Here is a 56320-nt window from a genome sequence, read left to right on the forward strand (position 1 = left end):
GACCTCATTCGACGTGGAGCGCCAGGCCCGGGTTGAACGGACTCTCCCTACTGAAAGTAGGACGTGCTCCGGTAGCACCACTGACGCCTGACGAGGAATCAGCTCCCTCGTGACAGGAAGAAGACTAGCAGGTCAGGGGTCGTGCTCCGAACCGGCCCGGGCATCGGCCGAATCCGGGAAAACAGAAGAGGTCCGATGCCTGGAAAGGCACCGGACCTCGTCCGATGTGGAGCGCCAGGCCCGGGTTGAACGGACTCTCCCTACTGAAAGTAGGACGTGCTCCGGTAGCACCACTGACGCCTGACGAGAGATCATCTCCCTCGCGACAGGAAGTACAGTACCAGCTCGGAGACCCCGTCCCGAACCCGAGGAGAATCCCGGATGACCGGTCAGCGCCCCACCCCGCCCGAGGTCGTCGAGTACACCCCCGGCCACCTGATGGACGTCCACCGCCCGGTGGGTGCCGAAGGTCCGGCGGCCGTCGTCCTGCTCTGGCACGGGCGGGGCTCGGACGAGCGGGACGTGCTGCGGCCGCTGGCTCAGGAGGCGGCGGGGCTGGGGCTGCTGGTGCTCGTCCCCGACTGGCGCTCGGACCAGGAGGACGGCGGCCGTGCGCGGCTGCTGGCGTCGTTCGAGTACGCCCGCCGGGAGGCGGCCTCGTTCGGCGGCGATCCGGCCCGGTTCGTACTCGCCGGCTGGTCGCTGGGCGGGCGCGAGGCCGTCGCGCTGGCCACCCACCCGGGCACCCCCGAGGAGGTCCGCCCGACGGCGGCCGTCGGGATCGCCTCCGCCTACGGCCGCCCGGCCGTGACCACGGGCGAGGCCCCGCTGCCGCTCCTCGCCGAGCGGCCCTCCCCCGTCCCGGTCTGGCTGGTGCACGGCACCGCCGACGACCTGGTGCCCGCGGCGCTGAGCCGGGAGCTGCACGCCGCGCTGACCGAGCGGCGCTCGCCGGTACGGCTGCTGGAGCTGGACTCCGACCACGCCGGCGTGGTGCTGACCGAGTACGACCCGGCCGTGGAGCGCTGCCGCCCCGCCCGGGCGGACCACGCCGTGCGCGCCGGCCGCGCGACCGCCCGGGTCCTGGCCGAGGCGGCGGCCGTCGGCGCACCGGCCCGGGCGGCCGACCCGGCCCGCTGACCGAGGGAAGCGGGCCCCGGTCAGCTGCCGACGGTGAGGGGCAGCGCGCGGACGTGGTGGTGGCGTTCGAGGGCTTCGAGGTCACGCTGGAGCGGTGGCTTGGGCACCGCCAGGACGGGGCAGGCGGCGTGCCGCACGCAGTAGGCCGTCACGGACGGGCGCAGGGCGCGGGCGAGCGCCCCGCGGCCGCCGGCGCCGAGGACGAGCCGGTCCCCGGGGCGGTCGGCGGAGCGGACCAGGGCCCGGCCGGTCTCCCCGCGCACGGCCTGGCAGCGCAGCCGGACGCCCGCCGGGCCGCCGCCGAAGGCCTCGTCCAGGGCCTGCCGCAACCGGGCGACGGCCGCGTCGCGGCAGGCGCTGAGCAGCGGCGGGCAGGGGGACCGGCGGTAGCCGAACTCGCCGCCGGCCGGCGTCCAGCAGAGCACCGCGAGGACCTCGGCGTCGGTGCGGCGGGCCTCGGCGACCGCGTGGTGCAGGGCGGCCAGGCTGCCGAGTGACCCGCTGACCCCGACCACGAGACGGCCGCGCCCGTCCGGTCCGCCACCCGGCCCGACCGTCGACTCGCCCGTCAGCTCGTCCGTCGGCTCGTCCCCGTGGATTCCGGCGCCGTTGTCCGCCATGGCCCTGCCCGTCCTTCCGGCCTGTCCTGCCGCGCTGTCGCGTGTCTCGCTGACGGACTCAGCAAAGCCGGGCCGCAGCCGCAGCGGCCGTCCGTTGACGGAGCCCTGACGCGCGGCGGGCCGATCCGTACGCGGTCCTGACAGCGCTCCCCCCGACGGCAGCGGGGTGCACGGCCGGGTCAGGCGCCGGGGCCGTCCGCCTCCCAGAGGTCGGCGAACATCTTGTCCAGGTGCTCCTCGCCGATCGGCGGGACGGGGAGCGGGTGGGCGGCCCGGGTACGGAAGCCGTCGAGCAGGAGGGCGAGGTAGCGGCGCCAGAGGTCGGGGCGCAGCTCGGTGGTGGCGGGCAGGGCCCGGCAGAGCGGGCCGAGCATGAAGAGCAGGTCCATGGTGGCGACGTCGGGGCGCATGGTGCCCTGCTGCTGCGCCCGGGCGACCAGGGTGCCGACCGTCACCGCGTTCTGCCGGCTGATCGCGATCATCGCGGGGGTGGTGGGGATGGCCTGGGTGACCAGGTCGTTGATGCCCCGGTCGGCGGCGACCAGCTCGAAGATCCGCTCGAAGTAGCGCTCGATCGCGCTCCAGGCGTCCTCGGCGGCCAGTGCCTCCCGGGCCGCGCCGTCGAGCAGTGCGGCGGCGTCGGCGAAGACCTCGGCGATCAGTGCCTCGCGGGTCGGGAAGTGCCGGTACAGCGTCGCGTTGCCGACGCCGGCCTCCTTGGCGATCTGGTCCAGCGGGACGTCCAGGCCCTGCCGGGAGAACAGCTCGCGGGCGGCGGCCAGCAGCAGGTCGCGGTTGCGCTGGGCGTCGCGTCGCAGCCGGCCGGGGGTCGTCGCGCTGCTCGATGCCATGCGACGACCCTAGCAATCGCGTCCGCCCGGGCCCGGGCACCGGACCGGCCCCGGGGTGGGCGACACCCCGGGGCCGGTCCACGCGACCGCGGTCAGCGTGACGCGCGGGGCCGCAGCCAGACCGCCCAGGTCAGCGCCGAGCAGAACAGGTAGGCCGCGAGGAAGCCGAGGTACGCGGCGTCGCCGTTGTGGGTGCTGAGGAAGGACTGCCGGAAGGCCAGGTTGACCAACACCCCGCCGAACGCCCCCACCGCCCCGGCCAGTCCGATCAGCGCGGACGACCGGCGGCGCGAGTCGGCCTCGGCCCCCGCCGGATCGGCGCCGGCCGCGACCTCCGCCCGGGCCCGGTCCTGGTAGTGCGCCGGGATCATCTTGTAGGTCGAGCCGTTGCCGATGCCGCTCAGCACGAACAGCGCGACGAAGCCGGCGAGGAACAGCGGCAGCGAACCGGCCCGGGAGGCGGCCAGCACGACGGCCGTGCCGGCGCCCATCCCCACGAAGGTGGCCAGGGTGACCCGCGGACCGCCCCAGCGGTCGGCCAGCCGCCCGCCGACCGGCCGCAGCAGCGAGCCGAGCAGCGGCCCGAGGAAGGTCAGCGCGGCAGCCTTGACCGGCGTGTCGAAGCGGTCGTGGAACTGCACCTGCAGGACCTGCCCGAAGGCGAAGCCGAAGCCGATGAACGAGCCGAAGGTGCCGATGTACAGGGTGGAGACCGCCCAGCCGTACGGGTCGCGGGCGACCTCGCGCAGCGCCCGGCCCTCGCCCCGCGGCGGGACGGCGAGGTTGTCCATCCGCCACCAGGCCCCGGCCGCGGCCAGCACGATCAGCGGCAGGTAGAGCAGCGGCAGCAGCCGGGGGTGCGCCGCGCCGGCGGTGGCGAGCACCAGCAGGCCGAGCAGCTGCACCGCCGGGACGCCGAGGTTGCCGCCGCCGGCGTTGATGCCGAGCGCCCAGCCCTTGAGGCGGTGCGGGTAGAAGGCGTTGATGTTGGCCATCGAGGAGGCGAAGTTGCCGCCGCCGAACCCGGCGACGCAGGCCACCGCGAGCAGCGTGCCGTAGTGCACGCCCGGGGTCAGCACCAGCGCCGCCAGCGCGGTGGGGACGAGCAGCAGCAGTGCGCTGATCACCGTCCAGTTGCGGCCGCCGAACCGGGCCACCGCGAAGGTGTACGGCAGGCGCAGCGTCGCGCCGAGCGCGGTGGGCAGGGCGGTCAGGGTGAACTTGCCGGCCGTGTCGATGTGGTACTCGGGGCCGAGGAAGAGCACGAGCACCGACCAGAGGCTCCAGACCGAGAAGCCGATGTGTTCGGAGAGCACCGAGAAGACCAGGTTGCGCCGGGCGATCCGGGCTCCGGTCCGGTCCCAGAACGCGGTGTCCTCCGGGTCCCAGCCGGCGAGCACGGTCGGGGCGGGTCTGCTGCCGGGGCGTCCGGTCTCGACGACGGCGCTCATGCGGGGGCCTGCGCGGTGGCGCGGGCGGGCACGGCGGGGCGGGCCGCGGCGGGCGCCGGCTCCACCGCGCTGCGGACCGGCCAGAGCCTGAGGACGGCGGGGGTGCCGTCGGGGGCGGTCTCCTCGTCGAGGCAGCGGCCGTCGGTCAGGTCGAAGACCTGCTTGTACATCGGGGACGCCAGGGTGGGCCGCTCGCCGCGGCTGCCGAGCAGGCCGCGCGAGAGGACGTGCGCGCCGCTGAACGGGTCCCGGTTGTCGAGGGCGTGCAGGCCGCCGGAGCGGTCCCGGAAGACGGCCACCTGCTCGCCGTCGAGCAGCACCGCCACTCCGCGCCCGGGTTGCAGGTCGTCGAGGGTGCAGACGGTACGCCAGCGGGTGCCGTCGTGGATTTCCACGGTCACGGGGTGAGCACCTCCAGTCGGGGCCCGGCCACCAGGACCGGAGCGGGGGTGGTGAGGACGCGCCCGTCCTCACCGGGGCGGGCGGGGCGGATCTGGCCGCGTTCGGGGACGAAGGTGACGGCCGGGTCCGGGGTACCGGGGGCGTTGACGAAGGAGGAGAAGCGCCGGAGCCGGTCGGGGTCGGCCAGGGTGGCCGCCCATTCGTCCTGGTAGCAGTTGATGTGACGATCCATCAGTTCGTCCAGCTCGGCGGCGATGCCGAGCGAGTCGTCGATGACCACCGCGCGCAGGTGGTCCAGACCGCCCTCCAGGCGGTCCAGCCAGACCGAGGTGCGCTCCAGGCGGTCGGCGGTGCGGATGTAGAACATCAGGTAGCGGTCGATGGTGCGGATCAGCGTCTCGCGGTCCAGATCGGCTGCCAGCAGGTCGGCATGACGGGGCGTCATGCCGCCGTTGCCGCCGACGTAGAGGTTCCAGCCGGCCGAGGTGGCGATCACGCCGAAGTCCTTGCTCTGCGCCTCGGCGCACTCGCGGGCGCAGCCCGAGACCGCCGACTTGAGCTTGTGCGGAGAGCGCAGGCCCCGGTAGCGCAGTTCGAGCTCGATCGCGAGGGCGACGGAGTCCTGGACGCCGTAGCGGCACCAGGTCTCGCCGACACAGGACTTCACGGTGCGCAGCGCCTTGCCGTAGGCGTGGCCGGACTCGAAGCCGGCGTCCACCAACCTGGCCCAGATGCCCGGGAGTTGGTCCACGCTGGCACCGAAGAGGTCGATCCGCTGGCCGCCGGTGATCTTGGTGTAGAGGCCGTAGTCGCGGGCGATCTCACCGATCGTGATCAGGCCCTCGGGGGTGATCTCACCGCCGGGCACCCGCGGCACCACCGAGTAGGAGCCGTTGCGCTGCAGGTTGGCGAGGAAATGGTCGTTGGAGTCCTGCAGCGCGGCCTGCTCGCCGTCCAGGATGTGGCCGCCGCCGAGGCTGGCCAGGATCGAGGCGACGGTCGGCTTGCAGACCTCGCAGCCCTCGCCCTGCCCGTACCGGTCCAGCAGGTCGGAGAAGCCGGTGATGCCGGTGACCCGGACGATCTCGTACAGCTCCGCGCGGGTCTGCGCGAAGTGCTCGCACAGGCCGGTCTGCGGGGCGAACCCGGCGGCCGCCAGCTCCTCGCCGACCACGGTGCCCAGCTGCTTGACGCAGCTGCCGCAGCCGGTGCCGGCCCGGGTGCACTTCTTGACCGCGGCGACGCTGTCGCAGCCCTGCTCACGGACGGCGGCGCGGACCGCCCCCTGGGTGACGTTGTGGCAGGAGCAGAGCACCGCCTCGTCGGGCAGCGCGACCGGTCCGGCGGTGGAGAGCCCGGCGGGCAGCACCAGTTGCTCGGGCGGGACGGTCAGCGGCCGGCCGGCCACCGCGAGCGGGCGCAGGGTGCCGTAGGAGTCGGTGTCGCCGACCAGGACGCCGCCCAGCAGCGCGCCGTCGGCGCCGATCACCAGCTTGCGGTAGACGCCGAGCCGGCTGTCGCTGTAGAGCACGTCGACGGCGCCCTCGGCGGCGCCGTGCGGGTCGCCGAAGCTGGCCACGTCCACGCCGAGCAGCTTGAGCTTGGTGGAGGTGTCCGCGCCCACGAAGCCGTCGCCGGGGCGGTCGGCCAGTTCGCGGGCGGCGGTCTCGGCCATCTGGTACCCGGGGGCGACCAGGCCGTAGACCCGGCCGTCGGCAGCCTGGGCGCACTCGCCGATGGCCAGCACGGCCGGGTCGGCGGTGCGGCAGCGCTCGTCGACCACGATGCCGCCGCGGGTGCCGACCGGCAGGCCGCAGTCGCGGGCCAGCTGGTCGCGCGGGCGGATGCCGGCGGAGAACACCACCAGGTCGGCCGCGAGTTCGCGGCCGTCGGAGAGGCTCAGCGCCCGCACCCGGCCCTCCGGCCCGGTCGCCACGGCGTCGGCGGCGGCACTGGTGTGCACGGTCACGCCGAGGTCCTCGATCTTGCGGCGGAGCAGGGCCCCGCCACCGTCGTCCACCTGGACGGCCATCAGTCGGGGCGCGAACTCGACCACGTGGGTGGACAGGCCCGTCGCCCGCAGCGCGCCGGCGGCCTCCAGGCCGAGCAGGCCGCCGCCGACCACCACGCCGATCGTCGCCCGCTCGGCGTCGGCCCGGATCGCGTCCAGGCCCTCGATGGTCCGGTAGACGTGGCAGCCGGCCGCGTCCCGGCCGGGGACGGGCGGCACGAAGGGCGCGGATCCGGTGGCCAGCACCAGGGCGTCGTAGCGCACCTGCCGGCCGGCCCGGGTGGTGACCGTACGGGCGGCGCGGTCGATGGCGGTGACCGGGTCGCCGAGGCGCAGGTCGATGCCGTGCTCGGCGAGGAAACCGGGCGGGCAGAGCGCGAGGTCCTCGGGTGTCCGGCCGTCGAACAGCGAGCTGAGGTGGACGCGGTCGTAGGCCGGGCGCGGCTCCTCGGCGAGGACGGTGACCCGCCAGCGATCGGCGCCGGGCTGCTCGGTCCAGGCCTCCAGGAAGCGCTGGCCAACCATGCCGTGGCCGACCAGGACGAGCTCCCGTGGTCGGTCGGGCGAGTGCGACGTCATCGCGGTACTCCTCGGGTCGTACGGGGGGGGGTGCGGGGTGGCGGGGTCTGTGGGGTGCTGCTCGGGCGAGCGGATACGGCGGGTGGGCCGGGTGTCCGGCGAGTGGGGCGGGTGTCCGGCAGGTGGGGCGGGTGTCCGGCGAGCGGTCCGTCGGGTGCCGTCCTCATGCCGAAGAATCTGACCGGTGGTCGTTTCGCGGTCGGGTCCCCCGTGTTGCGCGCGCGGTACGCCTCGCTCACGGCCTCCGGGGGGCGGGGTGCGCGGCAGGACATCAGCCGTAACCGGGGGGCCGGCTTCGCTTACGCCCGGGTGACCGGCGGGCAACCCCGCCGTAACGCGGAGAAAGCACCCTTGCGCCCATGGCAACCTCCCCCACCCCCACCGGCCCGCGTCCCGGCGCACCCCCCGGCCCACTGACCGGCTTCACGATCGGGGTGACCGCGGCCCGCCGCCGCGACGAACTGGTCGCCCTGCTCAGCCGGCGCGGCGCCCAGGTGGTCGAGGCCCCCGTGCTGCGGATCACCCCGCTGGCCGACGACCTCGCCCTGCGCCGGGCCACCGAACTCTGCCTGGCCGCCCCGCTGGACTACGTGGTGGCCACCACCGGCGTCGGCTGGCGCGGCTGGATGAGCGCCGCCGAGGGGTGGGGCCGGGGCGCCGCCCTGGCCGACGCCTGCCGCAACGCCGTGGTGCTCAGCCGTGGCCCCAAGGCGACCGGCGCCGTCCGGGCGAGCGGCCTCGACGAGGCCTTCTCCCCCCGCTCCGAGGCCACCGACGAGCTGCTCACCTGGCTGCTCGCCCGCCCGCTGGCCGGCCGTCGGGTCGCCATCCAGGAGCACGGCGTCCGGCTGGACGCCTTCGCGGCGGCGCTGCGCGAGCGCGGTGCCGAGGTGATCTCCGTCCCGGTCTACCGCTGGGAGGCCCCGGACGACCCGACGCCGGTGCGGCGGCTGGTCGAGCAGACCGTCCGGCGGCAGGTCCACGCGCTCACCTTCACCAGTGCCCCGGCCGTCAGCGCCTTCGTGGAGACGGCCACCTCCGAAGGACTGCGGGAGCCGCTGCTGGACGCCCTGCGCGGCGACGTCCTGCCGGTCTGCGTCGGCGCGCTCTGCGCCCGGCCGTTCGCCGACCTCGGCCTGCCCGTGCTGTTCCCCGAGCGCGGCCGGCTGGGCTCCCTGGTCCGCTACCTCGGCGAGACACTGCCCGGCCGGAACCGGCGCGAACTCGCCCTCGCCGGAAGGCTGCTGACCCTCCAGGGCAACGCCGTACTGGTCGACGGCGAGAGCCACTGGCTGAGCCCGCGCGGGGCGGCCGTGCTGCGGGCGCTCGCCGAACAGCCGGGCCGGGTGCTCAGCCGGGCCGAACTGCTGCGCACCGTCTGGGTGGACGCGGCGGCGGACGAGCACGCGGTCGAGGCGGCGATCGGCCGGCTGCGGGCCGCGCTCGGGCCGCACGGCGGGCTGATCCGGACGGTCCCGAAGCGCGGCTACCGGCTGGCGGCGGCCTGATGCGCCGGACAGCCGCGAGGCGGAACGGGCCGGAGCGGACGACCGACGCGGCCCCGCGGAACCTGACGGACCGGCTGCCCGGGGACGGTCCCCGGGCCCGGCCGGTGATGAGCCCGGTGCGGAAGCCGGCGGCCCGGCCGGCACCGCGCGGCGGCCGTCCGGTGCTGCTGGCCGTCGCCCACGGCAGCCGCGATCCGGCCGGAACGGCCGCCACCAGGGCGCTGCTCGCCCGGGTCCGCGCGCTGCGCCCCGAACTCGACGTCCGCTGCTGCTTCCTGGACCTCGCCGTGCCCTCCCTGCCCACCGCGCTGGGCGAGCTGTCCGCCGGCGAGGCCGCCGTCCTGGTGCCGCTGCTCCTCGGTACCGGCTACCACCTGCGGGTGGACATCCCCCGCGCGCTGGCCGACGCCGGTCTGCCGCACGTCCGACTCGCCCCCGCGCTGGGCCCGAGCCCGCTGCTGGCCGCCGCCCTGGCGGACCGGCTCGCCGAGAGCGGCCGCCCGGCCGGCGCCGGACCGGTGGTGCTCGCGGCGGCCGGCTCCTCCGACCCGGCCGCCGCCGCGGACACCGCCCGGACGGCGCGGCTGCTCGCCCGCCGGCTCGGCGAGGGCCGGCCGGTCGTCCCCGCCTACCTCTCGGCGGCCCGGCCGACTCCGCAGGAGGCGGTCGAGGCCCTGCACGCGGCCGGCCACCGCGACGTGGCCGTCGCCACCTACCTGCTCGGCCCGGGGTTCTTCGCCGACCGGGCGGCCGGCACCGCCGCCCGGTGGGCCAGCGCCCCGCTCGGCACGCACGACGCGCTCGCCCGCCTGGTCGCCGACCGCTACGACCGGGCCTGCCGCCCGGCCCTCCCCGGCCGCGCCGACCACGACAACCGCACCGCCGTGCCCCGGCGGGAGGAGGCCGCCGTGCTCCGCTGAGCCGGCGCACGGCGGTCGACGCGGTCGGCGCGCGCAACCCCGGCCCCCGAAGCTGTCGACCCGGTCACACCCGCCCGTCGGTCCGGGACGGCTGGTCGGCCGCTGCGTAGGGTGGATCTTGTCGATGCGGACGGCTCGGACGGCGGGGTGGGTTGTGGGGACCGGAAGGTCACTGACGGCACGTCAACTCATCGGCCTGCTGGTGGACCAGGGCTCGTTCCGGAGCTGGGACGAGCCGGTCGGGGCGCAGTCGGCCGACGCCGACTACCTGGCCGCACTGGCCCGGGCGCGCGAACGCACCGGGGTGGACGAAGCGGTGATCACCGGGGTCGGGCTGATCGCCGGCCGGCCGGTGGCGCTGGTCGCCTCCGAGTTCGGCTTCCTCGGCGGCTCGATCGGGGTGGCCACCGCGGAACGGATCACCCGGGCCGTGGAACGGGCGACGGCCGAGCGGCTCCCGCTGGTCGCCCTGCCGGTCTCGGGCGGGACGCGGATGCAGGAGGGGTCGGCGGCCTTCCTCTGCATGCTGCGCATCACCGCCGCCGTCCAGGCCCACCGCGCGGCCGGCCTGCCGTACCTCAGCTACCTGCGCAACCCCACCATGGGCGGGGTCTTCGCCTCCTGGGGGACGCTGGGACAGCTGGTGTTCGCCGAGCCGCGGGCCCGGCTCGGGTTCCTCGGGCCCCGGGTGTACCAGGAGTTGCGGGGCGTGGAGCTGCCCGCGGACGTGCAGCTCGCGGAGACCCTGGCCGGGCGCGGCCTGGTGGACGCCGTGGTGGCGCCGGAGGACCTGCGGGAGGTGCTCCGACGGTCGCTGGCCGTCCTGGCCCCGGCCGCGAGCGTGCCGGATTCCGTGACCGCACCGGAGGCCGTGACCGTACCGGACACCGCACCCGCGCCCGACATCGCGACCGCCCGAGAGCCGGACGCCTGGGACTCCGTGCGGCGCACCCGCCGCCCCGACCGGCCGGGGGCGCGCGAGCTGCTGCGCCGGACGGCCGACGAGCTGGTCCTGCTGGACGCGCCAGGCGGCCGCGGCGGCGCCCTGGTCCGGGCCCTCGCCGTCCTGCACGGCCGGCCCGCCCTGATCGTCGGGCAGCAACGGCAGGGTCCGGACCATGAACGCCCTTTCACCGCCGCCGACCTGCGGGCCGTACGGCGCAGCGCCCGGCTCGCCGAGCAGCTCGGCCTGCCGCTGGTCACCGTCGTCGACACGGCCGGCGCCGAGCTGTCCGCGGCGGCCGAACTGGACGGCATCGCCGTCGAGATCGCGCACTGCCTGACCACCCTGCTCGCCCTGCGCACGCCGGTGCTGGCGGTGCTGCTCGGCCAGGGCTCGGGCGGCGGCGCGCTCGCCCTGCTGCCCGCCGACCGGGTGCTCGCCGCCGGCCACGCCTGGCTCGCGCCGCTGCCGCCCGAAGGCGCCTCCGCGATCGTCCACCGGGACGGCGCGCACGCCGCCGACCTCGCCCGCTCGCAGGGCATCGGCGCGGCCGACCTGGCGGCGGTCGGCCTGGTCGACGCCGTGGTGCCCGAACGGCCGGACGCCGCCGACGAGCCGGCCGCGTTCTGCGACCGGCTCGGCCGGGCGGTCGGCGCGGCGCTCACCGCACTGGCCGGGGTACCGGAGGCCGAGCGGCTCACCGCCCGCGCCCGGCGCCACCGCCGGCTCGGGGACCTGCTCGTCGCCCCGGCCCGCGGCGGCTCCGTCTAGGACTCACTGACCACGCGCGCCGCACCGGCGCGCGGGGAGAACGGTCGGACAAGCCGTGGCTCCCCCGGGAGGCGGGTCCGGTCTCACCTCAGGAAGTCGACGTGGTCACCGCCCTTCATCGGCACGCCGTCGCGAGTACCGCACCGGCCCGGCGGCCCGCTCCTGCTGCGAGGCCGCCCCGGCCTCGGCCAGCCGGGCCAGCGCGGCGGCCTCCGGGCTGTTCTCCGCCGCGCTGAACACGTGTACGACCAGGCCCGTCTCGCCCGGTGCGGCGGGCACGTGCAGCGTCTCGTAGTCCAGGGTAAGCAGCCCCGCCACCGGGTGCCGCAGCCGTTTGCGGCCCGCGCCGCACACCACGATCTCGCCGGTGACCCAGATCCGCCGGAAGTCCGCGCTGCGCGCCGACAGTTCGGTGATCAGCGCGGCCAGCTCCGTGTCGTCCGGGTAGCTCCCGGCGGAGACCCGCAGCTGGCCGACGGCCTCGCGGGCCCGGTCCTCCCACTCGGGGTGGACGTCCCGGGAGGCGGGGTCGCAGAACAGGTACCTGGCGTTGTTGCCGTCCCGGCCGCCGGGTGTGCCGAGTCCGCCCATCAGTTCGGCGCCCAGCGCGTTCCAGGCCACCACGTCGAGGTGGGGGGTCGTCGCGAAGGCGGGGAAGTGGACGACGGCGTCCAGGAGCCGCCGCAGCTGCGGGCTGACCCGCGCCGCGGGCGCGGTGCCGCGCCGGGCTCCGGCCAGGGTGGCGAGGTGCCGGCGCTCGGCGGCGTCGAGGCCGAGCGCCCGCGCGAGCGCGTCGAGCACCTCGGTGGACGGCTGGGTGGCCCGGCCCTGTTCGAGGCGGACGTAGTAGTCGACGCTGATCCCGGCGAGCTGGGCCAGTTCCTCGCGGCGCAGCCCGCGGACCCGCCGGTGACGGCCGCCGGCGATGCCGACGTCCTCCGGAGCGACGCGGCCGCGCCGGGCCCGCAGGAAACCGCCGAGCGCCCGCCGGGTGTCGCCGACCCCGTCGACCGTCCCGACCGTCTCGACCCGGCCGCCGCCCCCGCCCGTGCCGTCCGTCGTCGTGTCCTTGTGCCTCATCCCGCCCCCCGTTTCCTGGCGTCCAGTATGGGTGGCCCTCCCGGTACCAGGATCACCGGTCCTCCGGTTGACCAGGGTTCTGGCTGCCCGGTCGCGCCCGGGAGAGCGTGTACGACATGACCGCAGCCACGCCGCAGCAGCAGAAGATCCTCGTCGTCAGCGCCCACCCGGACCCCCGCTCGCTCACCACCGCCCTCACCGCGTTCGCGGTCGACCGCCTGCGCGGCGCGGGGCACGAGGTCCGGCAGTCCGACCTCTACGCGATGAAGTGGAAGGCCGGGCTGGACGCCGACGACTTCCCCGCACACGCGCCGGACGAGCGGCTGCACGTGATGGCCGCCTCGGAGCGGGCCACGCTGGCCGGGCGGCTGTCGCCGGACATCGCCGCGGAGCAGGAGAAGGTGCGCTGGTCGGACGCGGTGATCCTGCAGTTCCCGCTCTGGTGGTTCTCGACCCCCGCGCTCATGAAGGGCTGGATCGAGCGGGTGTTCACCGCCGGGTTCGGCTACGGCCCGGCCCTGCCTCCCCCCTACACCCAGGACTCCGCCCTGGCGGGCCGGCGCGCGCTGATGTCCGTGACGGCGGGCGCGCGGGAGACGTCGCTCCTCGACCGGGGCATCCACGGCCGGCTGGCGGACGTGCTCCACCCGGTCCAGCACGGCCTCTTCTGGTTCACCGGTATGGCACCGCTGGAGCCGTTCGCGGTGTACGACGCGAACGAGCTGTCCGAGGCGCGCTTCGAGGCGGCGAAGGAGGCGTACGGCCGGCGGCTCGACCGGCTCTTCACCGACGAGCCGGTCCCGTTCCGGTCGCTCGTCGGGGGTGACTACGGCCGCGACATGCGGCTGATGCCGGGTGTGGAGGCGCCGGGGACGGGCGGGTTGGACCTGCACGTCCGCCCGCGCGGCTGAGGAGCCCGGGCGGCGGGACCCGGTCCGGGCCGTCGGGGCGCCCACCGAGGGCGCACCGGTGTGGCGCCGCTCTCAGATCGTCTGTACCCGTAGTGGTTCCCCCGGGCCGGTCCGTGACGGGCCCCGGTGGCCCGCCGGTGAGTGCGCTCACACACGAAAGGCCGCCACGACGGGCGGTAGTCGTTCTCGGGACAGCCACTCGGTCGGCCGCCGATCGCGGATCCGCCCAGGCCGGCGGGCACGCCGCAGGCGGCTCCGGAGGACCCTTCGAATCCACGGCACGACCCCGGCTACGACGCCCGGTCGTAGCGAGGGGGTCTTGGCGACGGCCAATCCCGTCTGGCAACAATGGCTCAGTCGTCAGCCGCTCCGGCACCTGTCCCGCCGGAGCACGGCTCACTGCCGAGTCACGCCCCGCGACCGTATCGGCCCCTGTCCGGCCAACGGTCGAGGCGGGGCGTGACACCGGCCCAACCCGATTGAGGTCTTCTCCTTCATGCCCGCTTTCAAGCTCCGTATGCGTACTTCCGCCGCTCTTCTCGCCGGCGCCGCCGGTCTGACCGCCCTGGGCGCCGGCCTGGTGCCCGCCACCGCCTCGGCCGCGACCGTGTCCCCCCAGGCCCTCGCCGCCCAGATCGTGCCGGCCGGCCAGCTCGCGTCGTTCAGCCAGATCATCAGCCACGAGTCCAGCTGGAACGTGACCGCGACCAACCCCAGCTCGGGCGCGTACGGCCTGGCCCAGGCGCTGCCGGGCTCGAAGATGGCCTCCGCCGGTGCGGACTGGAAGACCAACCCGAAGACCCAGATCAAGTGGGCGCTGGACTACATGAACTCCCGCTACGGCAGCCCGAACGCCGCCTGGTCGTTCTGGCAGACCCACCACTGGTACTAAGCCGAACTCTTCCGAGCCACCGGGCCGGCCGGCCGATCGATCGCCGGTGCTCCGCCGGAGCTCCGGCTGCCGCAGCCAGACCACTGTCCCCCCTCACCCCGGGGATCGGACAGGGATCACCGGGGTGACCGAGAGGGCCCGTGCACGCGCGATCCGCGTGCGCGGGCCCTCTCGCCCGTCTCCGGGCCCGGGCCGGCGCGCTCCCCCGGACCCGACCGGGCCGGGCGAACCTGAGCGGGCCGGGCGGACCGGTACCGGGCGGCGAAGGGTGTCAGTCGCCGTCCACGCCCACCAGGCCGAGCAGTTCGCGCATCCGGCGGTACTTGGCGGCCAGCCGTTCGGCCGTCGGCGCGTCCAGGGTGGCCAGCCGGGCCGGACTCGAGTTGTGGGCCAGGTCGGCCCGCTTGACCAGGAGCGCGCCGGGGGTCGCCAGGATGCGGGCCGTGTACTCCTCCACCGGCTCGCCGGGGCGCTTGGTGAGGGCGTCCACGATCGCCTTGGTGTCCTCGGACAGGGTCGCGGAGGCCAGCCACTCGCGGGTCAGCACCTCGTCCTCGATCGCGTCGTGCAGCCAGCCCGCCGCGATCTGCTCCTCGCTGCCGCCGCGTTCCGCCACACCGTGCGCCACCGCGGCGAGGTGCTCGCTGTAGGGGTGACCGTTCTTGTCGACCTGCCCGTCATGGGCACGCCGCGCGATCGTCTCGACCTCGACCAGGCTCAGGTTCTCCACCGGGCCATGGTAGGCCGCGAGCCCCCGCGGGGTGCCCGGCCGACTCGGCCGGGAGGGCGTCTGGTTGACTGCGGCGGTGCCGGGAGACCCCCGCGACCCGCCCACCGGACACGGCCGGACACCCCGGACCAACCCCGGACCACCCCGAGGAGCCATGCCCAGTCTGCACCCGTTGCTCTCCGGCTTCGCCCCGATCTGGGCCCTCATCGGGATCGGCTACCTGGTCGGCCGCAGCGGACTGCTCGGGCCGCACGCCGACGCGGTGCTGAGCCGGTTCAGCTTCCATCTGGCCATGCCCGCGGCCCTGTTCCTGGTGATCGCCCGGACGCCGCTGAACCGGTTCGCCAACCCGTCGATGCTGGCCTTCGCCGCCGGGACGGCGCTCGCCGCCGGTCTCGGCCTGCTGGCCGCCCACCGGTTCTTCGGCCGGGGGCTCGCCTCGGGCACGATCGGCGGGATGGCCTCCGGCTACGTCAACTCCGCCAACCTCGGCATTCCGGTGGCCCTCCAGGTGCTCGGCGACGCCTCCTTCGTCGGACCGGTGGTGCTGTTCCAGACCCTGCTGGTCACCCCGATCGTGCTGACCGTGCTGGACACCGGCCGCGCCGGCCGCCGGGCCGCGCTCACCCTGCCGGTGCGCAACCCCATCCTGCTGGCGGTCGCGCTCGGCGCCGCGGTCTCGGCGACCGGCTGGCACCCGCCCGCCGAGCTGGCCCGCTCCTGCGAACTGCTCGGCGGCGCGGGCGTACCGGCCGCGCTGGTGGCCCTCGGCATGTCGCTGCACGGCCGCCCGGCGACCGCCGCGGACACCGGTACCGGCGCCGGCACCGTTCCTGGTGCCGGTGCTGACATCGGTGCGGGCCCCGGCAGCGGCGCGGGCCCCGGCAACCGCCGGTACGCGGAGGTCGGGGTGACGGTGGTGCTCAAGACGCTGATCCAGCCACTGGCGGCGTTCGCAGTCGGGGCCGGCCTGCTCCACCTGCCGCCCCACCAACTGCTCACCGTGGTGCTGTTCTCCGCCCTGCCGACCGCGCAGAACGTGTTCGTCTACGCCGCCCAGTACGGGCACAGCACCGCGCTCGCGCGGCGCTCGATCCTCTGCTCCACCGTGGTCTCGATGGCGACGCTGTCACTCGTCAGCTGGACGCTCGGACCCGGCTGAGCCGTACGGGCCGGCGGCACGTCGGACCGGCGCGCGACGGCGGGTCGGCCCGGCCGACGAAGCGGGCGATGAAGTGGGCATGGAAGTGGGCGACGTGGGTGAAGCGTGGGGAATTCGTGGAGCCCGACGGGGGCGGGATCCGGTGCCCGCCGGTACGCCGCCGGTGGGGAGCCGTCAAGAACCCGCCCGACCTGTACAAGACGCGTGCGACCGGGCGGAAAGCATCGCCTCCCGGGCGGCGCGGTGGAATGCTGGCGAGCATGACTGAAGCCAACCGTCCACCCATGGTCAAGCGTCAGTGCCCCGCCGTCGTCACGCTCCCGCAGTCCGATGTGGATCACTTCAACAGCCTGCCGCACGCCGCCTTCATGATGGAGCAACACCTCCGCTGCGAGCTCGTCGCCGGGCACGAGAGCACCCACTGCGCCCTCGTCCAGGGCGTCGGCAACGACCTGCACTGGGCCTCCTGGCCCGTGTACACGGTCGAGTTGGCGCCGCGCTGCCCGGCCGAGGCCGGGCTGAAGGGGCCGGAGCACGTCAGGGAACCCGACTTCTGCCTGCTCCGCGAGGGCCACCCCGGGGACCACTTCGGCGAGACCTGGTTCTGATCCCCCGGCGCCCCCGGGGGGTGCCCCGCGTCACCGGCCCCGGACGACGATCGCCTCGCGTCCGCGGTCCGGTCACTCCTCCCGGGCCGCGGCCACCACCTCGGTCATGGCCAGCAGGAACCGCCGGGCCGTCGCCAGCTCCGCGGGGTCGAACCGGCCCATGGCGGCCACCAGATCGGCGATCAGCCCGCCGAAGAAGCCCTGCCCGAGCTCCACCGCCCGCTCCTCGACCACCAGCCGGACGCGTCGGCGGTCCCCGGGGTCGCGCTCGCGGCGGATCAGGCCGAGCCGCTCCAGCCGGTCGACCAGGCCGGTGGTGCCCGCCGAGTTCAGCCGCAGGGCCTCGCCGAGCCGGCCCGGCGTCACCACCGTCCCGGCCCGGGCGGCGTCCAGCAGGTGGATCAACGCGCGCAGGTCGGTCGGGTGCAGGCCGTGGCGGACGGCGAACTCCGCTCCGAACAGGTCCAGTTCGACGGTCAGGCCGCGCAGCAGATGGACCAGCCGCATCGGCTCCTCGGGTTCGTCCACCTCGTTCTCCTTCCGCTCCAGGTGCGGTGGCACTATTCTCTCGCTCAGCGAGATTATTGTTCAGCGAGTAATTTTGCCACCCGCCGGAGGACAGCAGAATGTCAGCACACGCCTCACGCTCCTCACGAGCCTCACGAACCCCGCAGGGCACCCGGACCACCGGCGTGGGCGGCGCCGACGATCCGCTCGATGCGTTCCTCGCCGCCTACGACGCCGTGCTGGCCCGCTGGCCCGTCCCCGTCGAGCCGCTCACCGTCCGGACGCCGCACGGCACCACCCGCGTCAACGCCTGCGGCCCCCGCGACGGGCGGCCGCTGGTCCTGCTCCACGGCGGCGGCGCGACCTCCACCGGCTGGCTCGCCGTGGTGGAGGCGCTCACCTGCGCCGGGCACCGCGTCCTCGCCGTCGACCTGATCGGCGACCCGGGGCGCAGCGTCCACGACGGCGCCCCGCTCGGCGGTGTGCCCGGCCTGCTGGGCTGGCTGGACGCCGTGCTCGACCGGCTCGACGTGCCCGAGGCCGACTTCTGCGGTCACTCGTACGGCGGGTGGATCGCCCTGGAGTACGCCCTGCACGCCCCCGCCCGGGTCGGCCGGCTCGCCCTGCTGGATCCGACCCAGTGCTTCGCCGGCTTCCGCGCCGGCTACCTGCTGCGCGCGCTGCCGCTCTTCCTGCCGCCCCGCTCGGCCGGCCGGGCCCGCGCCTACCTGGACTGGGAGAGCGGCGGCAGCGGCCTGGACGCCGGCTGGCGCGAACTCTACGCCCTCGGCCACGCCGGGTTCCCGGCCTCCCGGGTGGTCACCGGACCTCGCCCGACGCGTGAACGACTGGCCGCCCTCGGGGCGCCGGCCCTGGTCCTGCTCGCCGAACGCAGCCGTACCCACGACGCGCGCCGCGTGGCCGCGTCGGCCCGCCAGGCCCTGCCCGGCGCCACGGTCGCCGTGCTGCCCGAGGTCTCCCACCACACCCTGCTCACGGCCCGGCCCACCGAACTCACCGACCGGCTCACGTCATTCCTGTCCGGCGGCGTGTGACCGGCTTCGAACCGGAGGGCGGCGGGGCCCAGTAGCTCACGGACCGTCCGAGCGGAACGGCCCGCGGCGCCGGCCCCACCGCCATCCACCCCGTGGGTCCCGGGCGGCGCGCACCGGCCGGCCCGGGTGCGCGGGTCAGGTCGACCGGCCGGACGGCGGGTCAGCGGACGGTTCAGTAGATCAGGTAGCCCGGCCGGTGGCCCTCGTCCTCGATCTCGCCGGTCGCCTGGGCCCGTAGCTTGCGGGACAGCGCCTCCAGGGCGCGGGAGGCGGCGACCTCCTCACCGATCCGGGCGAGCGGGCGGTCCTCCGCGCTCTTGAGCGACTCTCCGTGGGCGCTGAGGCCCGGTGCCCTGGCACCGGTCAGCCTCGCGTCGCATCCCGTGTGCACGCCGTCTTCCTCGAAGCTCAGCTCCACATCCCACTGGTTGTGCATGCCACACCTCCTGGCGCCTGCCCCCGTCGCGCCCACTCGGGCCGGCACGGTTGCGGACCCGTGGCGGCTGCTCACACCAGCGTGCGCCCCCGGCGCCCGGGGCGGCAAGCGCGGCCCCGGACGCCGGGGCCGGCAGCGGAAGCAGCCGTCCGGCCCAGGCCGGCCCGCGTCCCGGCGGTCGGGTCAACGCCCCGGCGGTACGCTGGCGGAAACGTGCCGCGACCGCCGTCGAACCACGGATCGCCGGTCCGGCGCGGGCAGCGACGTTCGGGTGGTCCCTTCGTGGTGGTCTTCCTCCTCGCACTGAGCGCCGCCTGCTGCCTGGGGCTCGGATTCGTCCTCCAGCAGCACGCGGCACAGCGTGCCCCGCGTGCCGACCTGCTGCGCTGGCGGCTGCTGCTGGACCTGCTGCGGATGCCCGAATGGCTGCTCGGCACCGGGTTCATGGTCAGCGGTCTGATCCTCTCCGCACTCGCCCTCAACCAGGGCGAGGTCTCGCTGGTCGAGCCGCTGCTCGCCACCAATCTCCTGTTCGCGATGGCGCTGTCCCGGGTGCTGACCCGGCAGAGCCTCGGCCGGTCCGGCTGGGCCGGCGTGCTGCTGCTCGCACTCGGTGTGACGGCGTTCATCGTGGCCGGCCGCCCCACCGGGGGCGGCGAACCGGCCGGGGAGCTGCGTCACTGGGTGGTGGTCGGCACCGTGGTCGGCCTGACGCTGCTGCTGGTCTCCACGGCCCGCCGGATGCCGCTGTTCGAGGAGGCCACCCTGCTCGCCCTCGCCGCCGGCCTGCTCTACGGCCTCCAGGACGCGCTCACCCGTACGACGACCCTGCGGCTGGACCACGACGGGCTGGACGCGGTGCTGCGCAGCTGGCAGCCGTACGCGGTGGTGGCGGCGGGGGTGGTCGGACTGCTGCTGGTGCAGAGCGCGTTCGAGGCCGCCCCGCTGCGGATGTCGCTGCCCGCGCTGACGGCGGCCCAGCCGATCACCGGGATCGCCTGCGCGGTGGGCTTCCTCGGCGACCGCCTACGGGTCACCCCCGGTGCCCTGGCCTGGCAGGCCGCGGGACTGGTGGCGGTCGTCATCGGGGTGATCGTGATCGGGCGCCACCCGGCCATGCCCGGCAGCGGCCGCCGGGCGGTCCCGCGCGCCGCCGAAGCCGCCGACCGCCCGGACGGCGGCGGCTCGCCGGACGGCCCGGACGGCGCGGACTCCCCGACCGGCCCGGACGGCCCGGGCCCCACCGACCCCACCGACCCCACCGGCTCCCGGTAGCCGGCCCGGCCAAGGAACGGCGGCGACCCATGTGCTGGAGCGCGCAGGCGGACCTCGTCGCCGGTTGGGTGGTGTCGGGCATCGGCGTCCTCTGCCTGGTCCGGACCCACCGCGCCGGACGCCCCGAGCGGCTGCCCCTCGCGGCCCTCCCGCTCGTCCTCGGCGTGCACCAGCTGATCGAGGCCGCGGTCTGGCACGGCGCCGAGGGCGGCCTCCCCGCCGGTCCGGCCGGGTGGGCCCGGACCGCGTGGGCCGTGATCGCGTTACCGCTGCTGCCCGTCCTGGTCCCGGTGGGGGTGTGGACCGCCACCCGCGACCGGGCCCGCCGGCGCCCGCTGCTGGGCTTCGTCCTGCTCGGCCTGCTGGTCGCGGTCCCGCTCGCGCTCGCCGTCGCGACCCGCCCGGTGACGGCCACCGCGCACGGCCACACCCTCGGCTACGCCGTCGGCATCCCGCACGCGGCGCTCCTGCTGACCGGCTACCTGGTGGCGACCGTCGGCCCGCTGCTCCTCAGCGGCGACCGCCTGCTGCGCCGGCTCGGCCTGCTCACCGGGGCGGGCGCCGTCCTCTGCGCGCTGCTCTGGCGGCTGGCCTTCGTCTCCACCTGGTGCGCCCTGGCGGCCCTGGCCAGCCTGCTACTCCTGCACTGGACGGCCCGCCCGCCCCGGGACGCGGCCCCGGCCGGCGACCCGGCGGCGCTCTGACACCACCCGTCGGCCGTGGCCCCGGGCCCGCCCGCCCCGGGGCTCACAGCAGCGCCTCCGGCGGCATCCGGTGGACGCCCGGGAGCCGGGTGTCGAGCTCGCCGGGCTCGAAGCGGCACATCCCGACCGCGTGCCAGAACTCGCCCACGACGTCGCCCTCGTACTTGTACGCGCCGGACGGCAGCAGCGCCGCCCAGCCGTCCGGTGCCCCGAGCAGGGTCGCCCGGGCCGTGGGCGCGCCGTCGGCGGGGACGTCCCAGAGCCGCACCGTGCCGTCCTCACCGCCGCTGGCCAGCAGCGATCCGTCCGGGCTGAAGGTCACCGCCAGGATCCGGCCGGTGTGCCCGCGCAGCCGTCCGAGGTCCTGCCCGGTGCGGGGGTCCCAGAGCCGGACCACCCGGTCGTCCCCCGCCGTGGCGAGCAGCGACCGCCGGGGGTGCACCGACGCCGTCCAGAGCCGGCCGGCGTGGCCGGTCAGCCGGTGCCTGATCCCGCCGTCCGCCCAGACCACGGCGTCGCCGTCCCACGAGGCGCTGGCCAGCCAGGAGCCGTCGGCGCCGAACGCGACGCCGTACACCCGGTCACCGTGCCCGTCGTGCCGGGCCTCGATCCGGCCGGCCTCGATGTCCCAGATCCGGACGCTGCTGTCGTCGCAGCCGGTGGCCAGCCGGCGCCCGTCCGCGCTGAACGCGATCGAGCGGACCCGGCCCCGGTGCTCGCGCAGCGTGGCGACGTGGGCGCCGGTGCTGCGGTACCAGATGCGGACGGTGTCGTCGTCGTTGGCGGTGGCCACGAAGACTCCGTCGGCGCTGAACGCCTCCGCCCAGACGTGCTCCGTCTCGACGTCCATCTCCCGCAGGTACTCACCGGTCAGCGCGTTCCACAGGTAGAGGTCGCCGTCGTTGCTGGCGGTGGCCAGCACCGGCCCCTGCGGGCTGAACTGCGCCGAGACCAGCCGGCTGCTGCGCCCCGAGAGCTCCCTGACCCGGCGGCCCGTGGCGGGCTCCCAGAGCCGGACCACGCCGTCGTTGCCACCGGCCGCCAGCACGCCGGCGTCCCCGCTGAAGGAGAGCGAGCCGATCCGGCGCCCGTGGCCGCGCAGCAGTTGGCGGCTGCGGCCGGAGGCCGGGTCCCAGAGCCGGACGGCGCCGTCGTTGCCGCCGGTCACCAGCAGCGTGTCGGCCTCCGCCCCGCCCGGTCCGGCGCCGGGGCGGAACCGGCAGGCCCAGACCGAGCCCCGGTGCTCGGGCGGCTGGCGGCGCGGGGCCACCACCTCGCGCCCGCCCGGGGCGGGCGGCCCGACCCGCCACACCCGGACCACGCCGTCGCTGTCCCCGGCGGCGAGCCGGCCGCCGCCGTCGTCGAAGTCGACCTGGTAGACCGAGCCGGTGGAGCCCTCCAGCCGGCCGGCCGCCGTCCCGTCCTGCGGGTTCCAGAGCCGGATCTGACCGGCCGTGTCGCCGCTGGCGAGGAGGTCCCCGTCGGGGTGGAAGGCCAGCGTGTAGACCCGGCCGCAGTGCCCCTCGAAGGTGTGCAGCAGGCGTCGCCCCGCGACGTCCCAGACCCGGACGGCGCCGCCCGGGGCGTCCGGGGCCGCGTCCGCGGCGCCCCGGACGGCCGCGCCGTCCGCACCGGCGTCGCCGGTGGCCAGCAGCGTCCCGTCCGGGCTGAACCGGGCCCGGAAGACCGTCCCGCGGTGCCCCGGGAGCTCGGCGACCCGCTGCCCGGTCGCGGTGTCCCACAGCCGGGCCCCACCGAGCCGGTCACCGGTCACCAGCAGGGCGCCGTCCGGGCTGAAGACCGCGGTGTAGACGGGTGCGGCGTGGCCGGTCAGCCGGCGCAGCAGCCCGCCCGTCGCGGTGTCCCAGAGGGTGACCGTCCCGTCGGCGTCACCGGTGGCGAGCAACGCCCCCGTCGACTCCAGCGAGACCGGCCAGACCCCGCCCGGGTGGACGTCGAGGCGGTGCAGGCACTCCCCGGAGACCTGGTCCCAGAGCCGGACGGTGCCGTCGGCGCTGCCGGTGGCCAGCACGCTCCCGGCGAACTTCACCGCGTAGACCCGGTCGATGTGGTCCTTGAGGGTGCGCAGGGCGACTCCGGTGAGCGCGTCGCAGACCAGCACGCTGCCGTCGGCGCTGCCGACCGCGAGCAGCTGGCCGTCGGCGCTGAAGGCGACCGGTTCGGGAAGCCGGGCGGTGCGCACGCCGAACCCGTACGGCACGCCGACCTCCGAGGGCCGGAAGCCGGCCTCGACGGGCAGGCCCGGTGCGATGGCCGCGGCACGCAGTTCGGGGGCGGCCAGCACCTCGTCGTCGGTGACGGCGGAGATCAGGGCCGCCCGCTGCCAGCGGCTGCCCCGCAGCCGGGCGCCGCGCAGATCGGTGCCGATCAGCCGGGCACCGCGGAGGTCCGCGCCGGAGAGGTCGGCGCCGGAGAGGTCGGCCGCGTCGAGCCGGGCGCCGGCCAGCCGGGCACCGCGCAGCGAGGCCCCGGCCAGGTTGGCGCCGAGCAGCCGGGCGTCGGTGAGGTCGGCCTGGCCGAGGTCGACGCCGGAGAGGTCCCGGTGGGAGAGGTCCTCGCCGGCCAGCGCGGCGCCGCGCAGGTCGGTGTGGGCGGGCACCCTCAGCCGGGCCAGCACCGTGACGGCGTTGAGCCGCGCGGTCTCGTCCGCCTCGCCGGCCCCGTCCAGGACGTCGTGGGCCCACTGCTGGCAGAGCTGGTGGTCGGCGAGGTCGCAGAGGAACTCGACCGCCAGCCGGCTGAGCGGGCGCCGGGTGAGCAGCTCCGACTCGCCGTTCCCGAGCGAGGCCGCCGCGGCCCGGGCGACCAGCCACTCGACCACGGAACCGTGGATGAACTGGAACACGCCCTCGTCGGACCGGACGAGCAGACTGCCCGATCCCACCGCGTGCGCGAGCTGCGGCGCGGGCAGGTGGCTCCCGGCCAGGCCGGTCAGCGCACCGGAGAGGTCGAGCAGTTCGTCGTACGGCAGGGCGGTGCGGCTGGTCTCCCAGAGCCGGACCGCGAGCGCGGTCACGGCCTCCCAGAGCTGGTCCAGGCCGAGGCCGGGCGCGGCGCCCGGGCCGCCCTGGCCGCGCCGCTCCTCGAACTCCAGCCAGGCGGTGAAGACCTCCTGGTAGAGGCCGGCGGCGCTGAGCGCCCGGCCGGCTCCGGCGACGGCCCGCAGCCGGTCGTGGTCGAGGTCGGCGACGAAGCTCAGCAGCCGGGGGTTGCGGCAGAGCGCGAGCAGGTCGGGGATGGCCTCCAGCAGCCGCAGCCGGCGGTCGGCGGCGGCCTCGTCGCCGTAGCGGTTGGCCAGGTAGCCGCGGATCTGGGCGGTGGTGAAGTCCTGGACGGCGATCAGCCGCCGCTGCGGGAGCAGGCCGACCCGCTCGCCGAGGGCGGTGAGCACCTGTTCCTGGGAGCTGAAGTGCTGGGTGCGGCTGCTCACCACGATCTTGGCGTTGTCCACGGCGGCGTCCAGCAGCACCTGGAGGTGGTCGGCGGCGCGCTCGTAGCTGACCCGGTTCAGCAGTTCGTCGAAACCGTCGAACAGGAGGACCACGCGCCCCTGCCGGAGCATGTAGCGAAAGGCCCGCAGGTCGAGGGTGTCGACGCCGTGGGCGGTCAGGTGGGCCGCCACCAGGCCGTCGAAGGAGTGCGCCTTGTCCAGTGCGCTGAGGTCGATGAACAGCGGCGTCAGGTGCGGGAGTTCGACCGGGATGCGGCGGGCCAGCTCGCGCAGGGCGAAGGTCTTGCCGTGCCCGAAGTCGCCCAGCAGCAGCAGGAACCGGCCGTGGTCGGAGTCCAGCAGCCGGAGCATCTCGTCGACCAGGCCCTCGCGTTCCTCCCCGCCGGGGCGCTCGGCGTCCCGGTAGCGCTGCGGCAGGTAGAGGCCTGGCTGGTACTGGCTGTCGGCGGCCAGCCGCTCGCTCTGCGCGGCGACATGGTCGCGGAGGTCGAGCAGGCCCTGGAACTCGATGAAACTGCGCAGCCGGACGCCGCGCCGCCGGGCCCGGTCGCGCAACTCGCGCGGCGGGGGCGGGCCGTCGTGGACCAGCTCGGCGTCCGGGGCGCTGCCGGCGGCGTGCACCTCGTCGACGAAGCGGTCGACCTCCTCGGTGGTCGGGGTGTACACGCAGACCGCGACCCGCTGCTGGCGGACGAATCCCGACTCGTTCCAGGTGACGAAGAGCTGGGGCGGCGAGCCGGCGACCGAGCGGATCTGGGCGCCCTGGTGCCGGGTGCGGCAGACCTCGGCGACCCGGGCCAGCAGGGTGTCGAGCGGGGAGGGCAGTTCCCTGGTCTCCCGCTCGGCGGCGGGCACCGGGGCGGGGCCCGCCGCGGGCGGGGCGTCGGGCGCGGCCCGGTCGGGCGGCGGGGGGAACGCGCGGTGCGCCCGGTGCCAGCCGACCGCCGACCGCCGGGGCCCGGCGCCCGGGGCTGTGCCCGCCCCCGGGGCGGCGCCGGGGCTCGGGCTGGGCCAGTGGGTGAGCCCCTCGCGGGTGAGCTGCAGCAGCTGGTGCGCGCCCGGGGCGGTGGCACCGAGGACCCTGAGCTCCCCGGCGGAGGTGGGCAGGTCCTGGAGCGCGGCACGGCCGTCGGCCGGCCCGTGCAGCAGCAGGTGCAGCCGGGGCGCGGTCAGCCGGGTGAAGCGGTCGACGTCCCGGAGCGGCTCGGCGTCCTGGCCCGCCCGGGCCGACCGGGCGCCCGCCGGCCGGGGCGTGACGGGGTGCCGGACGGCGCCGATCCGCAGCCAGCCGTCGTTCTCGTACGGGCGCAGCGCCTGGGCGAACCAGGCGGCCTGCTCGGGGCCGAGCCAGCCGTACCGGTCGTCGGGCCGGTGGCTGTGGGCCATCGAGGAGTTCAGGCCCGCGACGACCGTCCCGAGCTCGGGCACCGGGAACAGCGTCCAGGGCTGGTCGCTGTCGAAGACCACGTTCAGCCCCTGGTAGAACTCCTGGAACAGCCGGGCGTAGTGGCGCCACTTGGGCCAGTACGGCGGGGTGGGCCGCAGTTCGTCCGCCTCGCAGGTGGCGAAGTAGGCGCGGGAGGCCGCCTGGCTGACGTCCTGACCGCCGGGGACGATCGCCACCCGGTGCGGCTCCAGCCCGAGCAGGGAGCGCATGCCGGTCAGGAAGGCGAGGGCCTGCTCGCACTCCCGGGGGCTGCCGGACGCGGTGAGGTCCCCGGTGACGACGACCAGTTCGGGTGCCGGGGCCCCGGCGTCGGCGAGCTCGACGAGGTCCCCCCAGACGGCGGCCTGGAGCTCCGCGGGATCGGTGCCCCGGCCGAAGGACGGGCCCGCCAGGTGCAGCACCGTGACCGACTCCCGCCCGCCCGGGTGGCCCGCCGCAGGCGGGTACTCCGGCCGCACGGAGGGCCTGCGCCGGCCGGACCGCCCGGTGCCGCCGACCGGCCGCAGCGCCTGCGGGGCCGGCTCCCCGTCCTCCTGCGCCCGGGCGGCGGGCGGCGCGCCCGCGGCGCCGCCCGGATAGCCCGGCCGCAGCTCCGGCCGGGCCCGGCCGTCCATCGCCTGGGCGACCCTGGCGAGCAGCAGGTGGCGGGCCAGCGCGGGGTCGGTGACGGTGGCTAGGTCGATGTAGGTCAGGGTGGCGAGCAGGCCGTCCACCGGGATGTCCTCGATCCGGACGGTCAGCAGCCTGCGCTCCGGGGCGTCGGGGTCGGCGCGCAGGGCCGCCTGCCACTCCATCCGGCCGTAGCGCGAGCGCTCGTAGTGGCGCGAGAGCAGCGCGATGACCGCGGCGGACTCGGTGACACCCCGGTCCATGAAGTCGACGAAGTTGGTCCCCGGGACGAAGTCCCACGCCTGGAGGAAGGCTCGGTAGCCCGCGTCCTCCAGCGTCCAGGCGATCCAGGCCGCCCACCGTTCGTCGGCGGGCGAGTAGCTGATGAAGAAGTCGATCGGCCCGGGGCCGCCCGGGTTCACGTCATAAGCCCCCATGGGGCCAGCTTATGGCCGATCGCCGACGAGCGACCCCGGTTCGGACCCGCACTCGACCAACCACCGCTCGTATGCGACCCTGACCACCGTGCTTGCCTACTGGCCCAACGTCAAGCGGCTCCATCCTCTCGACTGGGTGGCTGCTGCGCTGCTCGCCTGCGGGCTGCTCCTCCTCGCCACCGGACTGCTACCGACGGACTCCGCCGGGGCCGCGATCTCCCGGATCGCACCCCTGCTCGCCTTCCTCGGGACCGTCATCGTGCTCGCCGAACTCACCAGCACCGCAGAGGTGTTCGACGTGCTGGCGGCCGGGGTGGCCCGGACCGCCCGGGGCAGCTACGCGGCGCTGTTCGTGCTCTGCGTGGCGCTGGCCGCCGTCACCACGATCACCCTCAACCTGGACACCACGGCCGTCCTGCTGACCCCGGTGATGCTGGCGCTCGCCTCGCGGGTGGGCATCGCGCCGCTCCCGCTGGCGATGACCACGGTCTGGCTGGCCAACACCGCGAGCCTGCTGCTCCCGGTGTCCAACCTGACCAACCTGCTGGCCGCCGAGCGGGTCGCGCTCTCCCCGACCGGCCTGGCCCGGGTGATGTGGGCGCCGCAACTGGCCGCCGGCCTGATGACCATGGCCTGCCTCTGGTGGTTCTACTGGCGGCGCGACCGGCGCGGCGCGAACGACTACGACCCGCCGCCGGCCCACCGGCCGGCCGACCGGGTGCTGTTCAGGATCTGCGCACTGACCTGCGCCGGGTTCCTGCTGACCAGCCTGCTGGCCGACCTCCCGCTCTGGGTCGCCTCGGGGGTGGCGGCGCTGGTGGTGGTCGTGGCGTTCGCCGTGCGGCGGCCCGAGGCGCTGCGGGCCTCGCTGATCCCGTGGCGGCTGCTGGTGATGGTGCCGGGGATGTTCCTGGTGGTGCAGACCTTCGACGCGCACGGGCTGCACCGGGTGCTCGCCGCGGCGATCGGGACGGACGGCGGGGTGCTCGGGATGTTCCGCGCCTCGGCGGTGGGCGCGGGGCTGTCGAACCTGCTCAACAACCTGCCCGTGTACCTGGCCGGCGAAGCCGCCGTACCGGCCGGCAACCACCAGCAGCTGCTCTCCCTGCTGATCGGCACCAACATCGGCCCGCTGATCACACCCTGGGCCTCGCTCGCCACCCTGCTCTGGTACGAGCGGTGCCGGTCGGCCGGGCTGCGGGTACCGCTGCGCAGCGTCGCGGCGACCAGCGCCGTCCTGGCCGTCAGCGCTGTGGCGCTGGCCACCGCGGCCCTGACCCTGACGTCGTGACGGCGTAGCGGCGTAGCGGCGTAGCGGCGTGACGACGGTGGCCGGAGGTGGCCGGAGGTGGCCCGGATGTGGCCCGGAGGTGCACGGGGCGGGGAGACTCGACTCCGCTGCCCGTTGCCTCAGCCGTGCCCGGCGGCCGAGGCGGCCCGGGCCACCAGGTCCAGCAGATAGGGCAGCGCCTCCGGTCGGCCCGCGACGAAGCTCCGCGCGGTGTCCGGCCGGCCGATCCGCCCGCTGAACCGGCCGCCGTCCAACCCGCGGACCACCACACCCGCCTCCGCCGCGAGCAGGTACCCGGCCGGCAGGTCGATCTCCTCCGGCAGATAGCCGACGAAGCCGTCGATGTCGCCCCGGGCCAGCATCGACCAGGCCAGCAGCGGCGCCCACAGCTGCAGCAGCCGCTGGGAGCCGGCCTCCAGCTCCGACTTCAGCGCCCGGAGCAGCCGGTCGTCGGTCGCGATGCCGTGCCCCTGGGTCCAGGCGAGCACCGGCCGGGCCGCGGCGACCGCACGCGCCGAACGGGCCGCACCCGCCGTACCGCAGAGCCGTCCCCGCGGGCCGAAGGCACCGGCACCGTGGACGGCCCACCACGTCCGGCCGATCACGGGGTCGTGCACGACCCCCACGACCGGCTCCTCGTCCACGCAGAGCGCGATGCCGACCACATAGGCCGGCAGCCCGATCACCACGTTGTTGCTGCCGTCGAGCGGATCCACCAGCCAGGTGCGGCCCGACCCCGCACCGCCGGCACCGCCCGCTGTCGCACCGCCCTCCTCGGCGACGATCCGGTCGCCCGGGAAGCACTCCGCGAGCCGGCTGGTCACCAGGGCCTCGGCCTGGAGGTCGAGTTCGGTGACCACATCGCCGTCCTCGCCCTTCGTGCAGACCCCGAAGGCGTCCTGGAACCGGGCGCTCAGCAGCGCCCCCGCCTCCTCGGCGGCCCGCACCGCCACACGGCACTCGAACGCGAACGGGAACGCCGGGGCGCCGTCACGCTGCCTGATCGGGTCCACTGATCCTCCTCGCTGCCTCTCCGGCGATCCGAGCCGTCTGGTCGGCGTCGCAGAGCCGGCGCACCACCCGGCGGGCCGGACCGTCGACGGGCCCCAGCACGACGTCCACCGCTCCGGGCACGGACCGCCCCAGCACCACCGTCGCCGCCGACGCGGCCCCGGTGAGGAGGGTGGTGTGGAACTCGCCGGCCGCCAGGGTGTACGTCTCTCCGCGCGCGCTGCGCTGCTCCACCACCGGCTCCCAGCGCACCAGTCGCGGGGTCGGCCGGATCTCGTCCGCACCCGCGCGGCTGTACACCTCGAAGGCGCGGTGCGTCGGCCGCCGCGGCTCGTCCAGCACCCGGACCCTCAGGTTGCCGACCCGCCCGTAGAGCACGCTGCTCTTCAACTCCCAGCTGTGGCAGTGGATCTCCGGCGGAGGCGCGGGCGGGTGCGCCGCCGGTTGCGGGGGCGGGTGTGCCGCCCGGCGCAGACCGGGCGTGACCGGCCCGAAGACGTGCACGCAGACCCCGCACGCGCCCTCCCGCAGGACCGGCAGGCAGTAGAAGCCGAGCGGGTGGGCCACCGCGCGCAGGGGTCTGCTGCCCGAGGCGATCTCCGCCAGGATCCCGCCGACCAGCCCGTCGAGCCCGCCCGGTTCTTCGGGCAGGCCTGGTTCGGACGGCGCGCCCGGGCCACCCCGGCTGTGCTGATCTGCCCGGCTGCCCCGGCGTGCCCAGCCGTCCTGGCCGGCCCAGCCGTCCTGGCCGGCCCAGCCGTCCTGGCCGGCCCAGCCGTCCTGGCCGGCCCGGCTGTCCTGGCCGGCCGGTCTGTCCGGCTCACCCGGTTCGGCCGCCGCCCCGGTCCGCCCGGCGGCCCGGTCGAGTCTCGTGAAGAGGTCCATCGTCTCCCGCCTCCGGCGGCTACCTGCGGTAGGGGTTCTCCGCGTGCAGCGCCCTGTCGATGATGTCGCCGACGTCGCGGTCCGAGAGCGCCGCCGGCAAGGGGATGCCGAGCTGCTCGAAGAGCCGCCGTGCCTCGTCGACGGTGGGGTCCTCGCTGAGCGGCTCGGTGTCCCGCAGGTCGAGCTTGAGCGCCTGCTCCCGGTAGTGGTGCAGCTCGGTGACGTAGTAGTCGTAGAGCGGACGCCCGCGCTCGACGTAGAGGCTGACCCGCCGCGGATCGTCCTGAGTGATGATCAGACAGGACGCGGAGAGGTCGAAGCGCAGCGTCGGGACGACGGACGACAGGTGGACGTCGATCTCCAGGGTGTCGAGCCGCTGCCGGTACCACGAGGCGGCGAGCACGGTGGCGTACGACTCCTTGCGGGTGCGCTCGACGCTCCAGCCGTCCTGCGCGACGGAGTCCCGCCGGCTGCTGAACGTCTCGCGGAACCGCGAATAGGCGGCACAGGCCCGCTCGTCCCCCGGGTGCACGATATCGATCTTGACGGTGAGCGAACGGCGCCTGCGCTGCGCCTCCCGCACGCACTCGGGCAGGGTCACGGCCCGCAGATAGGTACCGGTGCCGCCCTTGAAGACCCACCGGTCGGTGTCCTGCCGGGCTCCCTCCAGGGCCCGTTCGAGATCCATACCGGCCAGCTCACGCACCGAGGTCAGACTGTCCAACGCCTGCCGCGCGCCGACCGTGGCCTCCCGGATGTCGGCGATCCGGCGCTTGCGCTCGGCCAGCGACCCGTAGACCACCGCGGCGAGCACCAGGAGCGTGGCACCCGACACGACGTTGTCACCGAGCACTCCCCCGAACATGTCGAGCAACCCGACGGTCAGCGCGCCGCAGAAGGCGACGACACCGTCCGAGTTCCTGAGCGCCCAGGCGATCGCGCCCTCCAGCCACCGCCCGGACCCCGAGCCCCCGTTCGCCACCCCGCACCCCCGTCCTTCGCCCACCAACATGGTAGGTCAGCAGTCCAGTTGACGCCCAGACAGTTCACTGCCGGAACGGAGCACGAAGGGCGCGCTTCGAGCGTGGAGGGCGCACACCGCGGGCCGTCGCCCCGACCGACCGGCACCCGCCGTCACCGGCCGGAGGCACGAGCCGGAGGCACGAGCGGGCGTCACGAACCGGTAGCACGAGCCGGTGACGCGAACCGGTGACGCGAGCCCGTGGCACGAGCCGACGGCCCGAACCAAGGGCACGACCGCGCGGCACGACCGGCGGCGGCCGCCGGAACCGCTCGGCCGGCCTGCCGTCGGGCCCGCCCGACTCAGCCGTCGGCCTTGGCTCCGGCCACCGAGAGGAGGTGCCGGTCCGCCCCCACTCCCGAATCCGCGGTACCGGGCGGCGACGACACCGGCGGCGCCGACCGTTCGGCCTCGCGGGGGTCGGCCGCCGGCCCGCTACCCCGCAGGCGGTCCATCTCCCGCCACTCGGGCCGCAGGGCCGCCAGCGAGGTGGTGGCGAAGTACAGCCCACCGCCCACCAGCAGCACGGGTATCAGGCCGGACAGGGCGACGGCCGCGCCGGCGAGGAGACCACCGAGGGGGATGCCGGCCCAGGCCAGCGAGTCGCCGAGGGCTCCTACGCGGCCCAGCAGGTGGCGCGGCACCCGCTCGAACGTCACCGCACCGAGGATCGGGTTGAGGAAGCCGGAACCGAAGCCGCCCACCGCGAAGACCGCCAGCACCACACCGATCGGCGCGTCCAGGGCGAGGACCAGGAACCTCGGTGCTCCGCAGAGCAGGAAGCCCGCGAAGAACACCACCCGGCGCGGAAGCCGATGGGCGACGGCCGCCGCTATCAGGCTCCCCGTCACCGCCGCGATCCCCCAGGCGCTGCCGGTCAGCCCGATGGCCGCGGGGCCACCCCCGGACTGCTGCGCCCAGAGCGGTACCAGGACGGTCATGAAGCCCGCGTCCAGCAGGTTGGTCACCGCGATCATGACGATCACGGTGAGCAGCAGCGGCTCGCCGCGCAGGAAGGTGAAGCCCTCCCGGAACATCTGCCAGTAGCCGGCCGGCTCGTCGGCCCGCGTCGGCTGCGCGGACTCGGCGGCCCGCGCGGACTGCGCGGACTCGACGGAATCGGCGGCCCGCGCGGACTTCGCGGTGGCCGGTGCGATGGCACCCCGGCCCATCCCCCGGGGCAGCACCACCAGCACGACCAGCGCACCCAGCCCGAAGGCGACGGCGTTCAGCGTCAGACCGGCCATCGGACCGAGCAGCGCCACCAGCCCGCCGCCCACCGCCGGGCCGATCGTCGAGGCCAGCCGCTCGGTGACCCCGGACAGCCCGGTGGCGCGCTCCAGCGGCACCCGGGCGTGGTCGGCCGCCTCGGGGACCATCACCTCCTTGGCCAAGTCCCCCGGGCCGCGCACCGCGCCGACCGTCGCGACCAGGACCAGCAGCAGCCAGAACGGCAGCAGGCCAAGCCCGTGCAGCAGCGGCACCAGGGCCGCCGCGACGGCACTCACCGTGTCCGTCGTCCAGGAGACGACGCGCGGGCCCAGCCGGTCGATCACCGGGCCCGTGAACGCCTTGACCAGCACGTACGGCGTCATCTCGACGAAGGCCACCACGCCGGTCATGGTGGCGCTGCCGGTGGTGGCGAGGACGAACCAGGGCAGGGCGATGGCCGAGACCCGGGTACCGGTGAGCGAGACGGCCATCGCCGACAGCACGCCGACCAGGGGCCGGAGGCTGCGCGGGGCGGCGACCGCCTCGACGGCGGTGGACCCGGTCATGACCGCCCCCCGGAGTCCTCGACCGAACCCCCGGGCCCGCCCGCCGCAGGCGCCGTCTCCCCGACGCCGCGCCCGGCCCCGTCCTGCTCGGCCCCGCCCTGATCGACGCCGTCCTGTCCGGCGTCGTCCTGGTCGGCGCCCCCTCGGGGCTCGGGCAGCACCTGGAGGACCACCCCGATCCGCTCGGCGCCGGCCGGGGCGTCCGCCGCGTCGAACTGCCGGTAGCGGCCGACGACGGCGGCCAGCTCCTCCGTCATGGCGCGGGCCTCCTCGGGAGTGAGCAGGACCGCCATGTCGCTGAGGTTGAGGATGTGGCGCCAGGCCCGCGGCATGGTCTCGTACCCGTTCAGCGCGCGCTGGGCGAGCAGCGTGTGCGCGGCGACGATGGACCGCAGGTAGCCGAGGGCCGCCTCAGGCTCCTCGTCCGCCAGCTCCATGTCCGACCACACGGTGAGCTGGTGGACCGCCCGCCACCACCGCTCGCGGGCGTTGCCGCGCTCGGAGTCCTCCTCGACGAACCCCGCGGCCGCCAGCTGCCGCAGGTGGTAGCTCGTCGCGCCCGACGTCAACCCCATCTGCTCGGCCAGCCGGGTCGCGGTGGACGGCCCGCCACGGCGCAGCAGCCCGATCAGCTGCACGCGGACAGGATGGGCCAGCGCCCGCAGGCCCTTGGCATCGAGCACGACGTCCCGCTGCGGGTCGGGACTGTGCGGCCACCGCTTCTCTTCGGTCATGGCAGCAGCCTAGAACCGCAAAGACTTCTTCGCAAAGGGTTTTTGCGAAGAAGTCTTTGCGGTTCTCCCGGACGGCCTTCCGGCGCCCCCGCCCAACCGTCACGGCCCGTCCGCGGCGCCCCGTCTCACTCCCGGGCGACCGACAGGGCCAGCACCACGGTGAGGCCGCCGCCCGGAGTCTGCTCCACCGCCAGCCGCCCGCCCGCCGCACGGACCAGGCCGTCCACCGCCGGGCCGGCCGCACCGGCGGAGCGCAGGCCGGCGAGCAGCCACTGCCGGGCCTCCGGCAGCTCGCTCTGCCCGCGGTCCACCACCCTGAGCTCCACCCGGGCCCGGCCCACGCCGGCACCCGCCGCACCCCCGGCCCCCGCCCGCGGGACGTCCCGCACACCGGGGTCCACCGCACCGGCGTCCACCACATCGGCGCGCACCAGCACCCTGGCCCCCCACGGGCTGCGCCTGATCGCGTGATCGACCAACCCCGCCAGCGCCGACTCCAGCCGCCGGGCGTCCGCGACCACCACGGGCAGGCCGGCCGGTATTCGGACCGCCACCTGCCCCGCGCGGCCACCCCCGCGCAGGACCCGCTGGACCACGTCGGCCACCTGGACGTGCGGCGCCCGCGGACCGCACCCCTCCGCCCGGTCCGTCCACCGCAGCCGCTCCAGCTCCGGGCTGCTGAGTTCGCGGGGCCCGGCCATCACCCCGGCCGGCGGCCGCCCGAAGCCGTCGGGTCCGAAGCCCGCCTTCTCCCCGGTACCGTCCTCGCCCGCGCCCGGACCACCGCCCCGGCCGCCCCCGGCGGCGGCGCCGAACGCACCGAACCCGCCGAGCGCCCGGGCGCCCGACGCGACATAGCCCCAGAGCTTCCCGCGTGCCATCGCCCTGCCCCTCGTACCTCACCGATCGTCGCCGCCGGCCGCACGGCGGACCGGAGTCGGCCGCGCTCCGGGTCCTCCGCCAAGCCTGCGCCCGGGCCGCACGGGTGACAATCCGGCTCCCGGGCACGAACCGGGCACAGTACCCCGCCGACCGACCGGGAACTAACCCGTCGACCGACGGGGGTCCGGTCGCCACCGCCCGCATCGGCGCCGCCCGGGCGCACCGGCCCGGCCCGCACGCCCCGACGCGCGCCCGTACGCCCCGAGGCCACCGAGCCGCACCCCCTGCCCGATCGGGCCGCCGAACCTAGACTGACCCCATGACCCGGCTCAACGACCAGGTCCAGGAGCTGCTCCAGGAGTACGCCGACCTGATCTCGATCACCGGCGGGGACGCCTTCCGGGCCCGCGCCTACGAGAAGGCCGCCCGTGCGGTGGGCGGCCACCCGGAGGACATCGCCGGGCTGGACGCCAAGGGCCTCCAGAAGATCCCCGGCGTCGGGAAGTCCACCGCCGACAAGATCGCCCAGTACCTCGCCACCGGCCGGATGGACGCGCTGGAGACGCTGCGCGCGGCCATCCCGGCCGGGGTCCGCGCCATGACGGCCGTTCCCGGTGTCGGGCCCAAACGCGCGCTCGCCCTCTACCGCGACCTCGACATCGCCTCCGTCGACCAGCTCGCCGAGGCCATCCGCGCGGACCGGCTGAGCGCCGTGGCCGGGTTCGGCGAGCGCAGCGGCGAGCAGATCCTGCGCGGCATCGAGCTGATGCGGCAGGCCGGCGGGCGGACGCTGCTCGACGCGGCCACCGAACAGGCCGAGCAGATCGTCGCCGCGATCACGGCGGTCCCGGGCTGCACCCGCTGCGCGTACGCGGGTTCGCTGCGCCGGATGCGCGAGACGGTCGGCGACATCGACGTGCTCGCCACCGCCGAGGACTCCGCGCCGCTGATGGCCGCGCTCGCCGGACTCCCCTCGGTGGCCGAGGTGATCGCCCGCGGGCCGACCAAGACCTCGGTCCGCACCGCCAAGGGGCTCCAGGTCGACCTGCGGGTGGTGCCGGAGGAGGACTGGGGAGCGGCGCTGGTGTACTTCACCGGCTCCAAGGCGCACAACATCAGGCTCCGCACGATGGCCGTCCGGGCCGGACTCAAGCTCTCCGAGTACGGCCTGTTCGACGCGGAGAGCGGCGACAAGGTGGTCTCGGCGACCGAGGAGGAGGTCTACGCGGCGCTCGGGCTGCCCTGGATCGCGCCACCGATGCGCGAGGACCGCGGCGAGATCGAGGCAGCCCTGGAGGGCGAACTACCGGTGCTGGTCACCGAGGCGGACCTGCGCGGCGACCTGCACACCCACACCGATCTCACCGACGGGCTGGCGAGCCTGGAGGAGATGATCGACACGGCGGCCGCCCGCGGTTACGCGTACTACGCCGTCACCGACCACGCGCCGGACCTGGTGATGCAGCGGATGACGGACGAGAAGATGCTCGCCCAGCGCGAGCGGCTGCGCGAACTGGCCGGCCGGCACCGGCGGATGCGGCTGCTGCACGGCACCGAGCTGAACATCGGCCCGGACGGCGGCGTGGACTGGCCCGCCGAGTTCCTGGCCGGTTTCGACGTCTGCGTCGCCTCCGTCCACTCGCAATTCGGGGCCGACCGCGCCGCCCAGACCCGCCGGCTGATCCGCGCCTGCGAGAACCCGCACGTGCACGTCATCGGCCACCTCACCACCCGGCGGATCGGCCGGCGCGGGCCGATCGACGTCGACCTCGACGCCGTGTTCCGGGCCGCCGCCCGGACCGGCACCGCCATCGAGATCAACAGCTCACCGAACCGCCTCGACCTGCGCGACGAGGACGTGCTGCGGGCGAAGCGCCACGGGGTCCGCTTCTCGATCGACAGCGACGCCCACTCCACCCCGCAGCTGGCGTACCCGAGGTACGGCGTCGGCACCGCGCAGCGGGCCTGGCTGACCGCCGAGGACGTGATCAACACCTGGCCGTGGCAACGCCTGAAGCGGTTCCTGCGCAAGGACGCGCTGCGGTAGCGCACGTCAGCCGCCTCCAGGTGCCCGCCGGGTCGCCGCGGGTGCGCCCGACCCGCTCCGGAGCCGGGTAAATTGCCCCGATTCATGGGGAAAAGCCCTGGCGCCCGGGGCGTGGGAGGCGCATCATGGAGGTGGACCTGCGAGGAGCTGTGGGAGTTCGACCGCAGGAGGCAGTGGCGACAGATCGAGACGGATCAGGGTCTGCCGCTGGTACCTCGGTCGACGATCGAACTATGAGGCCGGAGGACGCGACGTCCGGAGGCCATCCCCCTCCTCGCAGGTTCCGCACGCCCGGCGACCGCAGGTTCGGTACGCCCGGCGGCGGGGGCCAGGGCTCCGGGGCCAGTACTCGGGCGCCCGTGGCGCGGTAGCGTTCATCACCGCCGACACCGGCCACTCGACCGTCCCGGGGCCGACGCCCCCACGGCCCGCCCCGGAGGACCGCCCGATGACCGACGACCGCCCGCCCGCAGGCAGCCCGGGGCTCCGCCGGCCGACCCCGTGCCCGCCGGCCGCCCGGGCGGTCGGCCGATGACCACCAGCACGCCCGACTACCGCCGACTCTCCGCCGTCGGACCGTACTTCGCCCTGGACTCCGGCGCCCCGCCCGCCGAGGCCGCCCCTCCGGGATTCCGCCCGCTGCGCGAGCTGTACGCGCACGGGCCCCGCTCGCCGCTGGCCGAACGGGTCCGGGTGGTGGCCCACCGGCTCGGCACCGCCGAACCCCGGGTGGCGGCCTCGGTCCTGCACCTCGGGCTCGCCGCCCGGTTCTGCTCGGTGGGCCTCGGCGCCGCCGTCCTGCTGGGCACCGTCCCCGCGCTGGAGCCCGACCGCGCCTACGTGCGCATCCCGGAGCAGGGCCCGATCGACCTCTGGACACCGCACGAGGCGACACCGCAGGAAGCGACACCCCACGACGGAACGCCCCACGGCGGGACACCGGACCACCGAGCGCCGCACCACGACGCACCCCACCCCCCACAGCCACCCGCCCCGGCTCCGACCGGCCCCCGCGCGAGCGACGAGCAGCTGGCCGACCGGCTCCACCACGTGCTCGTCCAGGGCCAGTTGACGCTGCTCGCGGCCGCCGTCCGGGCCGCCGTGCCGCTCTCCGGCAGACTGCTCGACGGCAATGCCGCCTCCGCCCTGGCGGGGGCCCTGCGCATGCTCGACGCCCACGCGGCCCCCGGCCGGGCCCGCGCCCTCGTCGCGGCGATCCTCCGCCGGCCACCGCTGGCCGACACCGGCGAGCTGCGCGGCACCGGCTTCCGGCGCACCAGTTGCTGCCTCTACTACCGGGTCCGCCCGGGCACCGGCGTCTGCGGCGACTGCTGCTTCACCAGCCCGCCCGGACCACGCCGCCCCGAAGCACGCCGCCCCTGACACCGCTGCCCCGCCCGAGGCGCAGCGCTGCGGCCCGCGTTCGGCCTGTCCGGGGCCGGGCGCGGGCCGCCGATCCCCACCCGGTGCCGATGCCCGTGGCGGCGGGTGAAGCCTTCCGGCGTCACGGTCAGACCGCGACCGCCTCCGCCCTCTCCTCCTCGGCCTCCGCCTCCGCCTCGACCGCCGACCGGCCGCGCTTCTCGTACGCCGCCGCGCCGACCATCACCGCACCGCCCAGCGCCAGCCAGAGCGCCAGGGTCAGCACGTGCCCGCCGAGCCCGGCGCCGCCGTCGAAGTACAGGACGCTGCGGGCGCCCTCCAGGAATCCGGCGCCGGTCCAGAAGGCGTGCAGGGCACCGAAGAAGCCGTTCTGCAGCTCGGGCCGGTAGATGCCGCCCGAGGTGGTGAAGTTCAGCATCACGAACAGCACCGTCATCGTCAGCGTGGTCCACCGCTTCAGGAAGCTGTGCAGGCCGATGCCGATCGCGAGGACACCCGCCGAGTACAGCCAGCCGAGCGCCCAGACGGCTGCCAGGTCGTGGTCCACGACGTGGAAGACCGGCCCGGCGGTGCCGATGCCGATCACGCTCACCGCCAGCGAGACGGCGAGGCCGACCAGGGCCCGGGTCCGCATGCCGAGGGCGGCGCCGGCCGCGCCGATCACCGCGACGCTCGCGTAGGAGCCGATGCTGAGCGCGACCAGCAGGAAGAACAGGCCCTGGCCGGTCGGGTCGCCCTTGCCGGGCGTGGTGAGGTCGGTGACGGCCAGCGGCACGCCCTGCTGGTCGGTGACGTTCCGGAACACCGCCTCCGCCGCCATCGCGGAGGTGTCGGACCCGCCCTTGGCGACGATCAGTTCGGGGCTCCGGGCGTCCGGGAGGAACGCGCCGACCAGGTCGCGGTCGCGCAGCTGCTGCTCGGCGGCGTCCTTGGTCGCCAGGGTGCTGACGTCGAGCGCCGGGCCGGCCTTGGCCCGGACGGCGTCCGCCAGCCCCTGCGCCTGCGGGGAGGTGCCGACCACGGCGACCTTCAGGTGGTGCGGCTCGGGCTGGTGGAACGCCCCCTGGTAGGCGAGCGCCATGCCCAGGCACATCAGCAGCGGGGTGAGCAGGTGGACGGCGAGGTGCTTGAGCGCGTGCCCCGGGGTGGGCGCCGCGGCGGTGGTCTGGGGTGCACTCATGGCGTTCGTCTCATCCTCCGTTGCCGGGCATAGAAGATGGTAAATGCAACCATCTGGATGCAGTGTACAACCATTTCGAGGACGAGCGAAAGCCCGGGCCCACCCCCGCGCGGCCCGCCCGGCTCAGACCAGCTCGAACACCCCGTACGAGAACCCGTCCGCCCGGAGCTCTCCGTCGACCACCCGCACCCCCTGCACGTCCAGCGGCCGCACCGCGACCGGACCAGCCGCGCCACCCGACCGGACCGCACCGCCCCGACCGCCCGGCAGCGCCGACCCGAGCGGCACCCCGCCCGGCTCCCGCCGCGGATTGACCACCACCAGGTACCGTCCCGCCCGGGTGTACACCAGCGGGTAGCCGACGCTGCGGACCTCGACCGCACCGCCCGCCCCCAGGCCCGGATGGGCCCGCCGAAGCGCGATCAGGCGCCGGACGGTGTGCAGCAGCGAGGTCGGGTCGGCCCGCTGCGTGGCCACGTCCGGGCGGTGCGGGTCGGGGTCGACCGGCAGGTAGAGCCGCTCGGCGGGAGCGGTGGAGAAGCCGGCGTTCGCCCCGGGCTCCCACTGCATCGGCGTGCGCGAGCCGGCCCGGTTGTACCGCGGACCGAGCGTACTGCCCTCCACGTCGGGCAGGCCGGGAAGATAGCGCATGCCGATCTCGTCGCCGTAGTAGACCGCCGGCAGGGTGGGCCAGGTGAGCTGGAAGGCGAAGGCGGGGGCGAGCTGTTCGGCGGTCCGCGGGCCGGTGGCGAGCCGGGAGAAGTCGTGGTTCGCGGTGGGCAGCGCGATGTACCCGGCGCCCTCGGCGAGTTGGGCGGCGCCGCGCCAGGCGTCGAGGAAGACCCGCGGGGTGCCGCGGCCCTCGGCCTCGAAGTAGCAGGGGCCCTGCTTCCAGTACTCCTCGACCGTGCCGGTGCCGTTGTTCCACAGCGAGCGGAGCGGCAGGCCGTGGTCGGCGCCGCCGAACTGGAGGAAGAAGTCGGCGTGGAAACCGGCCGCGACGGCGGCGGCCGGGTCGCCCCACTCGGCGAGCAGCGCGGCCTGCGGGTGGGCGCGGTCGAGCCAGTCGCGCAGCTCGGCCCAGAGCTTGGAGGTCTCGACGAACCCGGGGTCGTCCTTGACCAGCGAGGAGGCCATGTCGACGCGGAACCCGGCCAGGCCGAGGTCCAGCCAGTGCGCCATGATCCCGCGCAGCGCGGCGCGGTTCGCGCGCGGACCGTCGGCGTCCACCGGCTGCCGCCAGGGCTGGTCGGAACGGCTCTGCGCGTAGCCGAAGTTGAGCGCCGGCTGGCAGTCGAAGAAGTTCGGCCGGTACCAGCCGGGGCGGCTGCCGGGCGAGGCGACGAAGCCGTCGACCGGCCGGTCCGACCAGATGTAGCGGTCGTCGTCCCGGTCCTCGGCGGCGGCCAGGAACCAGGGGTGCCGGTCGGAGGTGTGACCGGCGACCAGGTCGAGCAGGATCCGGATGCCCCGGCCGCGCGCCGCCTCGACCAGCGCGGCCAGGTCCTCGGTGGAGCCGTACCGGGGCGCGGGCGTGAGGTAGTCGCTCACGTCGTACCCGGCGTCCCGGAACGGCGAGGCGAAGCACGGGTTCAGCCAGACCGTGTCGACCCCGAGCCAGGCCAGGTGGTCCAGTCGGGCGGCGATGCCCGCGAAGTCCCCGATGCCGTCGCCGTCGGAGTCGGCGAAGGTCTGCGGGTAGATCTGGTACAGGACGGCGTCGGCCAGCCAGTCGGGGCCGGGGCGGGTCGAGGTCATGGGGTGGATCCTCCTACCGGGTGCCGGGGTCCGGAACCACCGATTCTCGTCCAATCCCGGCCGTCCCGACAGCCCCCCCTCCGCCGCCGCTCCCCCGGGGCCCGGGCCTTCCCCGGCGAACCGGCCCCGCCGCGCCTACCGGCCGCCCACGGCGCAGGCCCGGGTGAACACCCGCGCCCGCCGGGCGATCTCGGCCCAGTCCCCGGCCGCGACGGCCTCCGGCGCCACCACGTCCGTCCCCGCGCAGACCGCGAGCGCGCCCTGTGCCAGGAACTCCGCCGCGTTGCCCGCGTTGACGCCGCCGGAGGCGACCAGCGGGACGTCCGGGTAGGGGCCGCGGAGGTCCTTGAAGTAGCCGGGCCCGAAGGTCCGGGCCGGGAAGATCTTGACCGCCGCGGCGCCGAGGTCGACGGCCTGCGCGACCTCGGTGGGGGTGAGCGCGCCCAGCACGACCGGTACCCCGGCGGCGTGCCCGACCCGGGCCACCTCGGGCCGGCAGCCGGGCGTGACCAGGAAGGACGCGCCGGCGGCGATGCCGCGCTCGGCCTGCTCGGCGGTCAGCACCGTACCGACCCCGACCCGGTGACCGGCCTGCGCCGCCCTGAGCAGATGGTCCGTCACACCGGGTGTGGTGTAGGTGAATTCGGTCCAGGTGATGCCGCCCTCGGCGAGCGCGGCGCAGAGCGCGGCGGCGTCGGGTATCCGGGGGGCACGGACGACGGCGATCACCGGATCGGCGGCCAGCGCGGCACGCGCGTCCGCGAGGACGGAAGCGGCCGCGGGAACGGAAGCAGCCGCGGCAGCCGTCACGGGAACGGCATCGGAGACGAAGGGCGAAGGGCTCATGCGGCTCGGGTTCCTCGATCGGTTCGGCGCAGGGCGCGCCCGGGCCGGGCGCCCGTGGTGCGGCCCTGCTGGACGACGGCGGTGCCGTTGACGTAGACGTGCTCGATACCGGCGGCGGGCCGCCGGGGCTGTTCGAAGGTGGCGGTGTCCTGGACGCGTTCGGGGTCGAAGAGCACCAGGTCGGCGTGGAATCCGGGGGCGATCCGGCCGCGCCGGTCCAGCCGCAGCCGGGCGGCGGGCCGGCCGGTCATCCGGGCAACCGCCTGCTCCAGGGTCAGGACGCCCAACTCCCTGCTGTAGTGCGCGAGATAGCGGGGGAAGGTGCCCCAGGCCCGCGGGTGCGGCCGGGCCCCGACCAACAGGCCGTCGCTGCCGGCGGTGTGCGCGCGATGCCGCATGATCGCCCGGACGTTCTCCTCGTGGCCGACGTGCTGGAGGATGGTGGTGGCCAGCTCGTCCCGGCGCAGCAGGTCGAGGAAGACCTCCGTCCCGCTGCGGCCCTGCTCGGCGGCCAGCTCGGCGACGGTCCGGCCGACGGCCCCCGCCAGCTCCTGGTTCCGGACGCCGGAGAGCTGGATGGTCGCCCAGTCGGTGACCACCCCGTGGCAGCCGTCGCTGCCCTTCACCTCCACCTCGTACCGGATCCGCTCGCACGCGTCCGCCTCACCGAGCCGGGCCAGGGTGGCCTGCGGGCCGCCCTCGGTGGCCCAGCCGGGCAGCAGGGCGGCCAGTGTGGTGGAGCCGGGCAGGTAGGGGTAGCTGTCCAGGGTGAGGTCGATGCCGTCGGCGAGCGCCCGGTCGACCAGGTCGAGCAGTTCGCCCGCCCGCCCCTGGTTGACGCCGAAGTTCATCGTGGCGTGGGTCAGGTGCAGCGGGCAGCCGGACCGGCGGGCGATCTCCACCATCTCGGCGTAGCCCTCCAACGCCCCTGCTCCGTAGGACCGTTGGTGCGGTGCGTGGAATCCGCCGTACTCGGCGACGATCCGGCAGAGGGCGACCAGTTCGGCGGTGTCGGCGTACATCCCGGGCGTGTAGGTCAGGCCGCTGGAGAGGCCGACGGCGCCTTCGGCCAGGCCCTGGGCCAGCAGTTCGCGCATCCGGTCGAGCTCCCGGGCGCTCGGAGCCCGGTTCTCCCACCCCATGGCCAGCATCCGCAGCGAGCCGTGCGGGACGAGGTAGCAGGCGTTGACGGCCGGCCCGGTCCGGTCCAGCCGGTCCAGGTACTCGCCGACGGTGCGCCAGTCCCAGTCGAAGCCCTCCGGATCGCCGTTCCACCCGGCGATCTGGCGGCGCAGCGCGGGCAGCGTGCCGTCGTCGACCGGGGCGTAGGAGAGGCCGTCCTGGCCGAGGACTTCACAGGTGACGCCCTGGGTGACCTTGGCCGGGTGGTCGGGTTCGAGCAGCAGGGCCAGGTCGGAGTGGGCGTGCATGTCGATGAAGCCGGGGGCCAGTACCAGGCCGTCGGCGTCCACTTCGCGGGCGCCGCCGAGCCCGTGCCCGAGCTCGGCGATCCGCCCCCGCCCGATCCGGACGTCGGCCCGGTACCGGTCGGCGCCGGTGCCGTCGACGACGGTGGCCCCCTTGAAGACGAGGTCGTCGACCGGAGACTGATGAACCATCAGAAGTACGTCCTGATCAGTCCGGTGACCTTCGGATCGGCTGCGGAGGCGTCGTCCAGCACCGGGATCATCGCCCACTTGTCGAAGGCGGTGCACGGGTGGGACACCCCGAGCCGCAGTACCGCGCCGACCGGCGCGAGGTCGCCGGCGTCCCGCAGGAAGGCGTGCTGGTCGTTGAGCGCGGTGACCCGGGCCGCCGTGCCGGTCAGCACCGGTCCGCCCCGGACGAGTTGGGGCTCCGGCAGGCCCTCGTCGAAGGGCAGGTCGCGCTTGCCCGCGTCGAGCAGGGCCAGCTGCGGCTCCGGCCGGGAGACCACCCGGGCCCAGCCGTGCAGGGCGCCCCGGAAGGGCGTCGGACCGGCCCCCCGGGCCAGCGGGGAGATCCCCCGGTAGAAGCCGTCGTCGTGGGCGACGTAGGCACCCGAGCGCAGGACCACCGAGGCCTCCGGCAATGCGGCCAGCTCCTCGACCACCAGGTCGAAGTAGGCGCTGCCACCGGCCGTGACGATCGGCGGGGCACCGTCGGCGTAGCCGCCGGCCAGCCGTCCGTGCAGGTCGGCGAGGGCGCGCAGGTAGCCGCGGACGGTGGCCAGGCCGTCGGCGCCGGCGTCGTGGGCCAGTGCGCCCTCGTAGCCGCCGATCCCCGCCAGTCGCAGCGTCGGCGCGCGCAGCACCGCGGCGGCGACCTCGACGGCCGCGTCGACCCCGCGGGCGCCGGTCCGCCCGCCGGGGCCGCCGAGCTCGACCAGGACCTCGACCGGTCGTTCGGCACCGGCCGCGCGCAGCGCCTCGTCCATCAGCCGGACGCTCTCGGTGGAGTCCACCCAGGAGACGAAGGCGAACGACGAATCGGCGGCCAGCTCACCGGCGAGCCAGCCGAGCCCGGCCGGGTCGAGCAGGGTGTTGGCGAGCAGGATCCGCCGGACGCCGAACGCCCGCGCCACCCGGACCTGCGGCAGGTTGGCCAGGGTGATGCCGTGGCTGCCGGCGTCCAGTTGGGCCTGCCAGAGCGCCGGCGCCATCGTGGTCTTGCCGTGCGGGGCGAGGGCGACGCCCGCCTTGGCGCACCAGTCGGCCATCGTCCGCACATTGTGGTCGAGCGCGGCGGCGTCCAGGGTGAGCAGCGGGGTGCCGAAACCGGCGAGCGTGGGCCCGGTGGCGAGGTAGTCCCGCACGGTCGACCCCCACGCGGCGGGCGGCAGCGCCTTGAAGCGCCAGTCGAGCACCTCGTCGGCGAGGGCCGCGACCGCGCCGGTGTCGATGCCCGGTCCGGTGCCGCTGCTTACGAAGGTCTGGTCCACCGAGTTCTCCTTACGTGTTGCAACATGTGCAACGAGGGTTGCACATGCTGGCATCACGGTTCTAGCATCGGCGCCGGACGAAGGTCAACGGAAACGGTCAGCCGCAGCACACGAGGAGCCCACCAGATGCCCCGACAGGACGCCGCCGTGAGCTCGGGCACCCCTCCGCTCGACAGCCCGACGGCGGCCGGCCGGGCGGAGCCGGGCCCGACGGCGGCACCGGGCGGACCTTCGGCGCACGACGGCCCGGTGGCCCACGGCCAAGCGGCGGCGCGCCCGACGCCCGGGACCCCGACGGCGGTCTGCGTGGGCGAGTCGATGGCTGTCCTGCTGCCGGACCGGCCGGGCCCGCTGGAGGCGGTGGAGAACTTCCACCTCTCGGTCGGCGGCGCCGAGTCCAACGTGGCGGGCGCCCTGGCGGCGCTCGGCGTGTCGAGCGCCTGGATCAGCCGGGTGGGCGACGACGGCTTCGGCCGCCGCCTGGTCGGCGAGGTCGCCGCCCGCGGGGTGGACGTCTCGGCGGTCGCCGTCGACCCGCACCGCCCGACCGGCCTCTACCTCAAGGAGGTCGGCGGCTCCACCGGTGCCCGGCACGACCTCGGTCCCGGGCGCAGCCGGCTGCACTACCACCGGCGCGGCTCGGCCGCCGCCGCGCTCTCGCCCGCCCTGTTGGACGACCCGGCCGCCGTCCGCCTGCTCGCCGGTGCCCGGTTGCTGCACCTGTCCGGCATCACCGCTGCCCTGTCCGACGACTGCCTGGCCCTGCTGCGCGCCCTGCTCGCCGACCGCCGCCCCGGCCGGCTGACCAGCTTCGACCTGAACTGGCGCCCCGCGCTCTGGCTGGACCGCGACCCGGCCGTCCTCCCCCCGCTGCTGGACGCCGCCGATCTGCTGCTGCTCGGCGCCGACGAGGGCGAGGCCGCCTTCGGCACCGGCGACCCGCTGGCGCTGCGCCGCCGGTTCCCCTCCCCCGCCACCGTGGTGGTCAAGGACGCCGCCCGGACGGTCACCGCGCTGGAGCGGGACGGCGCGGCCGTCACCGAACCGGCCCTCGCCGTCGAGGTGGTCGAGGCCACCGGCGCGGGCGACGCCTTCGCGGCCGGCTACCTCGCGGCCACCGTCCGCGGCCTGGACCAGCGCCGCCGGCTGCGGCTCGGCCACCTCAGCGCCGCCTGCGCGCTGACCGCCCAAGGGGACCAGGCCGAACTGCCGCCCGAGCCGGTGGTCGCCGCACTGCTGAACGCCTCCCCCCGGGAGTGGGCCGCCACCCGGGTCTCCGCGGATGGCATCGTGTCCCCCGTACTGCCCGCGGCGGCGCCGCCCCGGCCGGTCCCGTCCGCGACGGCGGCGCCGGTGACCGGGGGCGGTGTCACCGACCCTCGACCGGCCGCCTCCCCGGCCCTTGGAGCACGATGAGCCAGACCGTCACCCGCGCCCTGCGCATCCTCGCCGAGCTCGGCGAGGGCGAGCGCTCGCTGGACCAGCTCGCCGAGGTGCTCGGCGTGCACAAGACCACGGTGCTGCGGCTGCTCCAGAGCCTCGAAGAGGAACGATTCGTCTACCGCGACCCGGCCTACCGCTACCACCTCGGTGCCGGCCTCTTCGCCCTCTCCGGCCTCGCCCTGGAGCAGCGCGGCGTCCGCCGGATCGCCGCGCCGCACCTGGCCGAGCTGAACGCCGCCACCGGCCAGACCGTGCACCTGGCCGCGTACGAGGGCGGGGAGGTCGTCTACATCGACAAGTACGACTCGCGCCACCCGGTCAGGATGTACTCGCGGATCGGCCTGCGGGCGGCCCTGCACAGCGCCGCCGTCTCCAAGGTGCTGCTCGCCGACCTGCCGGTGCCCGAGCGGCGCCGGGTGGTGGCCGGCATCGACTTCACCCCGCACACCGCCCGCACCCTGACCACTCCCGAGGCGCTGCTCGCCGAGCTGGAGAAGGTCGCGGCCCAGGGCTGGGCGCAGGACCACGCCGAGCACGAGGCCTTCATCAACTGCGTGGCGGCGCCGATCCGGGACGCCAGCGGGCGCGTCGTCGCCGCCGCCTCCATCTCCGTCCCCGACGTCGTCCTCCCCTACGAACAGGTGCTGGAGCTGCTGCCCCAGCTGCTCGCCACCGCCCGCGCCGTCTCCGCCGACTGCGGGCAGAACCCCCAGGCTCCCCAGACCGGCTGACCCGCCGAACCGGCCGGCCCCGCCGGCCCCGGACCAGCCGACCCGCCACCACCAACCGAGGAAGCCCATGAGCGACCAGAGCGACAAGACCGAGATCCGCACCGACGGCGCCCCCGCCCCGGCCTGGATGTTCTCCCAGGGCGTCCGCAAGGGCCCCATCCTCCAGGTCTCCGGCCAGGGCCCGCAGGACCCGGCCACCGGCGAGTACCTGCACCACGGCGACGTGAAGGCGCAGACCCGCCGCACGCTGGAGAACGTCAAGGCGATCGTGGAGGCCGGCGGCGCCACCATCGAGGACGTGGTGATGTTCCGCGTCTACCTGACCAAGCGGGCCGACTTCCCGCTGATGAACGAGGTCTACGCCGCGTTCATCGAGGAGAACATCGCGCCGGGCGGCGTGAAGCCCTGCCGCACCACGATCTTCGTCGAGCTGCCGCAGGAGCCGATGCTGGTCGAGATCGACGCACAGGCCGTGATCGGCTGACCGGCCACCGAGACGCACAGGCCGTGATCGGCTGACCCGCCTCGACACGACGCGCGGGGCCCGGACGAGCGTCCGGGCCCCGCGCGTTCCGCGCTCACCGCCCGGCGACTACCGCCTCCTCGGCGGCCGCTCCACCGCGCGCCACGACCCTGCCACCGGCGCCGGCCCCCCGCCGCTCCAGCGCGCCGGAGAGCAGCGCGACCCCCAGGGCGGCGGCGGCCATCAGCCCGCCCACCCAGTTCGGCGCGTCGTAGCCGAGCCCGGACGAGATGACCAGCCCGCCGAGCCAGGCGGCGAGCGCGTTGCCCAGGTTGAAGGCCGCGATGTTGGCGGCCGAGGCCAGCGTGGGCGCGCCGGCGGCCTGGTCCATCACCCGCTTCTGCAGCGGTGCGACGGTCGCGAAGCCGAACACGCCGATCAGCGGAATGGCGACGATCGCACCGACCCTGCTGTGCGAGGCGAGGGTGAAGGCGAAGAGCAGCACCGCCAGCACCGCCAGGATCACGTACAGGCTCCGCATCAGCGCGCGGTCGGCGAACCAGCCGCCGAGCAGGTTGCCGACGAACAGGCCGACGCCGAACAGGAAGAGCAGCCAGGTCACGCTGGAGGGGGCGAAGCCCGCCATCTCGGTCATCATCGGCGTGATGTAGGTGAACATCGCGAAGATGCCGCCCCAGCCGAGCACCGTCATGCTCAGCGCGAGCCAGATCTGCGGCTTGCGGAAGACGGCCAGCTCCGGGCCGAGCCGGGTGTCCTCGGCGCGCGGCTGGACGGGTACCAGGGCCGCGATGCCGGCGAAGCCGATCGCGCCGAGCGCCGCGACCACGAAGAAGGTGGAGCGCCAGCCGAAGTGCTGGCCGAGCAGGGTGCCCATCGGCACGCCGAGCACGTTGGCGGCGGTGAGCCCGGTGAACATCAGGGCGATGGCGCCGGCCCGCTTGTGCGGGGCGACGAGGTCGGCGGCGACCACCGAGCCGATGCCGAAGAAGGCGCCGTGCGCGAAGGCCGCGAGCACCCGGCCGACCAGCAGCGGACCGAAGGCGGGCGCGACGGCGGAGACCAGGTTGCCGGCGATGAACAGGCCCATCAGCATCAGCAGCATCCCCTTGCGGGGGATCCGGGTGCCGAGGACGGTGAGCAGCGGGCCGCCGATCACGACACCGAGTGCGTAGCCGGAGATGAGCAGGCCGGCGGTGGGGATGGACACCGAGAAGTCGCCGGCGACCTCGGGCAGCAGGCCCATGATCACGAACTCGGTGGTGCCGATGCCGAAGGCGCTGATCGCCAGCGCCAGGAGCGCGAGGGGCATGAGGGGACCGCTTTCCAGAGCGTACAGAAGCGTGCAGAAGATTGCGCGTGCAACTACCAGCGTCGACAATACGACCGAATGCCAGATACTTGCAAGCGCTCGCTATCTCCATCTGCAATCCATTGGACCCACGCACCCTCCATCGCGACCCGCGAACCACCCGCGCACGCCTTGCCCTCCCTCGGCGAAGTGATTAGGTTAGCCTCACCTAATCAACGGAGGTCGTCATGAGCCCCAGCCCCGTCGACGTCGAGGCGCCCGAACCCACCGCCGCCGAACGGGTCTGCAGCCTGCTCAGCGCCACCTCCTCCGTGGTGATCCGGGCCTGCGGCGAGTACCACGACCTGGACACCCCGGTCTCGGTGCACGGCTCCCGGCTGCGCCTGGGCGCACCGCTCGACTCGCCGCTCACCCTCGCCGTGACCCGCGAGCAGGACGGCCTGGCCGTCGTCCTGGACCTCACCGACATCGCCCCGGTCGCCGTCCGCGACCGCGTCCGCGGCCGTCTCACCCTGGCCGGCCGGCTGCACCTCGCCCACCTCGCCGACGACGGCCTCAGCGTCCACCTGCGGCTGGACGTCGCACACGCCGTCCTCTCCACCCCGTACGGCACCACCGCCCTCACCGGCGCCGACCTCGCCCTGGCCGCGCCCGACCCGCTGGCGCGCTTCGAGGCGGCGATGCTCACCCACCTCGCCGACGACCACCCGGACGCCCTCGCCCTGCTCACCCGGCTGCTGGACCGCGAGTTGCTCGTCGGACACCCCGACGTCCGCCCGCTGGCCCTCGACCGGCACGGCCTGGTGCTCCGTCTGGACCACCCCTACGGCCACCGCGACGTCCGCCTGGTCTTCCCCGAGCCGGCCCGCGACGCGGACGAGTTCGGCCACCGCGTGCACCAGCTGCTGACCGCCGCCAACAGCGACCTGCCCGCCCACCGGTCCTGACCCCCGCCGGGGCGGCCCATTCCTTTCACCGCGACCGCCGACCGAGAATTGACGGCCCGTCCGACCGCCGACGGGCCGTCGGAATATCCCGGAAGGCCCCCCAGGAAGGCCTTCCGGAAAGGCCTTCCGCACGACGGAACCGACCACTCGGAAACGCCGGACGGAAACCCTGCTCGCGGGGGGGCACCTGCCTGTCAGAAGGGCACGAAAAAGGCCGGCCCGGCTCGCGAAGGAAATTCGCGAGCCGGGCCGGCCAGGGCGTGTCCCGCGCCCATGATCCGCTGACGGTGCGGCGATCATCCGGTCGAGCGGTCACCCGACATGACCATCCCGGGCGGTCGTACGCCCCGCACCCAGCGGAAGTCCGACCTCAGGTCAGAGGGAGACGCCGTGCGCCCGCAGGTAGGCGATCGGGTCGATGTCCGAGCCGTACTCCGAGCCGGTGCGGATCTCGAAGTGCAGGTGCGGGCCGGTCACGTTGCCGGTGGCACCCGAGAGGCCGATCTGCTGGCCGGCGGTGACGGTCTGACCGATCTTCACACCGATCGAGGACAGGTGCGCGTACTCGGCGTAGTGGCCGTCGGCGAGCTTGATCTCGACCTCGTTGCCGTAGGCGCCGCCGTTGCCGGCCTTCACCACGGTGCCGGCGCCGACGGCGCGCAGCGGGGTGCCGGTGGAGGCGACGAAGTCGGCACCGGTGTGGTGACCGGAGGCCCACATCGAGCCGGCCACGCCGTAGGCGGTGCCGAGCTTCGGGTTGGCGAGGGGGGCGACGAAGCCCGAGGTGCTGGCCGCGGCGGCCGGCGCCGCGGGAGCGGCCGGAGCGGCCGGCGCCGCGGGAGCGGCCGGAGCGGCCGGCTTCGCGGCGGGGGCGGCCGGCTTGGCGGCCGGGGCCTCGGCGGGCTTGGCGGCCTGGACCGGCTTCGGGGCGGCGTGCTGGGCGGCCGGCTTCTGCGCGTCCTGCGAGACCTGCGGCTTGGCGGCCGGGGCGGCGGGCTTGGCGGCCTCGGCGGCGGCCGGAGCGGCGGCGGCCTTGGCACCCAGCGCGAGCTGCTGACCCGGGAAGATGAGGTTCGGGTTGGCGCCGACGACCGAGCGGTTGTGGTCGTAGAGGGCCTTCCAGCCACCCTCGACCTGCTTGGCGTCGGCGATCTTCGACAGGGTGTCCCCGCCGACGACCTTGTAGCTCTCCTCGGCCGGCGCGGCGGCCGGCTTGGCGGCCTCGGCGGCCGGCTTGGCGGCAGCGGCCGGCGCGGCGTCGACGCTGGTGGCGCCGGTCCAGGTGGAGGTCTGCGCGGGCTTGGCGGCCGGGGCGGTGTGGGCCTGGGCGCTGATGGTGGTCACCAGCGGGAGGGCGAAAGCGGCGCCGGTCACGGCGGTGGCGATGCCGATGCGGGCGGCGCGGGGCAGGGTGATACGACGAGCCTGTGCGGGCATGGCGAACTGTCCTCTCCGACGCCTGCGAGGTGAGCTGTCGGGTTCGGGCTGGAGTTGCCCGGCCGCATAGCGCGGCTTCACCCCAAGCCGGACCGTGAATTCCGGTCCGGCGACTTACCTTTGGGTCCCCCGCTCCTGCCGTACAGAGTTCGGTTCGTACCACCGGGCAGCGGCAGGACTAGGCGTTCCACCCGGTGGCCACCCGGTCCAATGCCGGGCGGTCGCTGAACTAAAACTCATCCGCCCGGGCGAAGCAATGTCGATCTCTTGAATCGACAACCACTCCCGGGAAGGCCGTGACACTCCGAATGATCGGCTGCACAGTATGTGCACAATCGATTCACCGCGTGCCACTGATCCACGACGCTCCGCCGATTTCGGTGTCCGTACGCATACGATCACCTACGGAAAGCCATCCGCCGACACACCCCCGGTGACCCTTGTCACGTCGCGTCCCGGAGCGCAGGATCAGGCGGTGGCCACCTCCGAGGCCGGCACCCTGCGCCTGGGCACCGCGCAGGGCCGCTGGGTACTACTGGCGACGGTGCTCGGCTCCAGCATGGCGATGCTCGACGGCACCGTCGTCAACGTCGCACTGCCCCGGATCGGCACCGATCTCGGCGCTCCGCTCGCCGCCCTGCAATGGACGCTCAACGCCTATCTGCTCACCCTGGCCGGCCTGATCCTGCTCGGCGGCGCGCTCGGTGACCGCTACGGCCGGCGCCGCGTCTTCCTGATCGGCGTGCTCTGGTTCGCCGCCGCCTCGGCGGCCTGCGCCGCGGCCCCCACCATCGAGGTACTGGTCGCCGCCCGCGCGGTGCAGGGCGTCGGCGGGGCGCTGCTGACCCCCGGCTCGCTGGCGATGCTCCAGGCGGTGTTCCACCCTGACGACCGCTCGGCGGCGGTCGGCCTCTGGTCCGGCCTCGGCGGGGTGTCCGCCGCGATCGGCCCGTTCCTCGGCGGCTGGCTGGTGGACGGCCCCGGCTGGCGGTGGATCTTCCTGTTGAACGTCCCGCTCGCCGCCCTGGTGGTCGCGGTGGCCTCCCGGCACGTCCCGGAGAGCCGGGACGAGAGCGCGACCGGCCGGTTCGACGTCCTCGGCGCGGCGCTGGCCGCGCTCGCGCTGGGCTCGGTCACCTACGCGCTGACCGCGGCGGGCGACGGGCTCTCGGCCGTGGTGTGGGTGTCCGGCGCGGCCGGCCTGCTGCTGGGCGCGGCCTTCGTGGTGGTCGAACGCCGCGTCCCGGAGCCGATGCTGCCGCTCGGCCTCTTCTCCTCCCGCCTGTTCACCGCGGTGAACCTGGTCACCCTCTGCGTCTACGCGGCGTTCAGCGGCGTCTTCTTCCTCCTGGTCGTCCAGCTGCAGATCGTCTCCGGCTTCTCCCCACTGGTCTCCGGGCTCGCCCTGCTGCCGATCACCGTGCTGATGCTCGCGCTGTCCGCCCGGGCCGGCCGGCTCGGCAAGCGGATCGGCCCGCGCCTCCCGCTCACCGTGGGGCCGCTGCTCTGCGCGACGGGGGTCCTGCTGATGCTGCGGATCGGCTCCGACGCCTCGTACTGGACGGACGTGCTGCCGGCCGCCACCGTGATGGGCTGCGGGATGGTCCTGCTGGTCGCGCCGCTGACCGCGACGGTGCTCGCGGCGGTGGAGGTCCGGCATGCCGGGATCGCCAGCGGCGTCAACAACGCCGCCGCCCGCGCGGCCGGGCTGCTCGCGGTGGCCGCCCTGCCGGCGCTGGCCGGGCTCAGCGGCGAGGCCTACCGGGTACCGGCCGCGGTGGACTCCGCCTTCCGGACCGCGATGCTGATCTGCGCAGGGCTGCTGGTCACCGGCGCGGTGACGGCGTTCACCACCGTCCGGGGCAATGTGCTGGCCCCCGAGGACCACCCGGTCGCCGAGCCGGACTGCACCTACGCCTGCGGCACCGCCCCTCCGCTGGATCCGGGCCATGCCGCCGCCGGACACGGCGAAGGCCCCGCCACCGGATCGGCGGCGGGGCCCACGAAGACCTGAGGCAACGTCAGAGGATGTCGCCCGGGGCGTACTTGGCGGCGTCGGGGTAGGCGGCCGCGACGGCCTCGACCTGGCGGACCACCTCGGCGACCTGGGCACCGGCCGCGCCGGTGAAGGAGAGCCGGTCGGCCAGCAGCGCGTCCAGCCCGGCCCGGTCCAGCGGGATCCGCGCGTCCGCCGCCAGACGGTCCAGCAGCTCGTTCTCCCGCGCGCCGGCCCGCATCGCCAGCGCCGAGGCGACGGCGTGCTCCTTGATGACCTCGTGCCCGGTCTCCCGGCCGACGCCCGCCCGCACCGCGCCCATCAGCACCTTGGTGGTGGCCAGGAACGGCAGGTAGCGGTCCAGCTCGGCCTCGATCACGGCGGGGAAGGCGCCGAACTCGTCGAGGACGGTCAGGAAGGTCTCCAGCAGGCCGTCGAAGGCGAAGAAGGCGTCCGGCAGCGCGACCCGGCGGACCACCGAGCAGGAGACGTCGCCCTCGTTCCACTGGTCGCCGCCCAGCTCGGCGGTCATCGAGGCGTACCCGCGCAGGATGACGGCCAGGCCGTTGACGCGCTCGCAGGAGCGGGTGTTCATCTTGTGCGGCATCGCGGAAGAACCGACCTGGCCCTCCTTGAACCCCTCGGTGACCAGCTCGTGGCCGGCCATCAGGCGGATCGTCTTGGCCAGGCTGGACGGCCCGGCCGAGAGCTGGACGAGGGCGGTGAGCACCTCGAAGTCCAGCGAGCGCGGGTAGACCTGGCCGACGCTGGTCAGCACGTGGTCGAAGCCGAGGTGACCGGCCACCCGGCGCTCCAGCTCGGCGAGCTTGTCGGTGTCGCCGCCGAGCAGGTCCAGCATGTCCTGGGCGGTGCCGACCGGGCCCTTGATCCCGCGCAGCGGGTAGCGGGCGATCAGCTCCTCCAGCCGGCGGAAGGCGACCAGCACCTCGTCGGCGACGGTCGCGAAGCGCTTGCCCAGGGTGGTGGCCTGCGCGGCGACGTTGTGCGACCGGCCGGCCATGACCAGCTCGGAGTGCTGGGCGGCGAGCCGGCCCAGGCGGACCAGCACGGCGACCGTGCGGTCGCGGACGTGCTCCAGCGACTGGCGGATCTGCAGCTGCTCGACGTTCTCGGTCAGGTCCCGGGAGGTCATGCCCTTGTGGATCTGCTCGTGGCCGGCGAGGTCGCTGAACTCCTCGATCCGCGCCTTCACGTCGTGCCGGGTGACCCGCTCGCGGGCGGCGATCGAACCGAGGTCGACCTGGTCGATCACCCGCTCGTAGTCGGCGACGGCGCCCGCGGGCACCTCCACGCCGAGGTCCTGCTGGGCCTTCAGGACGGCGAGCCACAGGTGGCGCTCAAGGACCACCTTGTGCTCGGGGGACCACAGCTGGGCCAGGGTCGCCGAGGCGTACCGGGAGGCCAGGACATTGGGGATCTGGGGCTTCGCGCTCACGCTTCGCAAGCCTAACAGCCGAGGTCAGCGCGAGCGGCGGCGGACCGGGCGCTGCCGCCTCCCGCGCCCGCCCCGGCCGATCGCCGTACCGCTGTGCCGCTGTGCCGCTGTGCCGCCGAACCGCTACACCGTGCCGGGCGAGCGCCCGGCGAGGACCGGCAGCACCTGCGCGCAGATCGAGTGCAGCGAGATCCGCTGCTCGTCCGTCATCGCCTCGAAGGCCTGGTGGGTACGGCTCATCTCGCCGCGGATCAGCCCGAGGATCTCGCGGCCCTGCTCGGTGATCACCACGATCTTGACCCGCCGGTCCCCGGCCGCCGCCTCGCGGTTGGCCAGGCCGAGCGACTCCAGCCGGTCGACGATCCCCGTCACGTTGGAGGCGTCGCAGCCCAGCCGGCCGGCCAGCGCGCGCATCGGTACCGGCTCCTGCACCGCACCGAGCGCCTTCGCCTGGGAGGAGGAGAGACCGTGCCGGGCCGCGGCTCCCGCGAAGTCCTGGAAGTAGGCGGCGCCGACGGCGGCCAACGCCTCCATCAACTCGGCGTTGGTCGGTACGGTCGTCGTCGCTGTCGAACCCATGGGGCCAGCGTACGACCGAGTGCTTCACCAACTCAAGCTTTGACCGGGGCAAAAGTCCGCAGGTCAACCGCTCGGCCCCGGAAGGGCCCCCGGACGGCCCCCGGGCACCCGACCGGTCGCCCTCAGAGCACCAGCTGGTCGAAGAGCCGCCGCAGCTCGGCCTCCGGGTCACCGGTCAGCCCGGTGTGCACCGGTCCCGGCTGGACGATGGCACTGCGCGGCGCCGTCAGCCAGCGGAACCGCTGCCCCGGACTGTCGCCCGCCGCCGGACCGGCCGCGGGCCCGCCCGCGCAGACCGCCTCGATCCCGTGCAACGCCCGCCGCACCCCGGCGACGTCCGCCACCGGGTCGAGCGCCAGCAGCCGGGCCTGGTCCAGATGGGTCCGCGCGCCCAGGTGCGCACTCTGCCGGCAGTACAGCAGCACCCCGACGTTGACGCACTCGCCGCGCTCGACCCGGGGCACCGCCCGGATCACCGCGTACTCGTAGTCGTGCAGCTCGACGGCCGGCGGGGCCGGCGTCACGGACTCGCTCATGCGGAGACCTCCGGCAGCCAGTCACGCGGACCGGCCAGTCGCCCGGTCAGCTGGGAGCGGTACGCGGCGCGCACCGCCTCGGGCGAGTCGAAGCCCGGCTCGTCCACCAGCCAGACGTCCGGGATCTGCGCCACCGCCGCCTCCACCGCCGCCTCGGCGAGCGGCGCGAGCACCTTGTCCGCGGCCACCAGATCGGGCTCCGCGCGCAACAGCGCGTGGTCGGAGGCGTCGTACGGGCGGCGGATCCAGCCGGCCGCGCCCGCCCAGTGGTGATGGAAGATCAGGCTGGCGCCGTGGTCGATCAGCCGCAGCCCGCCGGTGGCCACCAGCAGGTTGGGGTTGCGCCACGAGCGGTCGACGTTGCCGATCAGGGCGTCGAACCAGAGCACCTGCCCGGCCAGCCCGGCGTCCACCTCGAAGCAGAGCGGGTCGAAGTTGAGCGCCCCGCTGACGAAGGCCATCCCGAGGTTGCGGCCGCCACTGGCCCGCATCTGGTCCTGGATCTGCGGGTCCGGCTCGCTGCGGGCCAGCACCGGGTCGAGGTCCACCGTGACCAACTCCGGTACCGGCAGGCCGAGCCGGCGGCCCAGCTCACCGGCCAGCACCTCCGCCACCAGCGCTTTGCGGCCCTGCGCGGCGCCGACCCATTTCAGGGCGTACAGCCGCCGGTCGTCGGCCTCGACCAGGCCCGGCATCGAGCCGCCTTCTCGCAGTGGCGTCACATAACGGACCGCCGTCACCTCGGGGAGCACGCCGGACAGCCTATCGGGCATATGCGCGGACCGGGCGCCGCGTGCCGTCTCCGCCCGGCGCGGGCCTGCGCCATCCGCGCCGTCCGGTGGCAGCGCCCGCTCCGCCGTGCGAGTGTGGCTCAGAGTAGTGGGGACCTTGCACGGTACGAACTGCACTGTAAGGGATGAACGATGGAACGAGCTCGGATCCTGATCGTGGGCGGTGGCTTCGCCGGACTGGAGTGCGCTCGCCGGCTCGAACGCAAGCTCACGCCCTCGGAGGCGGAGATCTCGCTGGTCACGCCGTTCAGCTATCAGCTCTATCTGCCGCTGCTCCCGCACGTGGCGGCCGGGGTGCTGACCCCGCAGTCGGTCGCGGTCTCGCTCCGCCGGACGCTGCGCCGCACCCACATC

The 56320-nt window shown here is 75.1% G+C and carries 47 protein-coding genes and 1 riboswitch (1 of these 48 only partly in view); of the genes, 20 read left to right on the plus strand and 27 right to left on the minus strand.

The annotated features are described in order from the left end of the window. Positions 1-381: 381 nt before the first annotated feature. Positions 382-1140: an alpha/beta hydrolase gene (locus ACZ34W_RS23715; RefSeq protein WP_465606819.1), complete on the plus strand. Its 759-nt coding sequence runs from the start codon at positions 382-384 to the stop codon at positions 1138-1140. A gap of 20 nt (positions 1141-1160) precedes the next feature. On the opposite strand, the gene ACZ34W_RS23720 is transcribed toward ACZ34W_RS23715, so the two are convergent. The 5 genes from ACZ34W_RS23720 to nirB all read right to left on the minus strand — a co-directional run bounded on the left by ACZ34W_RS23720 (position 1161) and on the right by nirB (position 7054). Further along, on the minus strand, positions 1161-1760 hold the full coding sequence (locus ACZ34W_RS23720) for a universal stress protein (RefSeq protein WP_465606821.1): 600 nt from the start codon (positions 1758-1760) through the stop codon (positions 1161-1163). A 179-nt stretch (positions 1761-1939) separates the two neighbouring features. Then, a complete protein-coding gene (locus ACZ34W_RS23725) occupies positions 1940-2611 on the minus strand; it encodes a TetR/AcrR family transcriptional regulator (RefSeq protein WP_359806257.1) in 672 nt (223 codons plus the stop codon). A gap of 92 nt (positions 2612-2703) precedes the next feature. After that, entirely contained in the window at positions 2704-4062 is a 1359-nt protein-coding gene (locus tag ACZ34W_RS23730) for a nitrate/nitrite transporter (RefSeq protein ID WP_465606824.1), read from the minus strand. Then, positions 4059-4463: a nitrite reductase small subunit NirD gene (nirD, locus tag ACZ34W_RS23735; protein ID WP_329490935.1), complete on the minus strand. Its 405-nt coding sequence runs from the start codon at positions 4461-4463 to the stop codon at positions 4059-4061. The genes ACZ34W_RS23730 and nirD overlap by 4 nt, the downstream gene beginning before the upstream one ends. Next, on the minus strand, positions 4460-7054 hold the full coding sequence (gene nirB / locus ACZ34W_RS23740; protein ID WP_465606826.1) for a nitrite reductase large subunit NirB: 2595 nt from the start codon (positions 7052-7054) through the stop codon (positions 4460-4462). Before nirB ends, nirD begins: the two co-directional genes overlap by 4 nt. Before the next feature lie 359 nt (positions 7055-7413). Between nirB and ACZ34W_RS23745 the strand changes: the two genes are divergently transcribed. From ACZ34W_RS23745 to ACZ34W_RS23755, 3 genes are all read left to right on the plus strand, one after another. Beyond that, positions 7414-8562, plus strand: coding sequence for a uroporphyrinogen-III synthase (locus ACZ34W_RS23745; RefSeq protein WP_465606828.1), 1149 nt, complete (start codon positions 7414-7416; stop codon positions 8560-8562). Positions 8563-8669: 107 nt separating this feature from the next. Further along, positions 8670-9482 (plus strand): sirohydrochlorin chelatase, encoded by an 813-nt coding sequence (locus ACZ34W_RS23750; RefSeq protein WP_465606830.1) that lies wholly within the window; start codon positions 8670-8672, stop codon positions 9480-9482. Positions 9483-9636: 154 nt separating this feature from the next. Beyond that, positions 9637-11196, plus strand: coding sequence for a carboxyl transferase domain-containing protein (locus ACZ34W_RS23755; protein ID WP_465606832.1), 1560 nt, complete (start codon positions 9637-9639; stop codon positions 11194-11196). A 105-nt stretch (positions 11197-11301) separates the two neighbouring features. On the opposite strand, the gene ACZ34W_RS23760 is transcribed toward ACZ34W_RS23755, so the two are convergent. Continuing rightward, positions 11302-12276 (minus strand): helix-turn-helix domain-containing protein, encoded by a 975-nt coding sequence (locus ACZ34W_RS23760; RefSeq protein ID WP_465606834.1) that lies wholly within the window; start codon positions 12274-12276, stop codon positions 11302-11304. 116 nt (positions 12277-12392) lie between these two features. Between ACZ34W_RS23760 and ACZ34W_RS23765 the strand changes: the two genes are divergently transcribed. Beyond that, complete coding sequence (locus ACZ34W_RS23765; RefSeq protein WP_465606836.1) at positions 12393-13187, plus strand: NAD(P)H-dependent oxidoreductase; 795 nt, start codon at positions 12393-12395, stop codon at positions 13185-13187. Positions 13188-13704: 517 nt separating this feature from the next. After that, on the plus strand, positions 13705-14079 hold the full coding sequence (locus ACZ34W_RS23770; protein ID WP_329490926.1) for an aggregation-promoting factor C-terminal-like domain-containing protein: 375 nt from the start codon (positions 13705-13707) through the stop codon (positions 14077-14079). A gap of 271 nt (positions 14080-14350) precedes the next feature. On the opposite strand, the gene ACZ34W_RS23775 is transcribed toward ACZ34W_RS23770, so the two are convergent. Next, entirely contained in the window at positions 14351-14809 is a 459-nt protein-coding gene (locus ACZ34W_RS23775) for an HD domain-containing protein (protein WP_465606838.1), read from the minus strand. A 154-nt stretch (positions 14810-14963) separates the two neighbouring features. Between ACZ34W_RS23775 and ACZ34W_RS23780 the strand changes: the two genes are divergently transcribed. Together ACZ34W_RS23780 and ACZ34W_RS23785 are read left to right on the plus strand one after the other, a co-directional pair. Continuing rightward, positions 14964-15971: an AEC family transporter gene (locus tag ACZ34W_RS23780; RefSeq protein WP_465606840.1), complete on the plus strand. Its 1008-nt coding sequence runs from the start codon at positions 14964-14966 to the stop codon at positions 15969-15971. 284 nt (positions 15972-16255) lie between these two features. Further along, a complete protein-coding gene (locus ACZ34W_RS23785) occupies positions 16256-16579 on the plus strand; it encodes a hypothetical protein (RefSeq protein WP_352291740.1) in 324 nt (107 codons plus the stop codon). A gap of 72 nt (positions 16580-16651) precedes the next feature. Here ACZ34W_RS23785 and ACZ34W_RS23790 read toward each other — a convergent pair whose 3' ends face one another. Then, the gene (locus ACZ34W_RS23790; RefSeq protein ID WP_465606926.1) at positions 16652-17086 is read right to left on the minus strand and encodes a MarR family winged helix-turn-helix transcriptional regulator; all 435 of its coding nucleotides are present in this window, start codon (positions 17084-17086) and stop codon (positions 16652-16654) included. Positions 17087-17205: 119 nt separating this feature from the next. Between ACZ34W_RS23790 and ACZ34W_RS23795 the strand changes: the two genes are divergently transcribed. Then, positions 17206-18141 (plus strand): alpha/beta fold hydrolase, encoded by a 936-nt coding sequence (locus tag ACZ34W_RS23795; RefSeq protein WP_465606842.1) that lies wholly within the window; start codon positions 17206-17208, stop codon positions 18139-18141. A gap of 172 nt (positions 18142-18313) precedes the next feature. On the opposite strand, the gene ACZ34W_RS23800 is transcribed toward ACZ34W_RS23795, so the two are convergent. Next, entirely contained in the window at positions 18314-18577 is a 264-nt protein-coding gene (locus tag ACZ34W_RS23800; protein ID WP_329490920.1) for a dsRBD fold-containing protein, read from the minus strand. Positions 18578-18859: 282 nt separating this feature from the next. Between ACZ34W_RS23800 and ACZ34W_RS23805 the strand changes: the two genes are divergently transcribed. Both ACZ34W_RS23805 and ACZ34W_RS23810 read left to right on the plus strand, forming a co-directional pair. Continuing rightward, entirely contained in the window at positions 18860-19852 is a 993-nt protein-coding gene (locus tag ACZ34W_RS23805; protein ID WP_465606844.1) for a DMT family transporter, read from the plus strand. A gap of 29 nt (positions 19853-19881) precedes the next feature. Then, positions 19882-20556, plus strand: coding sequence for a DUF6629 family protein (locus tag ACZ34W_RS23810; RefSeq protein ID WP_465606845.1), 675 nt, complete (start codon positions 19882-19884; stop codon positions 20554-20556). Positions 20557-20599: 43 nt separating this feature from the next. Here ACZ34W_RS23810 and ACZ34W_RS23815 read toward each other — a convergent pair whose 3' ends face one another. Then, positions 20600-26521, minus strand: a complete 5922-nt coding sequence (locus tag ACZ34W_RS23815; RefSeq protein ID WP_465606847.1) for a WD40 domain-containing protein — start codon at positions 26519-26521, stop codon at positions 20600-20602. 88 nt (positions 26522-26609) lie between these two features. On the opposite strand from ACZ34W_RS23815, the gene ACZ34W_RS23820 reads away from it, so the two are divergent. After that, positions 26610-27812, plus strand: a complete 1203-nt coding sequence (locus tag ACZ34W_RS23820) for an ArsB/NhaD family transporter (RefSeq protein ID WP_465606849.1) — start codon at positions 26610-26612, stop codon at positions 27810-27812. Positions 27813-27931: 119 nt separating this feature from the next. Here ACZ34W_RS23820 and ACZ34W_RS23825 read toward each other — a convergent pair whose 3' ends face one another. From ACZ34W_RS23825 to ACZ34W_RS23850, 6 genes are all read right to left on the minus strand, one after another. Then, positions 27932-28825 (minus strand): inositol monophosphatase family protein, encoded by an 894-nt coding sequence (locus ACZ34W_RS23825; RefSeq protein ID WP_465606851.1) that lies wholly within the window; start codon positions 28823-28825, stop codon positions 27932-27934. Then, a complete protein-coding gene (locus ACZ34W_RS23830) occupies positions 28803-29708 on the minus strand; it encodes a hypothetical protein (protein WP_465606853.1) in 906 nt (301 codons plus the stop codon). The genes ACZ34W_RS23825 and ACZ34W_RS23830 overlap by 23 nt, the downstream gene beginning before the upstream one ends. Positions 29709-29727: 19 nt before the next feature. After that, the gene (locus ACZ34W_RS23835) at positions 29728-30690 is read right to left on the minus strand and encodes a hypothetical protein (RefSeq protein WP_465606855.1); all 963 of its coding nucleotides are present in this window, start codon (positions 30688-30690) and stop codon (positions 29728-29730) included. Between the two features lie 341 nt (positions 30691-31031). Continuing rightward, positions 31032-32507 (minus strand): MFS transporter, encoded by a 1476-nt coding sequence (locus ACZ34W_RS23840; protein ID WP_465606857.1) that lies wholly within the window; start codon positions 32505-32507, stop codon positions 31032-31034. Further along, entirely contained in the window at positions 32504-33241 is a 738-nt protein-coding gene (locus ACZ34W_RS23845; protein WP_465606859.1) for an ArsR/SmtB family transcription factor, read from the minus strand. Before ACZ34W_RS23845 ends, ACZ34W_RS23840 begins: the two co-directional genes overlap by 4 nt. 125 nt (positions 33242-33366) lie before the next feature. After that, complete coding sequence (locus ACZ34W_RS23850) at positions 33367-34122, minus strand: histidine kinase (RefSeq protein WP_465606861.1); 756 nt, start codon at positions 34120-34122, stop codon at positions 33367-33369. Between the two features lie 320 nt (positions 34123-34442). Between ACZ34W_RS23850 and polX the strand changes: the two genes are divergently transcribed. Both polX and ACZ34W_RS23860 read left to right on the plus strand, forming a co-directional pair. Further along, positions 34443-36170: a DNA polymerase/3'-5' exonuclease PolX gene (gene polX, locus ACZ34W_RS23855; protein WP_465606863.1), complete on the plus strand. Its 1728-nt coding sequence runs from the start codon at positions 34443-34445 to the stop codon at positions 36168-36170. Positions 36171-36701: 531 nt separating this feature from the next. After that, the gene (locus ACZ34W_RS23860; protein WP_465606865.1) at positions 36702-37553 is read left to right on the plus strand and encodes a (2Fe-2S)-binding protein; all 852 of its coding nucleotides are present in this window, start codon (positions 36702-36704) and stop codon (positions 37551-37553) included. Positions 37554-37680: 127 nt separating this feature from the next. On the opposite strand, the gene ACZ34W_RS23865 is transcribed toward ACZ34W_RS23860, so the two are convergent. From ACZ34W_RS23865 to ACZ34W_RS23885, 5 genes are all read right to left on the minus strand, one after another. Beyond that, on the minus strand, positions 37681-38733 hold the full coding sequence (locus ACZ34W_RS23865; protein WP_465606867.1) for an ABC transporter permease: 1053 nt from the start codon (positions 38731-38733) through the stop codon (positions 37681-37683). Positions 38734-38856: 123 nt separating this feature from the next. Beyond that, the gene (locus tag ACZ34W_RS23870; protein WP_465606869.1) at positions 38857-40491 is read right to left on the minus strand and encodes an alpha-amylase family glycosyl hydrolase; all 1635 of its coding nucleotides are present in this window, start codon (positions 40489-40491) and stop codon (positions 38857-38859) included. A 135-nt stretch (positions 40492-40626) separates the two neighbouring features. After that, positions 40627-41337: a bifunctional 4-hydroxy-2-oxoglutarate aldolase/2-dehydro-3-deoxy-phosphogluconate aldolase gene (locus ACZ34W_RS23875; protein WP_465606871.1), complete on the minus strand. Its 711-nt coding sequence runs from the start codon at positions 41335-41337 to the stop codon at positions 40627-40629. After that, positions 41334-42956, minus strand: coding sequence for an N-acyl-D-amino-acid deacylase family protein (locus ACZ34W_RS23880; RefSeq protein ID WP_465606873.1), 1623 nt, complete (start codon positions 42954-42956; stop codon positions 41334-41336). The genes ACZ34W_RS23875 and ACZ34W_RS23880 overlap by 4 nt, the downstream gene beginning before the upstream one ends. After that, complete coding sequence (locus tag ACZ34W_RS23885; RefSeq protein ID WP_465606875.1) at positions 42956-44257, minus strand: alanine racemase; 1302 nt, start codon at positions 44255-44257, stop codon at positions 42956-42958. Before ACZ34W_RS23885 ends, ACZ34W_RS23880 begins: the two co-directional genes overlap by 1 nt. 126 nt (positions 44258-44383) lie before the next feature. Between ACZ34W_RS23885 and ACZ34W_RS23890 the strand changes: the two genes are divergently transcribed. The 3 genes from ACZ34W_RS23890 to ACZ34W_RS23900 all read left to right on the plus strand — a co-directional run bounded on the left by ACZ34W_RS23890 (position 44384) and on the right by ACZ34W_RS23900 (position 46915). Beyond that, positions 44384-45673, plus strand: coding sequence for a sugar kinase (locus tag ACZ34W_RS23890; RefSeq protein ID WP_465606877.1), 1290 nt, complete (start codon positions 44384-44386; stop codon positions 45671-45673). Then, the gene (locus ACZ34W_RS23895; RefSeq protein ID WP_329490902.1) at positions 45670-46431 is read left to right on the plus strand and encodes an IclR family transcriptional regulator; all 762 of its coding nucleotides are present in this window, start codon (positions 45670-45672) and stop codon (positions 46429-46431) included. The genes ACZ34W_RS23890 and ACZ34W_RS23895 overlap by 4 nt, the downstream gene beginning before the upstream one ends. Before the next feature lie 67 nt (positions 46432-46498). After that, on the plus strand, positions 46499-46915 hold the full coding sequence (locus ACZ34W_RS23900; protein ID WP_329490901.1) for a RidA family protein: 417 nt from the start codon (positions 46499-46501) through the stop codon (positions 46913-46915). A 94-nt stretch (positions 46916-47009) separates the two neighbouring features. Here the strand turns inward: ACZ34W_RS23900 and ACZ34W_RS23905 are convergent, their stop codons facing one another. After that, the gene (locus ACZ34W_RS23905) at positions 47010-48224 is read right to left on the minus strand and encodes an MFS transporter (protein WP_465606880.1); all 1215 of its coding nucleotides are present in this window, start codon (positions 48222-48224) and stop codon (positions 47010-47012) included. A 227-nt stretch (positions 48225-48451) separates the two neighbouring features. On the opposite strand from ACZ34W_RS23905, the gene ACZ34W_RS23910 reads away from it, so the two are divergent. After that, entirely contained in the window at positions 48452-49171 is a 720-nt protein-coding gene (locus ACZ34W_RS23910; RefSeq protein WP_329490899.1) for a DUF2470 domain-containing protein, read from the plus strand. A gap of 375 nt (positions 49172-49546) precedes the next feature. Here the strand turns inward: ACZ34W_RS23910 and ACZ34W_RS23915 are convergent, their stop codons facing one another. After that, a complete protein-coding gene (locus tag ACZ34W_RS23915) occupies positions 49547-50608 on the minus strand; it encodes a M23 family metallopeptidase (protein ID WP_465606883.1) in 1062 nt (353 codons plus the stop codon). A gap of 4 nt (positions 50609-50612) precedes the next feature. Beyond that, positions 50613-50773: riboswitch (cyclic di-AMP (ydaO/yuaA leader) on the minus strand. A gap of 310 nt (positions 50774-51083) precedes the next feature. Between ACZ34W_RS23915 and ACZ34W_RS23920 the strand changes: the two genes are divergently transcribed. After that, complete coding sequence (locus ACZ34W_RS23920; protein ID WP_465606885.1) at positions 51084-52622, plus strand: MFS transporter; 1539 nt, start codon at positions 51084-51086, stop codon at positions 52620-52622. 7 nt (positions 52623-52629) lie between these two features. Here the strand turns inward: ACZ34W_RS23920 and purB are convergent, their stop codons facing one another. The 4 genes from purB to ACZ34W_RS23940 all read right to left on the minus strand — a co-directional run bounded on the left by purB (position 52630) and on the right by ACZ34W_RS23940 (position 55927). Continuing rightward, positions 52630-54060, minus strand: a complete 1431-nt coding sequence (gene purB, locus ACZ34W_RS23925) for an adenylosuccinate lyase (RefSeq protein ID WP_329490896.1) — start codon at positions 54058-54060, stop codon at positions 52630-52632. Between the two features lie 123 nt (positions 54061-54183). Continuing rightward, on the minus strand, positions 54184-54639 hold the full coding sequence (locus ACZ34W_RS23930) for a MarR family winged helix-turn-helix transcriptional regulator (protein WP_329490895.1): 456 nt from the start codon (positions 54637-54639) through the stop codon (positions 54184-54186). A 122-nt stretch (positions 54640-54761) separates the two neighbouring features. Continuing rightward, a complete protein-coding gene (locus ACZ34W_RS23935) occupies positions 54762-55175 on the minus strand; it encodes a DUF3037 domain-containing protein (RefSeq protein WP_329490894.1) in 414 nt (137 codons plus the stop codon). Then, complete coding sequence (locus tag ACZ34W_RS23940; RefSeq protein WP_465606888.1) at positions 55172-55927, minus strand: HipA family kinase; 756 nt, start codon at positions 55925-55927, stop codon at positions 55172-55174. Before ACZ34W_RS23940 ends, ACZ34W_RS23935 begins: the two co-directional genes overlap by 4 nt. A gap of 171 nt (positions 55928-56098) precedes the next feature. On the opposite strand from ACZ34W_RS23940, the gene ACZ34W_RS23945 reads away from it, so the two are divergent. Continuing rightward, positions 56099-56320 carry the 5' end (the start) of an NAD(P)/FAD-dependent oxidoreductase gene (locus tag ACZ34W_RS23945; protein ID WP_329490892.1) on the plus strand. Its footprint extends 1137 nt past the window's final position, so 222 of the gene's 1359 nt are visible here — the first part of the coding sequence; the start codon lies at positions 56099-56101; its stop codon lies beyond the right edge, outside the window.

Source organism: Kitasatospora sp. NPDC022856 (assembly GCF_055561235.1).

Excerpts from the sequence above, each read along its gene's own strand:
- ACZ34W_RS23715 (WP_465606819.1), top strand. The coding sequence starts at position 382 with ATGACCGGTCAGCGCCCCACCCCGCCCGAGGTCGTCGAGTACACCCCC.
- ACZ34W_RS23720 (WP_465606821.1), bottom strand. The coding sequence starts at position 1,760 with ATGGCGGACAACGGCGCCGGAATCCACGGGGACGAGCCGACGGACGAG.
- ACZ34W_RS23725 (WP_359806257.1), bottom strand. The coding sequence starts at position 2,611 with ATGGCATCGAGCAGCGCGACGACCCCCGGCCGGCTGCGACGCGACGCC.
- ACZ34W_RS23730 (WP_465606824.1), bottom strand. The coding sequence starts at position 4,062 with ATGAGCGCCGTCGTCGAGACCGGACGCCCCGGCAGCAGACCCGCCCCG.
- nirB (WP_465606826.1), bottom strand. The coding sequence starts at position 7,054 with ATGACGTCGCACTCGCCCGACCGACCACGGGAGCTCGTCCTGGTCGGC.
- ACZ34W_RS23745 (WP_465606828.1), top strand. The coding sequence starts at position 7,414 with ATGGCAACCTCCCCCACCCCCACCGGCCCGCGTCCCGGCGCACCCCCC.
- ACZ34W_RS23750 (WP_465606830.1), top strand. The coding sequence starts at position 8,670 with ATGAGCCCGGTGCGGAAGCCGGCGGCCCGGCCGGCACCGCGCGGCGGC.
- ACZ34W_RS23760 (WP_465606834.1), bottom strand. The coding sequence starts at position 12,276 with ATGAGGCACAAGGACACGACGACGGACGGCACGGGCGGGGGCGGCGGC.
- ACZ34W_RS23765 (WP_465606836.1), top strand. The coding sequence starts at position 12,393 with ATGACCGCAGCCACGCCGCAGCAGCAGAAGATCCTCGTCGTCAGCGCC.
- ACZ34W_RS23770 (WP_329490926.1), top strand. The coding sequence starts at position 13,705 with ATGCGTACTTCCGCCGCTCTTCTCGCCGGCGCCGCCGGTCTGACCGCC.
- ACZ34W_RS23780 (WP_465606840.1), top strand. The coding sequence starts at position 14,964 with ATGCCCAGTCTGCACCCGTTGCTCTCCGGCTTCGCCCCGATCTGGGCC.
- ACZ34W_RS23785 (WP_352291740.1), top strand. The coding sequence starts at position 16,256 with ATGGTCAAGCGTCAGTGCCCCGCCGTCGTCACGCTCCCGCAGTCCGAT.
- ACZ34W_RS23790 (WP_465606926.1), bottom strand. The coding sequence starts at position 17,086 with ATGCGGCTGGTCCATCTGCTGCGCGGCCTGACCGTCGAACTGGACCTG.
- ACZ34W_RS23795 (WP_465606842.1), top strand. The coding sequence starts at position 17,206 with ATGTCAGCACACGCCTCACGCTCCTCACGAGCCTCACGAACCCCGCAG.
- ACZ34W_RS23800 (WP_329490920.1), bottom strand. The coding sequence starts at position 18,577 with ATGCACAACCAGTGGGATGTGGAGCTGAGCTTCGAGGAAGACGGCGTG.
- ACZ34W_RS23810 (WP_465606845.1), top strand. The coding sequence starts at position 19,882 with ATGTGCTGGAGCGCGCAGGCGGACCTCGTCGCCGGTTGGGTGGTGTCG.
- ACZ34W_RS23815 (WP_465606847.1), bottom strand. The coding sequence starts at position 26,521 with ATGGGGGCTTATGACGTGAACCCGGGCGGCCCCGGGCCGATCGACTTC.
- ACZ34W_RS23830 (WP_465606853.1), bottom strand. The coding sequence starts at position 29,708 with ATGGACCTCTTCACGAGACTCGACCGGGCCGCCGGGCGGACCGGGGCG.
- ACZ34W_RS23840 (WP_465606857.1), bottom strand. The coding sequence starts at position 32,507 with ATGACCGGGTCCACCGCCGTCGAGGCGGTCGCCGCCCCGCGCAGCCTC.
- ACZ34W_RS23845 (WP_465606859.1), bottom strand. The coding sequence starts at position 33,241 with ATGACCGAAGAGAAGCGGTGGCCGCACAGTCCCGACCCGCAGCGGGAC.
- ACZ34W_RS23850 (WP_465606861.1), bottom strand. The coding sequence starts at position 34,122 with ATGGCACGCGGGAAGCTCTGGGGCTATGTCGCGTCGGGCGCCCGGGCG.
- polX (WP_465606863.1), top strand. The coding sequence starts at position 34,443 with ATGACCCGGCTCAACGACCAGGTCCAGGAGCTGCTCCAGGAGTACGCC.
- ACZ34W_RS23860 (WP_465606865.1), top strand. The coding sequence starts at position 36,702 with ATGACCACCAGCACGCCCGACTACCGCCGACTCTCCGCCGTCGGACCG.
- ACZ34W_RS23865 (WP_465606867.1), bottom strand. The coding sequence starts at position 38,733 with ATGAGTGCACCCCAGACCACCGCCGCGGCGCCCACCCCGGGGCACGCG.
- ACZ34W_RS23870 (WP_465606869.1), bottom strand. The coding sequence starts at position 40,491 with ATGACCTCGACCCGCCCCGGCCCCGACTGGCTGGCCGACGCCGTCCTG.
- ACZ34W_RS23875 (WP_465606871.1), bottom strand. The coding sequence starts at position 41,337 with ATGAGCCCTTCGCCCTTCGTCTCCGATGCCGTTCCCGTGACGGCTGCC.
- ACZ34W_RS23880 (WP_465606873.1), bottom strand. The coding sequence starts at position 42,956 with ATGGTTCATCAGTCTCCGGTCGACGACCTCGTCTTCAAGGGGGCCACC.
- ACZ34W_RS23890 (WP_465606877.1), top strand. The coding sequence starts at position 44,384 with ATGCCCCGACAGGACGCCGCCGTGAGCTCGGGCACCCCTCCGCTCGAC.
- ACZ34W_RS23895 (WP_329490902.1), top strand. The coding sequence starts at position 45,670 with ATGAGCCAGACCGTCACCCGCGCCCTGCGCATCCTCGCCGAGCTCGGC.
- ACZ34W_RS23900 (WP_329490901.1), top strand. The coding sequence starts at position 46,499 with ATGAGCGACCAGAGCGACAAGACCGAGATCCGCACCGACGGCGCCCCC.
- ACZ34W_RS23905 (WP_465606880.1), bottom strand. The coding sequence starts at position 48,224 with ATGCCCCTCGCGCTCCTGGCGCTGGCGATCAGCGCCTTCGGCATCGGC.
- ACZ34W_RS23910 (WP_329490899.1), top strand. The coding sequence starts at position 48,452 with ATGAGCCCCAGCCCCGTCGACGTCGAGGCGCCCGAACCCACCGCCGCC.
- ACZ34W_RS23915 (WP_465606883.1), bottom strand. The coding sequence starts at position 50,608 with ATGCCCGCACAGGCTCGTCGTATCACCCTGCCCCGCGCCGCCCGCATC.
- ACZ34W_RS23930 (WP_329490895.1), bottom strand. The coding sequence starts at position 54,639 with ATGGGTTCGACAGCGACGACGACCGTACCGACCAACGCCGAGTTGATG.
- ACZ34W_RS23935 (WP_329490894.1), bottom strand. The coding sequence starts at position 55,175 with ATGAGCGAGTCCGTGACGCCGGCCCCGCCGGCCGTCGAGCTGCACGAC.